At 68.9% G+C, this 56,912-nt stretch carries 53 protein-coding genes, 1 tRNA gene and 1 pseudogene (1 of these 55 running past the window's edge); 25 read left to right on the top strand and 30 right to left on the bottom strand.

Going from position 1 to position 56,912, the window contains the following annotated elements; genetic code table 11:
* The 4 genes in view from VFQ64_RS14050 to VFQ64_RS14035 are tightly spaced (at most 58 nt apart) and all read left to right on the top strand, a layout consistent with a single transcriptional unit that may run on beyond the window.
* Positions 1-340 carry the 3' portion of a hypothetical protein gene (locus VFQ64_RS14050; RefSeq protein WP_325103967.1) on the top strand. It extends 713 nt beyond the left edge of the window, so only the last 340 of its 1,053 coding nucleotides appear in the window; the start codon falls outside the window, past its left edge; its stop codon occupies positions 338-340.
* Between the two features lie 58 nt (positions 341-398).
* Positions 399-5,276 carry a hypothetical protein gene (locus tag VFQ64_RS14045; RefSeq protein WP_325103966.1) on the top strand — a complete coding sequence of 1,626 codons (4,878 nt, stop codon included), beginning with the start codon at positions 399-401 and terminating at the stop codon, positions 5,274-5,276.
* Positions 5,273-6,433, top strand: coding sequence for a hypothetical protein (locus tag VFQ64_RS14040; protein WP_325103965.1), 1,161 nt, complete (start codon positions 5,273-5,275; stop codon positions 6,431-6,433). Before VFQ64_RS14045 ends, VFQ64_RS14040 begins: the two co-directional genes overlap by 4 nt.
* A 27-nt stretch (positions 6,434-6,460) precedes the next feature.
* The gene (locus VFQ64_RS14035) at positions 6,461-8,278 is read left to right on the top strand and encodes an aminopeptidase P family protein (RefSeq protein ID WP_325103964.1); all 1,818 of its coding nucleotides are present in this window, start codon (positions 6,461-6,463) and stop codon (positions 8,276-8,278) included.
* On the opposite strand, the gene VFQ64_RS14030 is transcribed toward VFQ64_RS14035, so the two are convergent.
* Positions 8,267-8,404 carry a hypothetical protein gene (locus VFQ64_RS14030; RefSeq protein WP_325103963.1) on the bottom strand — a complete coding sequence of 46 codons (138 nt, stop codon included), beginning with the start codon at positions 8,402-8,404 and terminating at the stop codon, positions 8,267-8,269. The genes VFQ64_RS14035 and VFQ64_RS14030 overlap by 12 nt on opposite strands.
* A 78-nt stretch (positions 8,405-8,482) precedes the next feature.
* Here VFQ64_RS14030 and VFQ64_RS14025 point away from each other — a divergent pair.
* From VFQ64_RS14025 to VFQ64_RS14010, 4 genes and pseudogenes are all read left to right on the top strand, one after another.
* Positions 8,483-8,557 (top strand) — tRNA-Thr (locus VFQ64_RS14025).
* A gap of 162 nt (positions 8,558-8,719) precedes the next feature.
* Positions 8,720-9,106: pseudogene (locus VFQ64_RS15625) on the top strand (PAS domain-containing protein); the annotation flags it as partial.
* A gap of 148 nt (positions 9,107-9,254) precedes the next feature.
* On the top strand, positions 9,255-11,573 hold the full coding sequence (locus VFQ64_RS14015) for a PAS domain S-box protein (protein WP_325103961.1): 2,319 nt from the start codon (positions 9,255-9,257) through the stop codon (positions 11,571-11,573).
* 155 nt (positions 11,574-11,728) lie between these two features.
* Entirely contained in the window at positions 11,729-12,274 is a 546-nt protein-coding gene (locus tag VFQ64_RS14010) for a cytochrome c family protein (RefSeq protein WP_325103960.1), read from the top strand.
* Positions 12,275-12,313: 39 nt separating this feature from the next.
* On the opposite strand, the gene VFQ64_RS14005 is transcribed toward VFQ64_RS14010, so the two are convergent.
* The 7 genes from VFQ64_RS14005 to VFQ64_RS13975 are packed head-to-tail and all read right to left on the bottom strand — an operon-like array spanning position 12,314 to position 18,786.
* A complete protein-coding gene (locus VFQ64_RS14005; RefSeq protein ID WP_325103959.1) occupies positions 12,314-12,553 on the bottom strand; it encodes a hypothetical protein in 240 nt (79 codons plus the stop codon).
* Between the two features lie 13 nt (positions 12,554-12,566).
* Entirely contained in the window at positions 12,567-13,049 is a 483-nt protein-coding gene (locus tag VFQ64_RS14000; protein ID WP_325103958.1) for a TspO/MBR family protein, read from the bottom strand.
* A complete protein-coding gene (locus VFQ64_RS13995) occupies positions 13,046-14,242 on the bottom strand; it encodes a geranylgeranyl diphosphate reductase (protein WP_325103957.1) in 1,197 nt (398 codons plus the stop codon). Before VFQ64_RS13995 ends, VFQ64_RS14000 begins: the two co-directional genes overlap by 4 nt.
* Positions 14,239-15,549, bottom strand: coding sequence for a BCD family MFS transporter (locus tag VFQ64_RS13990; protein WP_325103956.1), 1,311 nt, complete (start codon positions 15,547-15,549; stop codon positions 14,239-14,241). Before VFQ64_RS13990 ends, VFQ64_RS13995 begins: the two co-directional genes overlap by 4 nt.
* Entirely contained in the window at positions 15,546-16,454 is a 909-nt protein-coding gene (gene chlG / locus VFQ64_RS13985; protein WP_325103955.1) for a chlorophyll synthase ChlG, read from the bottom strand. Before chlG ends, VFQ64_RS13990 begins: the two co-directional genes overlap by 4 nt.
* 54 nt (positions 16,455-16,508) lie before the next feature.
* Entirely contained in the window at positions 16,509-17,945 is a 1,437-nt protein-coding gene (gene ppsR, locus VFQ64_RS13980; RefSeq protein ID WP_325103954.1) for a transcriptional regulator PpsR, read from the bottom strand.
* Between the two features lie 37 nt (positions 17,946-17,982).
* Positions 17,983-18,786 (bottom strand): cobalamin B12-binding domain-containing protein, encoded by an 804-nt coding sequence (locus VFQ64_RS13975; protein WP_325103953.1) that lies wholly within the window; start codon positions 18,784-18,786, stop codon positions 17,983-17,985.
* 311 nt (positions 18,787-19,097) lie between these two features.
* On the opposite strand from VFQ64_RS13975, the gene bchF reads away from it, so the two are divergent.
* The 14 genes from bchF to hemA are packed head-to-tail and all read left to right on the top strand — an operon-like array spanning position 19,098 to position 34,372.
* The gene (gene bchF / locus VFQ64_RS13970) at positions 19,098-19,619 is read left to right on the top strand and encodes a 2-vinyl bacteriochlorophyllide hydratase (RefSeq protein WP_325103952.1); all 522 of its coding nucleotides are present in this window, start codon (positions 19,098-19,100) and stop codon (positions 19,617-19,619) included.
* Complete coding sequence (locus VFQ64_RS13965; RefSeq protein ID WP_325103951.1) at positions 19,616-20,893, top strand: ferredoxin:protochlorophyllide reductase (ATP-dependent) subunit N; 1,278 nt, start codon at positions 19,616-19,618, stop codon at positions 20,891-20,893. The genes bchF and VFQ64_RS13965 overlap by 4 nt, the downstream gene beginning before the upstream one ends.
* Position 20,894: 1 nt before the next feature.
* Positions 20,895-22,442: a ferredoxin:protochlorophyllide reductase (ATP-dependent) subunit B gene (bchB, locus tag VFQ64_RS13960; protein ID WP_325103950.1), complete on the top strand. Its 1,548-nt coding sequence runs from the start codon at positions 20,895-20,897 to the stop codon at positions 22,440-22,442.
* The gene (locus VFQ64_RS13955) at positions 22,432-26,043 is read left to right on the top strand and encodes a magnesium chelatase subunit H (protein ID WP_325103949.1); all 3,612 of its coding nucleotides are present in this window, start codon (positions 22,432-22,434) and stop codon (positions 26,041-26,043) included. The genes bchB and VFQ64_RS13955 overlap by 11 nt, the downstream gene beginning before the upstream one ends.
* Before the next feature lie 10 nt (positions 26,044-26,053).
* A complete protein-coding gene (bchL, locus tag VFQ64_RS13950; protein WP_325103948.1) occupies positions 26,054-26,944 on the top strand; it encodes a ferredoxin:protochlorophyllide reductase (ATP-dependent) iron-sulfur ATP-binding protein in 891 nt (296 codons plus the stop codon).
* Positions 26,944-27,642, top strand: coding sequence for a magnesium protoporphyrin IX methyltransferase (gene bchM / locus VFQ64_RS13945; protein WP_325104022.1), 699 nt, complete (start codon positions 26,944-26,946; stop codon positions 27,640-27,642). Before bchL ends, bchM begins: the two co-directional genes overlap by 1 nt.
* Positions 27,639-29,072 (top strand): BCD family MFS transporter, encoded by a 1,434-nt coding sequence (locus VFQ64_RS13940; RefSeq protein ID WP_325103947.1) that lies wholly within the window; start codon positions 27,639-27,641, stop codon positions 29,070-29,072. The genes bchM and VFQ64_RS13940 overlap by 4 nt, the downstream gene beginning before the upstream one ends.
* An 11-nt stretch (positions 29,073-29,083) precedes the next feature.
* Positions 29,084-29,854 (top strand): photosynthetic reaction center subunit H, encoded by a 771-nt coding sequence (gene puhA, locus VFQ64_RS13935; RefSeq protein WP_325103946.1) that lies wholly within the window; start codon positions 29,084-29,086, stop codon positions 29,852-29,854.
* Entirely contained in the window at positions 29,851-30,486 is a 636-nt protein-coding gene (gene puhB, locus VFQ64_RS13930; RefSeq protein ID WP_325103945.1) for a photosynthetic complex putative assembly protein PuhB, read from the top strand. Before puhA ends, puhB begins: the two co-directional genes overlap by 4 nt.
* Positions 30,483-30,974, top strand: a complete 492-nt coding sequence (gene puhC, locus VFQ64_RS13925) for a photosynthetic complex assembly protein PuhC (protein WP_325103944.1) — start codon at positions 30,483-30,485, stop codon at positions 30,972-30,974. The genes puhB and puhC overlap by 4 nt, the downstream gene beginning before the upstream one ends.
* Positions 30,971-31,267 (top strand): hypothetical protein, encoded by a 297-nt coding sequence (locus VFQ64_RS13920; protein ID WP_325103943.1) that lies wholly within the window; start codon positions 30,971-30,973, stop codon positions 31,265-31,267. The genes puhC and VFQ64_RS13920 overlap by 4 nt, the downstream gene beginning before the upstream one ends.
* Positions 31,264-32,346 carry a magnesium-protoporphyrin IX monomethyl ester (oxidative) cyclase gene (gene acsF, locus VFQ64_RS13915; RefSeq protein WP_325103942.1) on the top strand — a complete coding sequence of 361 codons (1,083 nt, stop codon included), beginning with the start codon at positions 31,264-31,266 and terminating at the stop codon, positions 32,344-32,346. The genes VFQ64_RS13920 and acsF overlap by 4 nt, the downstream gene beginning before the upstream one ends.
* Positions 32,343-33,149 (top strand): putative photosynthetic complex assembly protein PuhE, encoded by an 807-nt coding sequence (gene puhE, locus VFQ64_RS13910; RefSeq protein WP_325103941.1) that lies wholly within the window; start codon positions 32,343-32,345, stop codon positions 33,147-33,149. The genes acsF and puhE overlap by 4 nt, the downstream gene beginning before the upstream one ends.
* Complete coding sequence (gene hemA / locus VFQ64_RS13905; protein ID WP_325103940.1) at positions 33,149-34,372, top strand: 5-aminolevulinate synthase; 1,224 nt, start codon at positions 33,149-33,151, stop codon at positions 34,370-34,372. Before puhE ends, hemA begins: the two co-directional genes overlap by 1 nt.
* A gap of 64 nt (positions 34,373-34,436) precedes the next feature.
* On the opposite strand, the gene VFQ64_RS13900 is transcribed toward hemA, so the two are convergent.
* From VFQ64_RS13900 to VFQ64_RS13850, 11 genes are all read right to left on the bottom strand, one after another.
* Positions 34,437-35,687, bottom strand: coding sequence for a DUF3422 domain-containing protein (locus VFQ64_RS13900; RefSeq protein WP_325103939.1), 1,251 nt, complete (start codon positions 35,685-35,687; stop codon positions 34,437-34,439).
* Positions 35,688-35,742: 55 nt separating this feature from the next.
* Positions 35,743-36,876: a photosynthetic reaction center cytochrome PufC gene (pufC, locus tag VFQ64_RS13895; protein WP_325103938.1), complete on the bottom strand. Its 1,134-nt coding sequence runs from the start codon at positions 36,874-36,876 to the stop codon at positions 35,743-35,745.
* Positions 36,873-37,847 (bottom strand): photosynthetic reaction center subunit M, encoded by a 975-nt coding sequence (pufM, locus tag VFQ64_RS13890; RefSeq protein WP_325103937.1) that lies wholly within the window; start codon positions 37,845-37,847, stop codon positions 36,873-36,875. The genes pufC and pufM overlap by 4 nt, the downstream gene beginning before the upstream one ends.
* Before the next feature lie 14 nt (positions 37,848-37,861).
* Complete coding sequence (gene pufL, locus VFQ64_RS13885; protein WP_325103936.1) at positions 37,862-38,686, bottom strand: photosynthetic reaction center subunit L; 825 nt, start codon at positions 38,684-38,686, stop codon at positions 37,862-37,864.
* Between the two features lie 125 nt (positions 38,687-38,811).
* Positions 38,812-39,006, bottom strand: a complete 195-nt coding sequence (gene pufA, locus VFQ64_RS13880) for a light-harvesting antenna LH1, alpha subunit (protein ID WP_325103935.1) — start codon at positions 39,004-39,006, stop codon at positions 38,812-38,814.
* Between the two features lie 45 nt (positions 39,007-39,051).
* Complete coding sequence (gene pufB / locus VFQ64_RS13875; RefSeq protein ID WP_325103934.1) at positions 39,052-39,219, bottom strand: light-harvesting antenna LH1, beta subunit; 168 nt, start codon at positions 39,217-39,219, stop codon at positions 39,052-39,054.
* Between the two features lie 97 nt (positions 39,220-39,316).
* Positions 39,317-40,762, bottom strand: coding sequence for a chlorophyllide a reductase subunit Z (bchZ, locus tag VFQ64_RS13870; protein WP_325103933.1), 1,446 nt, complete (start codon positions 40,760-40,762; stop codon positions 39,317-39,319).
* The gene (gene bchY, locus VFQ64_RS13865) at positions 40,759-42,273 is read right to left on the bottom strand and encodes a chlorophyllide a reductase subunit Y (protein ID WP_325103932.1); all 1,515 of its coding nucleotides are present in this window, start codon (positions 42,271-42,273) and stop codon (positions 40,759-40,761) included. The genes bchZ and bchY overlap by 4 nt, the downstream gene beginning before the upstream one ends.
* 4 nt (positions 42,274-42,277) lie before the next feature.
* Positions 42,278-43,261, bottom strand: a complete 984-nt coding sequence (locus VFQ64_RS13860; protein WP_325103931.1) for a chlorophyllide a reductase iron protein subunit X — start codon at positions 43,259-43,261, stop codon at positions 42,278-42,280.
* A complete protein-coding gene (gene bchC, locus VFQ64_RS13855) occupies positions 43,258-44,184 on the bottom strand; it encodes a chlorophyll synthesis pathway protein BchC (RefSeq protein WP_325103930.1) in 927 nt (308 codons plus the stop codon). The genes VFQ64_RS13860 and bchC overlap by 4 nt, the downstream gene beginning before the upstream one ends.
* Positions 44,185-44,276: 92 nt before the next feature.
* Positions 44,277-45,401, bottom strand: a complete 1,125-nt coding sequence (locus VFQ64_RS13850; protein WP_325103929.1) for a methyltransferase — start codon at positions 45,399-45,401, stop codon at positions 44,277-44,279.
* A 58-nt stretch (positions 45,402-45,459) separates the two neighbouring features.
* Here VFQ64_RS13850 and crtD point away from each other — a divergent pair, with 58 nt between their 5' ends.
* Together crtD and VFQ64_RS13840 are read left to right on the top strand one after the other, a co-directional pair.
* Positions 45,460-47,046 (top strand): 1-hydroxycarotenoid 3,4-desaturase CrtD, encoded by a 1,587-nt coding sequence (gene crtD / locus VFQ64_RS13845; RefSeq protein ID WP_325103928.1) that lies wholly within the window; start codon positions 45,460-45,462, stop codon positions 47,044-47,046.
* Positions 46,956-47,879 (top strand): hydratase, encoded by a 924-nt coding sequence (locus VFQ64_RS13840; RefSeq protein WP_325103927.1) that lies wholly within the window; start codon positions 46,956-46,958, stop codon positions 47,877-47,879. Before crtD ends, VFQ64_RS13840 begins: the two co-directional genes overlap by 91 nt.
* Here the strand turns inward: VFQ64_RS13840 and VFQ64_RS13835 are convergent.
* Genes VFQ64_RS13835 through VFQ64_RS13820 form a run of 4 tightly spaced genes read right to left on the bottom strand, consistent with a single transcriptional unit; the run spans position 47,826 to position 51,545 of the window.
* On the bottom strand, positions 47,826-48,005 hold the full coding sequence (locus VFQ64_RS13835) for a hypothetical protein (RefSeq protein ID WP_325103926.1): 180 nt from the start codon (positions 48,003-48,005) through the stop codon (positions 47,826-47,828). The two genes, VFQ64_RS13840 and VFQ64_RS13835, sit on opposite strands and share 54 nt — an antisense overlap.
* Positions 48,002-48,880 (bottom strand): alpha/beta fold hydrolase BchO, encoded by an 879-nt coding sequence (gene bchO / locus VFQ64_RS13830; RefSeq protein ID WP_325103925.1) that lies wholly within the window; start codon positions 48,878-48,880, stop codon positions 48,002-48,004. Before bchO ends, VFQ64_RS13835 begins: the two co-directional genes overlap by 4 nt.
* The gene (locus VFQ64_RS13825) at positions 48,877-50,577 is read right to left on the bottom strand and encodes a magnesium chelatase subunit D (RefSeq protein WP_325103924.1); all 1,701 of its coding nucleotides are present in this window, start codon (positions 50,575-50,577) and stop codon (positions 48,877-48,879) included. The genes bchO and VFQ64_RS13825 overlap by 4 nt, the downstream gene beginning before the upstream one ends.
* The gene (locus VFQ64_RS13820) at positions 50,574-51,545 is read right to left on the bottom strand and encodes an ATP-binding protein (protein ID WP_414712906.1); all 972 of its coding nucleotides are present in this window, start codon (positions 51,543-51,545) and stop codon (positions 50,574-50,576) included. Before VFQ64_RS13820 ends, VFQ64_RS13825 begins: the two co-directional genes overlap by 4 nt.
* A gap of 53 nt (positions 51,546-51,598) precedes the next feature.
* Between VFQ64_RS13820 and VFQ64_RS13815 the strand changes: the two genes are divergently transcribed.
* Entirely contained in the window at positions 51,599-52,072 is a 474-nt protein-coding gene (locus VFQ64_RS13815) for a TspO/MBR family protein (RefSeq protein ID WP_325103923.1), read from the top strand.
* Between the two features lie 12 nt (positions 52,073-52,084).
* Here VFQ64_RS13815 and VFQ64_RS13810 read toward each other — a convergent pair whose 3' ends face one another.
* Genes VFQ64_RS13810 through ccmC form a run of 7 tightly spaced genes read right to left on the bottom strand, consistent with a single transcriptional unit; the run spans position 52,085 to position 56,862 of the window.
* Positions 52,085-52,717 carry a cytochrome C biosynthesis protein gene (locus tag VFQ64_RS13810; protein ID WP_325103922.1) on the bottom strand — a complete coding sequence of 211 codons (633 nt, stop codon included), beginning with the start codon at positions 52,715-52,717 and terminating at the stop codon, positions 52,085-52,087.
* Entirely contained in the window at positions 52,714-53,121 is a 408-nt protein-coding gene (locus tag VFQ64_RS13805; RefSeq protein ID WP_325103921.1) for a cytochrome c-type biogenesis protein, read from the bottom strand. Before VFQ64_RS13805 ends, VFQ64_RS13810 begins: the two co-directional genes overlap by 4 nt.
* On the bottom strand, positions 53,118-53,645 hold the full coding sequence (locus tag VFQ64_RS13800) for a redoxin family protein (RefSeq protein WP_325103920.1): 528 nt from the start codon (positions 53,643-53,645) through the stop codon (positions 53,118-53,120). The genes VFQ64_RS13805 and VFQ64_RS13800 overlap by 4 nt, the downstream gene beginning before the upstream one ends.
* A complete protein-coding gene (locus VFQ64_RS13795) occupies positions 53,642-55,570 on the bottom strand; it encodes a heme lyase CcmF/NrfE family subunit (protein ID WP_325103919.1) in 1,929 nt (642 codons plus the stop codon). The genes VFQ64_RS13800 and VFQ64_RS13795 overlap by 4 nt, the downstream gene beginning before the upstream one ends.
* Positions 55,571-55,583: 13 nt before the next feature.
* Positions 55,584-56,018 (bottom strand): cytochrome c maturation protein CcmE, encoded by a 435-nt coding sequence (gene ccmE / locus VFQ64_RS13790; protein WP_325103918.1) that lies wholly within the window; start codon positions 56,016-56,018, stop codon positions 55,584-55,586.
* Positions 56,015-56,140: a hypothetical protein gene (locus tag VFQ64_RS13785; protein ID WP_325103917.1), complete on the bottom strand. Its 126-nt coding sequence runs from the start codon at positions 56,138-56,140 to the stop codon at positions 56,015-56,017. The genes ccmE and VFQ64_RS13785 overlap by 4 nt, the downstream gene beginning before the upstream one ends.
* The gene (gene ccmC, locus VFQ64_RS13780) at positions 56,137-56,862 is read right to left on the bottom strand and encodes a heme ABC transporter permease CcmC (RefSeq protein WP_325103916.1); all 726 of its coding nucleotides are present in this window, start codon (positions 56,860-56,862) and stop codon (positions 56,137-56,139) included. The genes VFQ64_RS13785 and ccmC overlap by 4 nt, the downstream gene beginning before the upstream one ends.
* Between the last annotated feature and the right edge of the window lie 50 nt (positions 56,863-56,912).

The raw sequence follows: 56,912 nt of genomic DNA, 5'->3' as shown, positions 1-56,912 counted from the left end.
GTTGAGCGTGACCAAGGTCTCGAAGCCGATCAGCGACCCGGTCAACGGCACCACCAATCCCAAGCTGATCCCCGGCGCGGTGGTCGAGTATTGCATCGCGGTCGCCAATGCGACCGGCGGCGCGACCGCCAGCAGCGTGGATCTGGAGGACGTGGTGCCGACCATGACGACCTTTGACAGCGCTTACGGCATCAAGCTCAACGGCACGGTGACGGGCGGCGTCTGCAACAGCGACGGTACGTCGGGAGGCGCGTACGCCAACGGCACCGTGACCGGTCAGCTTCCGTCGGTGGCGGCGGGCTCGGCGCGGACGCTGATGTTCCGCGTGACGATCAACTAAGCCGACCGGCCGGCGGCGGAGGGTAAATCCGCCGCCGGCCATCGCTTTCATGTCCGCATTGCGCCTTCTCTTCCGCATCCTGCTCCTCGCCATGCTGGCGAGCGGCCTGGTGCGCCCGGCGGCGGCGGCGGATCGCATCACCAACACGGCCAGCGCCCGCTGGAACGAAGGTGGCGTCGCGCGCGCCGTCACATCCAACACGGTCGAACTGCAAATAGCCGAGGGGCGCATCGACGTGTCGCTGCTGCGCATGGACCCAGGCTCAGGTCAGAACACGACGCTGACCGGCCGTTCCTGCCCCGTCACCGCCAACGGCACGGACCTCGCCTTCACGACCATCGGGGTCAGCCAGGCGGACACCCTCAACCTGGGCGACGTGCTGGTCATCGCGGTCGACGCACCCGCAGCGAACACCGACACCGCCGCCATCGAGACCCTCACCGTCACCGTCACCGCCGCGACGAGCGGTGATCGCGAAACGCTGACGCTGCATGAGACCGGCCCCGACACCGGCAGCTTCTCCGGGGCGGTCGCGACCGCCGCCGTGCCGCCCGCCGCGATCGGCAATGATTGTACCTTGGGGCTGGCGGAGGGCGACCGGGTCGCCGTCACCGTGGTCGGCGGCGGCGCGGCGCTTACCCCGCTCGCCAGCCAGTCGATCAACGTGCTGGTCGATCCAATCGGCAAGGTGTTCGACAGCAACGACGGTGGGCCGGTCAACGGCGTGCGGATGACGATCGTGGATGCCGACACGGGCCTGCCGGCCGAGGTGTTCGCGCCCGATCGGGTGACGCGCTATCCCGCCACCGTGATCACCGGCCAGACCGCGGTCGACGCCGCCGGCGCCAGCTATCGTTCGGGCAACGGCTTCTACCAGTTCCCACGAGTCCGCGCCGGCCGCTACCGTTTGGTCGTCGCGCCGCCTTTACCCTACACCGCGCCGTCCACCGCGACCGCTGCCGACCTCGCCCGCCTGGTACGTCCCAACGGCCGGCCCTGGTCGATCGGCGACGGGAGCTATGGTCGGCCGTTCGTCGTGGACGGAAGCGGGCTGGTCCGCATCGACGTGCCGCTGGACACGCCCGCCAAGCCGGCGGTGCTGACCAAGACGGCGTCGCGGGTCACCGCCGGGCCGGGTGACGCGATCGTCTATACGCTGACCCTCGCCAATCCGGACCCGACGCACATTCGGCGCGACCTGGTGCTGGTCGACGCGATGCCGGCGCAGCTGCGGCTGCGGCCCGGATCGGTGCGGGTGCAGGGTAGCGCCAATCCGATCGTTGCGGCCGGAACCGACGGCCGGGCGCTGCGCGTGACGCTGCGTCGGATCGCCCCGTCCGCCACCGTCAAGGTAACCTATGTGGCACAAGTTCGCACCGATGCCCACGCCGGCGCGGCGATCAACAGCGTCATGCTGACCGATCCCGCCGACACCGTCACCACCGCCAGTGTCGCGGTGCGGATCACGACCGAGACGATCGCGGACCGCATGACGCTGGTCGGCCGCGTGCACCATGGCTGCGCCGCCGATGGCAAGGGCATTCCAGGTGTCCGCGTGACGCTGGAGGACGGCAGCTATGCCGTCACCGACCGGGACGGCCGCTATCACTTCGAAGGCCTGATCCCGGGCACCCATGTCGCACAGGTCGACCCGACCACGCTGCCGACCGGCGGCTCGTTCGTCGACTGCGCCCGCACCGCGCGCAGCAGCGCCACGTCGCGCTTCGTCACCGGCCAGGGCGGCGCGCTGGTCATCGCCGACTTCGCCGCCGATCTCTCCGCACGCGCCACCATCATCACCGATGCGGACGCGACTCCCGCGGCGCTGTCCGACAAGACCGCCGCCGGCGCCGAGCGCGACTGGTTCGCCGGCACCGACACCAGCATCGACTGGCTGTTCCCGGAAGCCGACCACAACCCGCGCGCGCCCGCCGTCCGCGTCGCTCTGCGCCACGGGCCGAGCCAGACCGTGCAGCTGTCCGCCGACGGCAAACCGGTCGACAAGATCGCTTTCGACGGTGCGCGCAAGAACCCCGACGGCCGCTTCGCGGTCAGCCTGTGGCGCGGTGTGCCGATCACCGGCGGCGTCACGCACCTGAGCGCCACGGTCGTCAACGAGGACGGCTCCGTCGCAAAGACGCTGACCCGCTCGGTGCGCTTCGTCAGCGCCGCCGCGCGCGCGACCTATCTGCCGGAGCGTTCGCGCCTGCTCGCGGACGGCACCAGCCGGCCGTTGATCGCGGTGCGGATTACCGACGCAGGCGGTCGCCCGGTCCATGCCGGCAGTGTCGGCGACCTGGAGCTCTCCGCGCCCTATGAGGCTGCGCAGGCGATCGATGCCGAGCAGGCACGCACCCTGTCCGGCCTGGAGCGCGCGCAGCCGACCTGGCGGGTTACCGGTGACGACGGCATCGCCTATGTGGCACTGGCGCCGACCACCCTGTCGGGCGCGGTCGCACTCGATTTCGCGTTTCGCGACCGCGACCAGGTCCGCCGCCAGCGGCTCGACGCCTGGCTGTCGCCGGGCGATCGCCCGTGGACGATCGTGGGGCTCGCGGAGGGCCGGATCGGCCGGCATGTCGAGCCCAACGCCAACAACGACCGGCTGATCGACGGCCGCCTTGCGCTGTATGCGAAGGGGCGGATCAAGGGTCGCTGGCTGCTGACGCTCGCCTATGACAGCGCCAAGCGGCGCGCCGACCAGCGGCTGGGCGGCACGATCGACCCCAACACCTATTACACCGTCTATGCCGACCGTTCCGAGCGCCGCTACGATGCCGCTTCGACCGGCAGGCTGTACCTGAAGCTCGAAGCGCGTCAGTTCTATGCGCTGTGGGGCGATTTCCAGACCGGATTCACCGACACCGAGCTCGGCCGCTACAGCCGCGCCGCGACCGGGTTCAAGGCGGAAGTACGCACCGGCAAGGTCGCCGCCAGCGCCTTTGCCGCGCGTTTCCCGTCCAACCACCGCCGCGACGAGATCCAGGGCAGCGGGCTGTCCGCCGGCTATCGCCTCTCGACCCGGCCGATCCTTGCCAATTCGGAGGAAGTCTCGATCGAGGTACGCGACCGGCTGCGCTCGGAGAAGATCGTCGAGCGTCGCACGCTGACCCGCTTCGTCGATTACGACCTCGACTACGAGACTGGCGCGCTGCGCTTCTCGGCGCCGGTGCTCAGCCGCTCTTCGGAGCTCGACCCGCAGTTCATCGTCGTCGAGTATGAGGTCGACACGCTGGCGGGCGACAAGATCTCGGCCGGCGCGCGCGCGACGCTCACGACCGGGCGCGTCCGCATCGGTGCGACCGCAATCCGCGACGGCGACAACGCGACCGCGCTCGGCGCCGCCGACCTCCGCGTCCAGCTCGGCGCCAACACCGTAGCGCGCGGCGAGGTCGGCGTCAGCCGCACCGCCGGCAAGTTCTCCGCGGCCTGGACCGCCGAGCTGGAGCATCACGACGCCCGTTTCGACGTGCTCGCCTATGCCCGCCAGCTCGACGTGGATTATGGGGTCGCCGAACAGAACCGGGCGGAGCGCGGCCGCCGCAAGATCGGGGTCGACGCCCGCCTGCGCCTGTCCGATCGGCTGTCGCTCTCGACCAGCCTGTGGACCGACAGCGACCTGACCGGTCCCGCCAGCCGTCGCGCCGCCAAGATCGAAGCCGCGTACCGTACCAACCTGTCCGAGCTGCGCCTTGGCCTGACCCATGCCGACGACCACACCGCCAGCGGCGATCACCGCTCGACGCTGCTCGAGGCGGGCGCGACGCGGCGGCTGTTCGACGGACGGCTGGAACTTGACGCCAGCACCGCCGTCGCGCTGGGGGACGCCGAGAGCATCGACTTTCCGGCGCGCCACCGCCTCGGCGCGCGCGTCAAGGTGACCCCGGACGTGACGCTGACCGGCACCTATGAGCTGGCGGCGGGCGACGCGATCGACGCGCACACCTTCCGCGTCGGCTTCGACGTGAAGCCCTGGGCGGGCGCGCGACTGGTGTCCGCGCTCGCCTCGCAGGACATCAGCGAATATGGCCGCCGCGCCTATGCCGCCTATGGGCTGGCGCAGTCCTGGTCGGTGACGCCGCGGCTGTCGATCGACGCCAGCATCGATGGCGAACGGACGCTCGGCGGCGTCGACACCTCGCGCATCGTCAATCGCGCCCACCCGGTCGCGTCGGGCGGATACATCGGCAATGGCAGCACGCTGGTGGAGGACTTCGCCGCCCTGACGCTCGGCGCTGCCTATCGCGCCGGCCGCTGGAGCGCGACGGGTCGACTGGAATACCGCGCCGGCGAGCAGGCCGACCGCGCGGTCGCGACGATCGGCGCGATCAAGCAGCTCGGCGAGGGCGAGGCGATGGGCCTGCTCGCGACCTGGACCCGCGCGACGCCGGCCAATGGCGCGATCGCTGATTCGACCAATATTGCGGGCTCATTGGCGCTGCGCCCGATCGGCGAGAGCGCGCTGCTCGCCAAGCTGGAATATCGCAGCGACCGCGCCGGCGATGTGCTCGATCGCCGCGCGGTCGGCAGCATGTCGCTGGCGATCCAGCCTCGCGCCCGCGACGGCCGCGAGCGGGGCGAGATCAACCTGTTTGCCGGCGCGCGCTATGCGCTCGACCGGATCGACCGCTATGATGTCGCGGGCTGGTCGGCGCTGCTCGGCGCCGACGCGCGGATCGCGGTCGGCCGCCGGATCGAGGTCGGCGCCAGCGCGACGTTGCGCGGCGACCCGCGCGGCACCTATGCCTATGCCTATGGCCCATCGCTGGGCGTACGGCCGGCCAAGGACATGCTGGTCACCGTCGGCTACAATGTCCGCGGCTTCACCGATCGCGACTTCGCCGCCGCTCGCACGACGCGCGCTGGCCCGTACGTCACCGCCAAGCTGAAGCTTGACCGCGACAGTTTCGCGTTCTTGGGACTGGGGCGGCGATGAAGCGCCTCGTCCTCCTCCTGCTCGCCGCCCTGCCCGCCCCCGCCGCCGCGGTGTGCCCCGCCGCCAACCAGTTCAACTTCCTCTACAGCAATCAGCCAGCGGCGACGCTCAGCTATGGCGGCAGCTACACCTATACGGCGGCGACCAGTGGCGGCGCGACGCGGAGTTTCACGGCCGCGATCGCGCAGAACGGGCTAAGCTCGTCGCAGGTCAATAGCGCTCAGATGCCAGCCATCAGCACGTTGATGACCGGGGCGGACGCCACCAAACGCTCCCTCGTGCTCGGTGGCACCTTCAGCGGCCGCACGGCGACCCTTTCCGGCACGACACGTACCGTCACGGTGACCTTCACCTTCACCCAGCCGATCCGAGATTTCGCGGCCACGCTGTACGACATCGACTTCTCGTCGAACCAATATCGTGACTGGATCCAGGTCACCGGTTCCAGCAGTACCGCCACCTACACGCCGGTTCTGTCCTCGCCCGCTGGGAACGGCAATGGCACCGGCGTCAGCCGCACCGCCAGCGGCTCCACCGTCACCTTCGGTCCCGCGACCTCCCCGGTGACGCTGACGAACCAGCAGGCGGCGGGCTCGTCCACCTCGGACAACAATTCCAGCGCCGGCACCATCAACGCCAGCTTCGCGCAGCCGGTTACCAGCGTCACGATACGCTACGGCAATGCGCCTTACACCGGTCTGGAGAACGACACCGGGCAGCAGGCGATCGGCATTGCCGGCATCAGCTTCTGCCCCATGCCCGACATTGGCGTGGTCAAGACCTCCACTCCGGCATCCGGTGCGCTGGGCGCCTATGACCTGCCGGCGAACGATATCACCTACACGTTGACGGTCACCAACACCGGCGGCAGCCCGGTGGACGCGGGAACAATCGTGCTGCGCGACGTGCTGCCTGCCGCCGTCACCTTTCGCAACACGGCGCTCGCCGGCGGCATCCCGTTCGCGATCAGTTCGGGGAATAGCGGCGTGACGCTGTCCAGCACGTCGCCCGCCTATTCCAACGACGGCGGCACAACCTGGGGTTATGCGCCGGCGGCCGGCTATGATCCCAACGTCAAGGCGGTGCGCATCACCCCGTCCGGTACGATGGCGCCGAACTCCAGCTTCTCAGTCACTTTCGTCGCGCAGGTGAAATAGCGCGCGCATTCTGGCAAAGCCGCGCGCATGACTCATTCCGAACGCCTCGCAGCACTCCGCGCCGAGCTCGCCGCCCGCGACCTCGACGCTTTCGTCGTGCCGCTCACCGACGAGCATATGAGCGAATATGTCGGCGGCTATGCGCAGCGGCTCGGCTGGCTGACGGGCTTTCAGGGCTCGGCGGGGACGGCCGTGGTGCTGGCGGACAAGGCGGCGATCTTCACCGACGGGCGCTATACGCTGCAGGTGCGCGAGCAGGTGGACGGGGCGGATTGGGAGTATGTCGAGGTGCCGGCTACGTCCGTGGCCGACTGGCTCGCGGCGAATGTGGGACATTGCGATGTCATCGGCTATGATCCTTGGCTGCACACCGCGACTTGGGCGCAGGCGACACACAAGCGGCTGCAGGGAGAGTTGGCCGCCACCTTGGCGGCGCAGGCGGACAACCCCGTCGATGCGGTCTGGACCGATCGCCCTGTCCCCTCGCCGGCACCGATGACGGTGTACGACCATCCCGCCGCCGGGCGCGCGTCGGCGGAGAAGCGCGCGGAGATCGCCGAGTGGCTCGCCGCCAAGCGGGCCGACGCCCTCGTGCTGACGGCGCTCGACTCGATCGCCTGGCTGCTCAACGTGCGGGGTGGAGATGTCGCGCATACGCCGGTGGCCCTGAGCTATGCCGTCGCCCATGCCGACGGCACACTCGACCTGTTCGTCGCGCCCGAGAAGGTCGGCGAGCCGCTGCGCCAGCATCTCGGCAACGCGGTGCGGCTGCACGACCGCGCGGCCTTCGCGGCGCCGTTCTTCCAGTCGCTCGCCGGCAAGCGCGTCGCGGTCGATCCCGAGCGCGCCGTCTCTGCGATCGACGCGCTGCTCGCGCAGGCGGGCGCGACGATCGTGCCGCTGCGCGATCCGGTGGTGCTCGCCAAGGCGATCAAGCACCCCGCCGAAATCGCCGGCCACCGCGCCGCCGCGATCCGTGACGGCGCGGCGCTGACCCGCTTCCTGCGCTGGGCGGAGGAGACGCTGCCGGCGGGCGGCGAGACCGAGCTGTCGGCCGCGGCCAAGCTGCTCGCGTTCCGCAGGGCCACGGGGCTCCATGTCGACCAATCCTTCGACACGATCAGCGCCACCGGCGCGCATGGCGCCATTCCGCATTATCGGGTGGACGAAGCCTCGAACGCGCGCATCGAGCCCGGTCAGCTGTTCCTGATCGATTCAGGCGGCCAGTATCTCGACGGCACCACCGACGTGACCCGCGTCGTGCCGGTGGGCGCGCCGTCCCCCGAGATGCGCGACCGCTTCACCCGCGTGTTGATGGGGCACATCGCCCTCGCCACCGCCGTGTTTCCCGACGGCACCTGCGGCGCACAGATCGACGCCTTCGCCAGGCGCCCGCTGTGGGACGCCGGGCTCGACTTCGCGCATGGCACCGGCCACGGCATCGGCAGCTACCTGTCGGTGCACGAGGGGCCGCAGCGCATCGCCGCCCCCAATTATCCGGGCGGCGCCAGCTTGGAGCCGCTCCGCGCGGGCATGATGTTGTCCAACGAACCCGGCTACTACAAGGCGGGCGAATACGGCATCCGCATCGAGAACCTGGTGCTGATCGAGCCCCGCGAGGTGGCAGGCGGCGACCCCGATCGGCCGATGCTCGGTTTCGAGACGCTGACCTGGGCGCCGATCGAGGCACGGCTGATCGAGGCCGCGCTGCTCACCGCCCAAGAGATCGCCTGGCTCGACGCCTACCACGCGCAGGTGCTGGCGAAGCTCGCGCCGGCGCTGGATGCGGCGACGCAGGCCTGGCTGGTGGGAAAGTGCCGGCCGCTTGCGTGGTCAGTCGGGTAAGGGTGGCGAGGCGGCGGCGCTATCCGGCTGCTCGCCGCTGGCGGTCCGCGCGGCCACCTTGCGCCGTTTCAGGTTCTCGCGCAGCTGTGCCGCAAGCCGCGCGTCGCGCTGTTCCCTCGCCGTCATCGCCGGCACCTAGGCGCGCCGCCTGCGCCTTGACAACCCGCCGCCCGTCCGCTCTAGCGCGCCCTCGCCGAAAGGCTGGCTGCCGTAGCTCAGTGGTAGAGCGCATCCTTGGTAAGGCTGAGGTCGTGAGTTCAATCCTCACCGGCAGCACCAGTTTCTCCTTGTAGAACAAGGAAGAAACGCGCGGTCTTCGCGCGATGTGGTCGACCTTTGCAAGCATATCGGAGGCAAGTCGCGGCGAAAGTCCTGCCCCCAAATGCGCGCGTTGGCGTGGCGGAGGATGCCCATGGTTGACCCGAATGCCCAAGTTCTGAGTTGGATCGCTGCGGGTGCGCTGATCGTCGTCTACGAGGAGCGCGTTTGACAGAACTGCCTCCCGCCGATTTCCAGGCGTTGTTCGAAGCGTCGCCGACGGCGCTGCTCGTCGTCGCGCCGCCGCACGGGACGATCGTCGCCGAAAGCGAGGCGCTGTTCCGCTTGACGGGCGTCCCGCGCGAGGAACAGATCGGACGTCGGCTGTTCGACGCGTACCCCGCGGATGCGGAAGAGCCCAACGCCGACGGCGTGCGCAATCTCACCGCATCGCTGGAGCGGGTGGTCGGCACCAGGGCGACCGATGTCATGCCGGTCCAGCGCTATCTGGTGCGAGGCGCGGATGGGCGCTTCGTCGAACGTTGGTGGGCACCGACCAACACACCCGTGCTCGGCGCCGATGGTCAGGTCGTGCTGATCATCCATCAGGTGGAGGAGGTCACGGAGGTGGTCCCCCTGCGCGGTGACGCTCAGGGGCGCGACGCGCTCGCCCGTGCCCAACGGGCGGTGATCGAGGCTACGCGCGTCGGAAACGGAATTGCGCGATGCGCAGGAGCGCTACCTCGCCTTGTTCAACGCCATCGACCAGGGCTTCTGCACGATCGAGTTGGCGTTCGACGAACAGGGCACGGCGATCGACTACCGCTTCCTCGAGGTCAGCCCCTCGTTCGAGCGGCAGACCGGCATCGCGGACGGCGCCGGTCGGTGGATGCGAGAGATCGCCCCCGACCAGAATCAGTTCTGGTTCGACACATACGGCCGGGTCGCGCAGACCGGTGAGCCGGCCCATTTCGAGAGCTTCTCGACGCCGCTGGACCGCTGGTGGGATGTTTACGCCTTTCCGATCAGCGGCGAACGCCGCGTCGCCCTCCTGTTCCGCGACATCAGCAGCCAGAAGCGCGCGAGCGAGCAACTGCGCGAGAGCGAGGCGCGGTTCCGCGAGTTCGGCGAGGCCGCCTCCGATGCCTTGCGGATCGCCGACGCGAAGACCGGGCACCTGGAATATCTCAGCCCGGCGTTCGAGCGCATCTGGGGTGAGCCGCGCGCCAGGGTCTTGCGGGATATCGGCCGCTGGGCCGAGTTCCTGCACCCCGATGATCGCGAGACCGGCCTGTCCGGCATGCCGCGACTGCTCGCGGGCGAACGGGTGACCAACGAATACCGCATCGTCCGGCCCGACGGCGAGGTGCGTTGGATCCTGGACGTCGGTTTCCCGGTTCTGGACCATTCAGGACGCGTCGTGCGCGTCGCCGGCATCGCGCAGGATCTAACCGAGCGCCGCGTCGCCGAAGAAGCGCTGCGCAAAAGCGAACAGCGCCTGCGCGAGCTGAACGCGACCTTGGAGCGGCGGGTCGCCGAGCGGACGGCCGAACTGAGCGAGAGCGAGCGCCGGTTCCGCGGCATTTTCGACTCCGCGCTCCAGTTCATGGCTCTGCTCACACCCACGGGGACGGTGGTCGAGGTCAACCGAACCGCGCTGGCATGGAGCGAGATCACGACCGACGAGATCGTCGGCAAGCCGTTCTGGCTGGCAGCGCCGATGCGCGACGATCCCGCCCTGCAAGCCTCCATCCAGGCCTGCGTCGAGCGCGCGGCCGCCGGCGAGACGGTGCGGGAGGAGCACGAGATGCGGGGGGCGGGCGATGCCCGGGCCATCATCGATTTCTCGGTGAAGCCGGTTCCGGGTGAGGGCGGCAAGATGCTGTGGCTGGTCGCGGAGGGGCGTGACATCACCGAGCTGAAGCAGGCTCAGGAGGCGCTCCGGCAGGCACAGAAGATGGAGTCGATGGGACAACTCACCGGCGGCGTCGCGCACGACTTCAACGATCTGCTCACGCCGATCATCGGCTCGCTCGACATGTCGGTGCGTCGCGGCGTCGGCAACGACCGCGAGCGGCGGCTCGTGGCCGGCGCGCTGCAATCGGCGGAGCGCGCCAAGACGCTGGTGCAACGCCTGCTCGCCTTTGCCCGCCGCCAGCCGCTGCAACCGACGCCGGTCGACCTGCACACCGTCATCGACGGGTTGGCGGGTCTGATCGAGTCGACACTGGGGCCACACATCACCGTGAATGTGAGGCTCGCGGCCGAGCTGCCGCCGGTCAGCGCCGACCCGAACCAGCTGGAGATGGCGTTGCTGAACCTGGCGGTCAACGCGCGCGACGCAATGCCCGAGGGAGGCGTACTCACGATCGAGGCGCGGCGGGAGAGTGTGGGTACAGGACAGCGGTCGCCGCTGCGGCAAGGCCATTATGTCCTTATCCGCGTCAGCGACACAGGCGTCGGCATGGACAAGGCGACGGTTGCGCGGGCCGTCGAGCCGTTCTTCTCGACCAAGGGGATCGGGCGAGGAACCGGTCTGGGGCTCAGCATGGTCCATGGCCTCGCCGCCCAGCTCGGCGGCGGGCTGACGATCGACAGCGCCCCCGGCCGTGGCACCACCGTAGAATTAGGGCTACCCGTCAGCCTCGCACCGATCGAAGCCGCCGAAAGCGCGGCGACGGCGCCTCACGAGCGGCGTGAACGAGGCACCGCACTGCTCGTGGACGATGAGGAACTTGTCCGGATGAGCACGGCCGACATGTTGATGGACCTCGGCTTCGAGGTCATCGAGACGAGATCGGCGGAGGACTCCCTGAGGATGGTCGAGCAACGCGGCATGCCCGATGTCCTGGTCACCGACCACCTGATGCCCGGCATGACCGGCGCGGACCTCGCGCGCACGCTGAGGGCGAAGGCCGCCGACCTTCCGGTACTCATCGTGTCGGGTTACGCCGAGGCGACGGCGTCGCGCCCGATCTGCCGCGCCTCACCAAGCCGTTCCGCAATGCGGAGCTGGCGGCGAAGATCGAGGAGGTGACGCGGGGCAGATGACCCCTTTTCCCCCGACGCTTGCGGGCGCGCCATCGCCGATGATATGTTCACTTTCTTGAACATTGCGGGCGTAAGAATGTTTGGACATCTCGGTGGCGCTGCTAAATGGCAGGCGAACACGGGTCGGCAGGGAGAGAAGCGATGAAGATTTCGGGATCGATGGTTCGGGTCGGTGGCGTGGCATGTGTTGCCGCCCTCGCCTTGAGCGCGTGCTCCAAGGAGCCGCAGGCACCACCCGCTGCCACGACGACGACAACCACGACCGAAACTGCCGCTGCTCCGGCGGAGGCTCCGGCCGCCGCCCCCGCCGCAGTCGCAGGGGCAACTGCTCCGGCGCCCGACAACACCGACACGCTGACCGGGGTGAAGTTCGCCAGCTACACCGGTGATGCGGCGGCAGGTAAGACGGCGTTCGCGACCTGCCAGACGTGCCATGCGGTGGAAGCGGGCAAGAACAAGATCGGGCCCTCGCTGCATGCCATCGTCGGCCGTGCCGCCGGCTCCGTCCCCGGCTTCACCTACTCGGCCGCGAACAAGAACAGCGGTATCACCTGGACCGCCGAGAAGCTGTTCCAGTATCTCGAGAAGCCCCAGCGCGTCGTGCCCGGCACGAAGATGGTCTTCCCGGGCATCCCCGATCCGCAGAAGCGCGCCAACGTGATCGCCTATCTCGCCACCAACACCTGATCCGAGGATCGGTCCGGCGGCTTCGGCTGCCGGACCGCCCTAATGCCGTCGCAGGTCGGCCAGGTGAACGGGAAAGGACAGCGCCAGCGGCAGCGCGATCCACGGCCATTCGGCCCCGGTCAGCGCCGCGCGCAGGGCCAGCAGCATCAGCGCACCCGGCGCAAGCCGCAAGACGGCGTGCCTCGGCGCCCAGCCGCGCCGGACCAGCCAGACAAGTTCGAGCGCCAGCACCGCGAGCACGACATCCACCGCATGGCCGCTCGCGAACAGCCAGTTCATGCCTTCGGCCGCGTCAGGAAAACGGCCCGTTCAACCGCACGACGGCCATGTTGAGATAGCCGGCGAACGTCACCCACAGCAGATACGGCACCAACAGCGCCGCCCCGATCATCGACCGTCGCCAGATCAGGACGATCAGGCCGGCTACGGACAGCCACAGCCCGACCACTTCGATCAGCGCCCAGTCCGGTCGCTGAAGCTGAAAGAACAGCAAACTCCAGACGATGTTGAGGAAGCCGCTGAGCGCGAACAGACCGAGCAGCCACTCGCGCTCGTCCCAGCGCGGGGTCGCCAGCCAGGCGGTGACACCGGCGAGGCCGGTCAGCGCATAGATCGCCGTCCACGCGACCCCGAACGCAGCCGGCGCCGGGGTCCATGCCGGTTTGGCTAGGCCGTGATACCAGGGACCGATCTCGGTCACCGTCGCGCCCAGCACCGCGACGATCGCCGCCATGAACGCGGCGACAGCGACGGGGGCGACCCAGGCGCGGCTCATCCGGCTGTCTGCAACAAGTGGCGCATGTCCTTCAGGAAGATGCGGAGATACGCGAGCGGGCGGGCATAGACCAGCTTCTTGTCCATATAGGCCGGCCAGATCAGCCGCTGGACGTCGCGATCGTTGCACATCGCCACGAAGCGTTCCCGGCGGCGATCGTTGCGGTACCAGAAATGCTGCATCACGCCGAGCACCTGGAACACCCGGCCATGCGCGCGCATGAAGGCGCGGCGCGCGCGCCGCAATGCGCGCGGGTTGCCGGAGGTCAGGAACGCCCCCACCGCTGTCGCGGCTTCGCGCCCGGCGACCATCGCGTAATAGATGCCCTCGCCCGAGGCCGGCGCGACCACGCCCGCCGCATCGCCGGTGACCAGCACGTCGCGGCCATTGTCCCACCGGCGCAACGGCTTGAGCGGGATCGGCGCGCCTTCGCGGCGGAGGGTCTCGCATCCTGCCAGCCCCTCGCGCGCGCGCAACCGGTCGACGGCGGCACGCAGCGCGAACCCCTTGTCGGCGCTGCCCACGCCGACACTGGTGGTGTCGCCGTGCGGGAACACCCATGCATAGAAGTCCGGCGACAGCGCGCCCTGATAGAACACGTCGCAGCGCGAGCGATCGAAGGTGGACTCGCCGGCGTCGACCGGCGCGGGCGATCGGATGACCTCGTGATAGGCGAAGACGCACGGCATCCGCTCCGCTCCCACGAGCGCCCCGCGCGCCACCTTCGAACGCGCGCCGTCCGCGCCGATCACGCAGCGCGCGCCGATCCGGTGTTCGCGGCCGCCGCGTTCGTCGCGATATACGACGATCGAGCCGCCATCCGCGTCACGCTCCAGGCGGTCGAACATCCCGGTTACGCGCACCGCGCCAGCCGCCGCCGCGCGTGCGCGCAGCCACTCGTCGAAATGTTCACGGTCGACCATGCCCACGAACCCGTCACCGCCGGCATCGACCGCCATGTCGGCGGCGGCGTCGGAGGGGCCGATCATCCGCGCCGAGCGGACCCGGCCGACGATGAGATGGTCGGGGATCGCGAAGTCGCGGATCAGCCGCGGCGGGATCGCGCCGCCACACGGCTTGATCCGGCCAGCGCGATCGAGCAGCAGGACGCTGCGTCCGGCTTGCGCCAGATCGGTCGCGGCGATCGCCCCCGCCGGTCCGCCGCCGACGACGACGCAGTCATAGCCCGTCATGCGGCCTCACGCGCGACCGGCCAGGCACGTCCGCGCCGCCCGAGGCCGCGCAGGGAGAGCGATGCGGCGGCGAGGAACAGCACCGCCTCGACGCCGAACACGACCAGGAACGTGTCGGTCGTCGATCCGGTCAGCGCCCGGCCGAGATCGACGCCGATCGCGCCGAGCAGTCCGCCGAGCCCGAACGCGATCGCCTGTGCCGCACCCCACACCCCCATCCGCGTGCCCTCGCGGCCCGTGTCCGCGCCCGCCAGCGCCATCATCGCGCCGATCGCGGCGACCGCGAACACACCGTTGGCGAAGCCCAGCAGCGCGATATTGGCGGACAGCGGCCAGCCGGGCCCGACCCGCGCGGCCATCGCCAGGCCGCCCAGCGCCAACGCCGAGCCGACACACCCGCCGACGATCCAACGCTGCAGATCGCGGGCGCCGCGCACGCGCTTGGCGAAGCCGCTGCCGCCGATCCCGACGACGATCATCCCGACCAGTACGCCGGCATGTTGCAGGCCGGACAATTGCGTCGACTGACCGGGCGTGAAGGCAAAGACCAGCCCCGCAAACGGCTCCAGGATCAAATCCTGCATCGAATAGGCGAGCATCGACAGAAAGACGAAGACTGTGAAGCGGCGCGCGTCGTCGTCCCCCCACATGCCGCGCACCGCCTCGCCGAACCCAGGGACCGGCCCCGCCTGAATGGGCTCCGGCAGCGGCGGGTCTCCCTCGACGCCCCAGATCGCCCCGATCGACACCAGTAACGCCATGCCCGCGACGCCGCCCGCGACCGCGGTCAGCCGCTCCAGCGAGAACGGATCGATGAGGGCCCCGGCGATCCCTGCGGTCACCACGATCCCGGCAATCATCATGATCCAGGTGATCGAGGCCGCCGCGGCGCGCCGCTCGGGCGCGACGCGGGTGGCGAGCAGCGCCAGCAGCGACGTGCCCGCCGCGCCGACCCCGGCGCCGATCAAGGTGAAGGCGAAGAAGGCCAGCACGAAGCCCCAGCCCGATCGCGTGGCGAGCAGCCCGACCGAGGTCACCGCCAGCAACGCACCCGCCGCCAGGGTCACCATGCCGAAGATGACCCACGGCGTGCGCCGTCGGCCGCGATCGGACCGGTGACCCCAGGCCGGGCGCGACAGCTGCACCGCGTAATGCCACGCGACGAGGCCCGCCGGCAGCGCGGCGGGCAGCGCATATTCGACCACCATGACCCGGTTGAGCAGCGAGGTCGCCAGCATGACGATCGCGCCGATCGCGCTCTGCACCAGACCGAGCCGGACGATGCCGAGCCACCCCAGCGGCGTCACAGACCCATCACCCCGCCCAGCCCTAGCGCGGCCGCAAGCATGCCGAGCACATACAGCGTCGTGCCGGTCGCATTGTACCGAGGCGTATGCGCCAGGGGATCACGCAGCAGCCGGCGCATCAGGACGAGCTGCCCGAGCAGCAGCGCCGCGACGACCGCCGCGACCACCACATGATCCCAGCTCGCCAGCAGCCCGACCACCGCGACCTGCGGCACCGCCATTACGACGCAGGCGACCCGCGCGGCGCGATCGACACCGATCATCACCGGCAACGACCGCAGCCCTGTCGCCCGGTCGCCCTCGACGGCTTTGAAGTCGTTCAACGTCATGATGCCATGCGCCCCGGCGCTGTACAGGATCAGGACGATGAGCACCGCCCCGGACGGCAGCGTCCCCGCCATCACCGCCGCCCCGGTGAACCAGGTCAGCCCCTCATAGGTGAGGGCGACCACCGCCGGGCCCAGGATGCCGCTGCTCTTGAACCGGAACGGCGGCGCGCTGTAGGCCCAGGCGAAGATCAGGCCCAGCGTGGTGGCGGCCAGCACCCATGGCCCGGTCAGCGCCGCGACGACTAGCGATAGCACGGTGCCGGCGATGGCGATCGCCAGACCCCATCGGCCTGCGATCCGCCCCGACGGGATCGGCCGGTTCGGCTCGTTGATCGCGTCGACATGCCGGTCGAACCAGTCGTTGACCGCCTGGCTCGTGCCGCACACCAGCGGGCCGGTCAAAGCGATGCCGGCAAGCAGGAACGGCCACCGGTCGGCGATCGGCACGCCTGACGACACGACGCCGCAGCCGAACGCCCAGACCGGCGGAAACCAGGTGATCGGCTTGAGCAGTTCGAGGACGTCGCGAGGAGCCGGAGGTGAAGCCCTGCGCGTGAAGGCCGTCGAACGCTCCATTCCATGTAAGCTAAGGACGACGCCCGGGGGCGTCAAACCAAATTGACGCGTGATTTACTCGGCGCTCGAGGTGAGATTGCCGAGCCCGTGCCGATGGAGTTTGGAATACAGGCTCTGGCGGCTCACGCCCAGGATCTCGGCCGCCGAGGCGCGATTGTCGGAGGTGTAGGCCAATGCCGCTTCAATGCAGAGCCGCTCGATCAGGTCGGTCGACTCGCGGACGATCTCCTTGAGCGACATGCGCCCGACCAGCTCGGTCAGCTGCTCGACGGAGCGTGGAACGTCGCGGGCGATCGCAGGCGCGTCGCGCAGTCGGCGGCCGACCGACCTGATGGTGAAACCGTAGCATGCGCCGTTGACCGTCGGCGCGACGACGCCGGATACCTCGATCTGCTCCTCGGCGCCGGCCGAGCCCCGCAGCACGGTCGCGATGTTGCGCACGGTGCCGTGATCGCGCAGCTGGGCCATGATGATTTCGAGGTCGATGCCGGGGCGGCCGAGCCAGGTCGCCACCCGTGCGCCCGTGACCCGCTCGATCGAGGGCATCTCGGTCATCTCGACGAACGCGGTGTTGGCGGTCATGACCCGGAGCTCGCGGTCGACCAGCACGAAGGCGTCCGGCATCCGCTCGACCACGTCGCTCAGCGTCGTGTCGTGTTGCTGACGCGTCGCCACGGCGTCGGCCGACGCGGTGATGCGGAGGAGGAGCATCGCCTGACGCGCTTGGCGGAACAGCCGCGCGGTCAGCGACGCCTCGCCGCGACCGTCGGCCAGCAGCAACGTCACGGGCTGCACGTCGTCGGCCGTTTCCGCCGCACCGATATAGGCGATGAAGTCATCCCGCGAGGCGGCGTCGACGATCGCATGGATCGAGCTGCCGACCAGCGCCCGGCCGGCGACATCCAACAGCCGGTGCGCGGCGGGGTTGGCCTCGCGGATGCGACGCGTTCCGGCGTCGACCACCAGCACCGGCTCGTTGGTCATGTCGAACAGCAGGCGGTAGCGGGTCTCGGCCTGGCGCAGGATGATGTAATCGCGCTCGAGCGATTGCTGCGTCTGCAGCAGACGCTGCTGCATCGCCGCCGCGCCACGCATGTCGCGACCGATCGCGATCAGCCGGTCGCCCTCGTCGAGCGTCATCACCAAATAGCGCACCGGCACGTCACCGCCGGCGGTCGGATGGTTGACCTGGCGCCAGCGTGGCTCCGGATCTGCGCGCCCGGCCCCGTCGATCATCTCGAGGATCTTGGGCCGGCTCTCGACGGTGACGGTCGCCAGCCAGTCGCCACCCACCCAGTCGGCGAAGCCATGCGCCGCGAGTTCCGGGCCCGACACTGCCACGTCCAGCACCGTGCCGTCCCTGGAAAGCACGAGCGCGATATCCCCGACGGCGGCGAGCAACGCCGCCGCTACGTCGGCCGACAGCCGGCCGGGCATGACGCCGGGCTTCGTAAAGGCCGTTTTGCGGGACACGGTGACATGCTTGGTCATGGACGAAACGTGGAACTCCACGGCAGGTGTTGATCGATCACGCCTCTAATGCGGCGCTCTCGCGGACGCGAACCAAATCGGCGGCAACGTTTAGAGCACTGATCGCGTCGGTCGCGGTGCCGTCCGCCCCGACCTTCACCGCTAGCCATGGATCGGCGCTGAACAACCGTCCGCCCACCATGATGCAGACGCAGCGGTTCTTAGACACGTTGCGCAACGCCGCAATGACGGAAGTTAGGCTTTCGAGATGCGCGTCGCAGCTGACGGTCAGGCCGACCAGGTCGAACCATTGGTCGCCCACCCGCTTGATCAGGTCGGGCGTCTGCGGCCCGCTCATCCGGTCGGTGACCCAGCCGTCGCGGCGGAACACCTCGTCGACCACCACCGTGCCGAAATTATGCTGGTCGCCCGGCATCGACGCGAACAGCGCGCGGTGGCCGCCCGCCGACAGCATCCGGTCGGCGGGGCAGCGCGCCGCGATCTCGTGGACCACCTCCTGCAACCGCCACAGCCCCATCGTCACATCGACGAAGTCGCAACGATCGTCCTCCCAGAATTGACCGAGCAGGCGTGCGGTGGGCGCCAGCAGATCGACCATCAGCGCATCGATGGTGACGCCGCGCGCCAGGATCGCCTCGATGTGCGCCAGCAACGCGTCCGCGTCGACCGCCAGCGCCAGCGGCGCCAGCGCGGCGATCTCTGTCTCGTCGATGGCGGCGATCTCGATCACAGGCTTGTCGAGCGAATGCGCGATCATCAGCCGCGGAATGATCTCGCCTTCGATCAGCATCGACAGGGACCGATCGTAATCCACCGTGGCCAGCGCGCGAAAAGCCGACAATCCTTTCGCGTCAGCACCTAGTCTCCGCGCCCGACCTGCGCCGTGATACGGCGAAGCCCCGCTCTCGATACGAGCCAACGATGCCACACCGACCCTCCCGCTCGATCCAGACGCTTACACGCTCACCGGGGCCGTCGTTTTCGAAGTCTCCCGCGGAGGCAGACTATGCTCATTCGCCCGACACTGGCAATCGCAATCCATCCTCGATCAAACTTCGTGTCAACTTTCGTGAGTGTCAAATAATCTTGACACTTTCGGACCGGCCGCCTTACTCTCCTCTCCAACGGACGGTCCGATAGAGGCGAGGGTGGATGCGGGCGAATGTCGCCATTGTAGCCGACACGGCACCTGGTGATTACCGTCCCCTCTACACGCCTGACCAACGCCGCCGCCGCGATGCGACTCGCTGGACCCTGGTCCAGGGCATCCTCGCCCCCGTGCAGTTCCTGATCTTCCTCGTCAGCCTGGTTCTGGTGGTCCGCTACCTGTCCACCGGCACCGGAGCGGCGGCGGCGACCGCCTCCATCGTCGTCAAGACGCTCACGCTCTACACGATCATGATCACCGGCTCGGTCTGGGAAAAGGTCGTGTTCGGAAAATGGTTGTTCGTGCCGGCCTTCTTCTGGGAGGACGTGTTCAGCATGCTCGTGCTGGCGCTGCACACCGCCTATCTGGTGGCGCTGATCGCGGATGTCGGCACCGAGCGTGACCGCATGCTGCTCGCCCTCACCGCCTATGCGACCTACGCAATCAATGCGGCGCAGTTCATCTGGAAGCTGCGCGCCGCGAGGTTGCAGGCCGCGTCGCCCTCACGGCTGGGGGTGGCCGCATGAGTTTGGCCGCACCCATCGCCGACACGGGGTGCGGTTCCGCCCCCGTGCTGCGCGAGCGGGGGCAGCGTGAAGTCTTCTGCGGGCTGACCGGCATCATCTGGCTGCATCGCAAGGTGCAGGACGCGTTCTTCCTGGTGGTCGGATCGCGCACCTGCGCGCATCTGCTGCAATCGGCGGCCGGCGTGATGGTGTTCGCCGAGCCGCGTTTCGGCACCGCGATCATCGAGGAACGCGATCTGGCCGGCATGGGGGATTGCAACGAGGAACTCGACCGCGTCGTGGACCGGCTGCTGACGCGGCGCCCGGACATCAAGTTGTTGTTTCTCGTCGGCTCGTGTCCGTCCGAAGTGATCAAGCTCGACCTGTCGCGCGCCGCCGCGCGGCTGTCGGTCAAGCATGCGGGTTCGACCAAGATCCTCAACTATTCAGGATCCGGGATCGAGACCACCTTTACCGAGGGCGAGGACGCCTGTCTGGCGGCACTCGTTCCGGATCTGCGCGCCGACGACTCGGGTGTGCCTAGCCTCATGATCGTCGGTGCGTTGCCCGATGTCGTGGAGGATCAGTTCCTCCGCCTGTTCGCCGAACTCGGTATCGCCACGGTCCACTCGCTGCCGGCGCGCCGCGCCGACGCGATGCCGCCGGTCGGTCCGCAAACGCGCTTCCTGCTCGCCCAGCCGTTCCTGGGCGAGACCGCGCGGGCGCTGGAGGATCGCGGCGCGGTCCGTCTCGACGCCCTGTTCCCGTTCGGCGCCGAAGGAACGACCGACTGGCTCCATGCGGCGGCACAGGCGTTCGGGATCGACGAGATGCACTTCCGTCGGGTCATCGCGCCGGGCCGCGAGCGCGCCAAGCGCGCGATCGAGCATTCGCGCGCCCGGCTGGACGGCAAGCGCATCACCTTCCTGCCCGACTCGCAGCTCGAAGTGCCGCTGGCCCGGTTCCTCACCACCGAGCTCGGCATGCGGCCGGTCGAGGTCGGCACACCCTACCTGCATCGCCGGCATCTCGCCAAGGAGCTGGCGCTGCTCCCCGCCGACACGTTGATCAGCGAGGGCCAGGATGTCGACAAGCAGCTCGACCGGGTCCGCGCCACCAAGCCCGACCTGACCGTCTGTGGCCTTGGTCTCGCCAACCCGCTGGAGGCCGAGGGGCTGACGACCAAATGGGCGATCGAGCTGGTGTTCTCGCCGATCCACGGCTTCGATCAGGCCGGCGATCTCGCCGAACTCTTCGCGCGTCCGCTGCGGCGGCGCGACGTGCTGAGGGTCTGAGATGCAGCTCACCATCTGGACCTATGAAGGACCGCCCCATGTCGGAGCGATGCGGGTCGCGACCGCGATGGAGGGGGTGCACTACGTCCTCCACGCGCCGCAGGGCGACACCTATGCCGACCTGCTGTTCACGATGATCGAGCGGCGCGGCAAGCGCCCGCCCGTCACCTACACCACCTTTCAGGCGCGCGACCTAGGCAAGGACACCGCCGATCTGTTCCAAAGCGCGACCCGCGACGCCTATGCGCGCTTCCGGCCGCAGGCGATGCTGGTCGGCGCGTCGTGCACCGCCGAGCTGATCCAGGACGACCCCGCCGGCATGGCCCAGGCGATGGGCCTGCCCTGCCCCGTCATCCCGCTCGAACTCCCCAGCTATCAGCGCAAGGAGAATTGGGGCGCGGCGGAGACCTTTTACCAGCTGGTCCGCACGCTCGCCGACCCGACCGTGACGCCCGCCCCGCGCAAGGGTCGCGCGCCGCGCGCCAATCTGCTCGGCCCCACCGCCCTGGGCTTCCGCCACCGCGACGACGTGATCGAGATCACCCGGCTGCTCGGGCTACTCGGAATCGACGTCAACGTCACCGCGCCACTGGGCGCGACACCCGCAGACCTGGCCCGGCTCGGCGATGCCGACTTCAACATCTGCCTGTATCCGGAAATTGCCGACACGGCCTGCCGCTGGCTGGAGAAGAGCTTCGGCCAGAAGGCCGTGCGCACCGTTCCGATCGGCCATGGCGCAACGCGCGCGTTCATCGCCGAGGTCGCGGCACTCGCCGGCGTCGATGCCGAGACCGCGCTCGACACCTCCAACCTGCCCTGGTGGAGCCGGTCGGTCGACTCGACGTATCTGACCGGCAAGCGCGTCTTCATATTCGGCGACGCCACCCATGCGATCGCCGCCGCCCGGGTGGCGCGCGACGAGCTCGGCTTCGAGGTGGTGGGTATCGGCTGCTACAATCGCGAATTCGCCCGCGACCTGCGCGATGCCGCCAAGCTGTACGGCCTCGAGCCGCTGATCACCGACGACTATCTGGAGGTCGAGGAAGCGATGGCGGCGCTGCAGCCCGAGCTGGTGCTGGGCACGCAGATGGAGCGGCACATCGCCAAGCGGCTGCGGATTCCGTGCGCCGTGATCTCCGCGCCGGTCCACGTCCAGGACTTCCCCGCGCGCTACAGCCCGCAAATGGGTTTCGAGGGCGCCAACGTGCTGTTCGACACCTGGGTCCACCCGCTGGTGATGGGGCTGGAGGAGCATCTGCTGACGATGTTCCGCGACGACTTCGAGTTCTCCGATGCCAGCGGGGCCAGCCATCTCGGCCATGGCGGTTCTGCCCCCGTCGACCCCGTGGCGACGCAGCCGGAGCAAGTTCCGCTTCCCGTGATCGGCAACGGCGAATGGTCCGCCGACGCCGAGCGCGAGCTCATGAAGATCCCGTTCTTCGTGCGCGGCAAGGCGCGACGCAACACGGAGAAATTCGCCGCCGAACAGGGGCTGGCCAGCATCACGCTCGACACCCTCTACGACGCGAAGGCGCATTATGCCCGGTAACCCGCCGCTGCACGTCGTCATCGTCACGCTGGACAATCATCTGGCGGGTGCCGCCGAGCGTGCCGCCGCCCGCTTTGCGGCGGAAGGCGCCGGCATCACGATCGGGTTCCATGCGGCCGCCGATTGGGAGCGCGATCCGGCAACGCTCGACCGCTGCACCGCCGACATCGCGCGCGGCGACATCGTCATCGCGACGATGCTGTTCCTCGACGACCACATCAAGGCCGTGCTGCCGGCACTGACCGAGCGGCGAGAGCAGTGCGCCGCCATGCTGGGGCTGATGTCGGGCAGCGAGGTGGTGAAGCTGACCCGCCTCGGCGATTATCGGATGGACAAGCCCGCGCGCGGCCCGCTCGCGCTGCTGAAGCGGCTGCGCGGGTCGTCCAAAGCGGGCGCCTCGTCGGGTGCCGGACAGATGAAGATGCTGCGCCGGCTGCCCAAGATGCTGCGCTTCATCCCCGGCACCGCGCAGGATGTCCGCGCCTACTTCCTGACCCTGCAATACTGGCTGGCCGGCAGCGACGACAATGTCGTCGGCATGATCCGCGCGCTCGCCAACCGCTATGCCGGCCATCGCCAGCGCGCGGAGCCACCGCACGACTATCCGGAGATCGGCGTCTATCATCCCCGCCTGCCCGGTCGCATGGCGGAGCGGAGCGACGCGCTGCCGGCGGCGAAGGGCACCGTCGGCACGGTCGGGCTGCTGATGCTGCGCTCCTATCTGCTCGGCCGCGATACCGGCCATTATGACGGCGCCATCGCGGCGATGGAGGCCAAGGGGCTGCGGGTCATCCCCGCCTTCGCCAGCGGGCTCGACTCGCGCCCGGCGATCGAGGCGTTCTTCCTCAAGGACGGCGTCGCGACCGTCGACGCGATCGTGTCGCTCACCGGGTTCAGCCTGGTCGGCGGCCCGGCCTATAACGACGCCGAAGCGGCCGAGGCGATCCTGGCCAGGCTCGACGTCCCGTATATCGCCGCCCACCCGATCGAGTTCCAGTCGCTCCAGCAATGGGGCGCGGGTCGGCAGGGCCTGCTGCCCATCGAAGCGACGATGATGGTCGCCATTCCGGAGCTGGACGGGGCGGTGCTGCCCAGCGTGTTCGGTGGCCGCGCCGACGGGTCCGGTGAGCCCTGCACCGGCTGCGGGCGGCGGTGCACCTTTCCCGAGGCGCGGCTGGCGCGCGAGATGCAGTCCTGCCCCGAACGTGCCGAGGCGCTGGCGGGCAAGGTGGCGAAGATCGTCGCGCTGCGGCGTTCCGCGCGCGCCGAGCGCAAGCTGGCGGTGGTGCTGTTCAACTTCCCGCCCAATGCCGGCGCGACCGGCACCGCGGCCCATCTGGCGGTGTGGGAATCGCTCCATACGACGCTCGTCAAACTGGCCGCCGAGGGCTATTGCGTCGACGTTCCCGACAGCGTCGACAGCCTGCGCGATGCGGTGCTGACCGGCAACGCCGCGCGTTTCGGCGCCGACGCCAATGTCCATGCGCGGATCGCCGCCGACGATCACGTCCGCCGCGAGCCGCATCTGGCGCAGATCGAGGCGCAATGGGGACCGGCGCCGGGCAAGCAACAAAGCGACAGCGCCTCGATCCACGTGCTGGGCGCAATGTTCGGCCAGGTCTTCGTCGGCATCCAGCCCGCCTTCGGTTATGAAGGCGATCCGATGCGGCTGTTGTTCGAGGGTCGCTTCACCCCGACCCACGCGTTCAGCGCCTTCTACCGGTGGCTGCGCGAGGATTTCGGTGCCGATGCGGTGCTGCATTTCGGCACTCACGGCGCGCTGGAATTCATGCCCGGCAAGCAGGCGGGCCTGTCGGGCGATTGCTGGCCCGAACGGCTGATCGGCGACCTGCCCAACATCTACCTCTACGCCGCCAACAATCCGTCCGAAGGCCTGATCGCCAAGCGCCGCTCGGGGGCGACGCTGGTCAGCTACCTGACGCCGGCGCTCACCCAGGCCGGACTGTACAAGGGGATGAACGATCTGAAGGCGCTGCTGGAGCGGTGGCGGTCGTCGCCGTCCGCCGACGAGCGCCTGGCGCTGGAGCCGATGATCCGCGCCTCGGCGGAGACGCTGGACCTTGCGCCAACGCGCGCACCCGCGATCGTCGCGGTGGCGGATGGACTGCCGCGCAGCTGGACGCCGGTGATCGTCACCGACGAGACGTGGGACGTGACGCCGTTGTCGGCGCGGCTGTACGAACTCGAGCGTGAGCTGATCCCCCATGGCCTGCATGTGCTGGGCGAGGCGATGTCGGAGGAGACGCGGGCGCAGATGATCGCCGCCGGCGCCGACGCCGACATGCCGGTCGCCAATCACGAGCTCGACGCGCTGGTCCACGCGCTCGATGCGGGCTTCGTGCGGCCCGCGCCGGGCGGCGACGTGCTGCGCAATCCCAAGGTGCTGCCGACCGGCCGCAATATCCATGGCTTCGACCCGTTCCGCATCCCCGGCACGTTCGCGATGGCCGAGGGCGCCCGCCAGGCGAACGAGCTGATCGCCCGCCACACCGCGACCGCCGACTTTCCCGAGACGCTCGCCATGGTGCTGTGGGGTACCGACAATCTGAAGTCGGAAGGGATTCAGATCGCGCAGGCGCTGTCGCTGATCGGCGCTCGGCCGCGCTTCGACGGCTATGGCCGGTTGAGCGGTGCCGAGCTGGTGCCGCTGGTCGAGCTCGGCCGCCCCCGCATCGACGTGATCGTGACGCTGTCGGGTATCTTCCGCGACCTGCTGCCGCTCCAGACCCGTATGCTGGCCGAGGCGGCCTGGCTCGCGACCATCGCCGACGAGCCGCTGGAGCTGAACTTCATCCGCAAGCACAGCCTGGCGCACGCCGCCAAGCACGACTGCGACATGGAGACGGCGGCGCTGCGCGTCTTCTCCAATGCCGAAGGATCGTACGGCGCCAACGTCAACATGCTGATCGACGATGGCGCCTGGACCGATCCCGATGAGATCGCCGAAGTGTTCGAGCGGCAGAAGGGCTATGCCTATGGCCGCACCGGCCAGCCCGCCCGCCAAGCCGAGCTGTTCAAGTCCGCGCTCGCCGGTGTCGATCTCGCCTATCAGAACCTCGACTCGGTCGAACTGGGCGTCACCGACATCGACCATTATGTCGACGCGCTCGGCGGCATCAGCCGTTCGATCACGCGGGCGAAGGGCAGCGCCGCGCCGATCTACATCGTCGATTCGACGCAAGGCGCGACCAAGGTCCGCACACTCGGCGAACAGGTCGATCTCGAGACGCGGACCCGGATGCTCAATCCGGTCTGGTATGAGGGCATGCTCAAGCACGGTTTCGAGGGCGTCCGCAACATCGAGGCCCATGTCACCAACACGGTGGGATGGTCCGCCACGACCGGCGAGGTCTCGCCCTGGGTCTATCAGCGGATCAGCGAGACCTTCGTGCTCGACGCCGACATGCGCGAGCGGCTGGCCCAGCTGAACCCGAAGGCGTCCGCCCGCGTCGCCAACCGCCTGCTGGAAGCCAGCGACCGGCAGTTCTGGGCACCCGACGAAGCCACCCTGGCCGCATTGCAAGCGGCCAGCGACGAACTCGAAGATCGCCTCGAAGGCGTAACCGCGATCGCGGCATGAGGAATTATTGATGGCCCTGTTCGATCCCCCCACACGCGGCGCCGACGGCGCCGGCTCGGTCCAGGTCGCGCTCGATCCCAATGATCGGATCGGCAACGCGAAGGTCTTCGCGGTGTATGGCAAGGGCGGGATCGGCAAGTCGACAACGTCGTCGAACCTGTCCGCGGCGTTCTCGCTGCTGGGCAAGCGGGTGCTCCAGATCGGCTGCGATCCCAAGCACGATTCGACCTTCACGCTGACCAAGAAGCTGATGCCGACCGTCATCGACGTGCTCGAGACGGTCAATTTTCACAGCGAGGAACTGCGCCCCGAGGATTACATGTTCGAGGGGTATAACGGTGTGATGTGCGTCGAAGCGGGCGGGCCGCCCGCGGGCACCGGCTGCGGCGGCTATGTCGTCGGCCAGACGGTGAAGCTGCTGAAGCAGCACCATCTGCTCGAAGACACCGACGTCGTGATCTTCGACGTGCTGGGCGATGTTGTGTGCGGCGGCTTCGCGGCCCCGCTCCAGCACGCCGAGCGCGCCGTCGTCGTCGCCGCCAATGACTTCGACAGCATCTTCGCGATGAACCGCATCGTCGCCGCCATCAAGGCGAAAGCCAAGAACTATGACGTGCGGATGGCGGGCGTGATCGCCAACCGCTCGTCCGCGACCGACGAGATCGATCGCTACAACGAGGCGACCGGGCTGAAGCGGCTCGCGCACTTCCCCGACCTCGATGCGATCCGCCGCAGCCGCCTCAAGAAATGCACGCTGTTCGAGATGGACTCGACACCGGAAGTCGATGCCGCCTGCCTGGAATACAAGCGCCTCGCCGCCTTGATGTGGGCAGGCTGCGAGCCGCTGGCCGCCGAACCGATGAAGGACCGCGAGATTTTCGAGTTCCTGGGCTTCGAATGATGACGACAGCGATCCCGTCCTCCAGTTATGACGATCGCCGGGGACGGCTCGAGGCCTATTTCGACCGCACCGCGTCGAAGGCCTGGGAGCGGCTGACCTCCGACGCGCCGGTCAGCGGCATCCGCGCCACCGTCCGGGCAGGGCGCGACCGGATGCGCACGACGCTGCTGTCGTGGCTGCCCGCCGACATGACCGGCCTGCGCCTGCTCGACGCCGGTTGCGGCACCGGCGCGCTGGCGGTCGAGGCGGCGCGGCGCGGCGCGGCGGTGGTGGCGATCGACGTCGCCGGCAGCCTTGTCCAGGTCGCGCGCGAGCGCATGCCGGCGGCGCTCAACATCGAGTGGCGCGTCGGCGACATGCTCGATCCCGCGCTCGGCCGGTTCGACCATGTCGTGGCGATGGACTCGCTGATCCATTACCAGGCCTTCGACATCGTCGATGTCGTCCAGGCGCTGGCCGATCGGACGCGCGGCTCGCTGCTTTTCACCTTCGCGCCCTCGACCAGACCGCTCGTCGTCATGCATGCGGTTGGCAAGCTGTTTCCCCGCTCCGACCGCTCGCCCGCAATCGTGCCGGTGCGCGAGCGGCTGCTGCGGACCTTGATCGCCGGCGCGATGCCCGCCACCCGGATCGGGCGCGACATGCGGGTCGCCAGCGGCTTCTATACCAGTCATGCGATGGAGGTGCTGCCGGGATGAGCCGTGCCGCGGCCTTGAGAACGGGGGTGTTCTGGAGCCGGATCGGCACGCGGTTCCTGCCGTTCGCCGATGTCGCGACCAAGGAACTGCCGCTCGGCCGGCTGCTGCGGTTATCGCTGTTCCAGATCTCGGTCGGCATGGCGGCGGTGCTGCTGACGGGTACGCTCAACCGCGTCATGATCGTCGAACTCGGGATGGCGGCGTCGCTGGTGGCGGCGATGGTGTCGCTACCGCTGCTGTTCGCGCCGCTGCGCGCGCTGATCGGGTTCAGGTCCGACACGCATCGCTCGCTGCTCGGCTGGAAGCGGGTGCCCTATATCTGGTTCGGCACGTTGCTGCAGTTCGGCGGTCTCGCGGTGCTGCCGTTTGCGCTGCTAGTCATGACCGGCACCGGCGACGGACCCGCGCTCGTCGGTCACATCGGCGCTGCGCTCGGCTTCCTGCTGGTCGGCGCGGGCATGCACACGACGCAGACCGCCGGCCTAGCGCTCGCGACCGATCTGGCGACGGAGGAGACGCGCCCGCGCGTGGTGGCGCTGCTCTATGTCATGCTGCTCGTCGGCATGATGGTGAGCGCCCTGGTGATCGGCCGCGCGCTCGCGGACTTCACACCCACCAAGCTGGTCCAGATCATCCAGGGCGCGGCGGTTCTCACCATGGCTCTCAACCTCATAGCCTTGTGGAAGCAGGAGACCCGCAATCGTGCGGCGACTGCGCCGAGCGCGGCGCACCCGACCTTCGGTGCTACCTGGGCGACCTTCATCGCACGGCCGCGGACGCTGCGGCTGCTGGTCGCGGTGGGTCTCGGCAGCGCCGCGTTCAGCATGCAGGACGTGCTGTTGGAGCCCTATGGCGGTCAAATTCTGGGCCTGTCGGTGGGCGCGACGACGTCGCTCACCGCGCTGTGGGCGTTCGGCATGCTCGCGGGCTTCGTCTGGGCGGGGCGGCAGCTCGCCGATGGGGCCGATCCGCACCGGTTGGCCGGCTTCGGCGGCGTGGCGGGGATCATCGCCTTCCTTTGCGTGCTGTTCGCCGGCCCGCTCCAGCTGACGGCGCTGCTGACGGTCGGCGCGACATGCATCGGGGTGGGCGCGGGATTGTTCGCGGTCGGTACGCTCACCGCCGCGATGAAGATGTCGGACGAGGGTAATGCCGGTCTAGCGCTCGGCGCCTGGGGCGCGGTGCAGGCCAGCGCGGCGGGAGTGGCCATCATCATCGGCGCACTGACCCGTGACGCAATCTCGGCGGCCGCGATCGACCGGCAATTGGGGTCCACGCTCGCAGTCCCGACCACCGGCTATGCGTTCGTCTACGCAATCGAGATCGTCCTGTTGCTCGGCACGCTGGTCGCGCTCGGGCCGCTCGTCCGCGGCGCAGCACCCTCTCCGGTCCCATCGGCCCGCTTCGGCCTCAGCGAATTTCCGATCTGAAAGGCATTACCATGAGCCCCCAACTCACCCCCGGCATTGACGTGGCACTCCTGGTGTTCTGGGCGTTCGTCCTGTTCTTCGTCGGGCTGGTCTTCTACCTACGCCGCGAGGATCGCCGCGAGGGCTACCCGCTCGAGGAGGAGATCTCGGGCCAGATCCGCAATCCCGGCGGTGTGCTGTCGACCGCCTCGCCCAAGTCGTTCCTGTTGCCCTTCGATCAGGGCGTGGTGACCGCACCGCCAGGCGGCGGTCGCGATCCGTTCAGGATCGCTGCGCGGCTGACCGACCGTTTCGCCGGCGCCCCCTATGCGCCGACCGGCGATCCGCTGGCCGACGGCATCGGCCCCGCCGCCTGGGCGGACCGCGCCAAGCGCCCCGACCTCGACATGGAAGGCCATTTCCGGATCGTGCCACTGAGCACCGCCGCCGGCTATTCGACCGCGGCCCCCGACCCCGGCCTGATCGGCTGGCCCCTGGTCGGTGCGGACGGCGTCGTCGCCGGCACCATCGCCGACCTGTGGATCGACAAGGCCGACCGCCTCATCCGCTACATGCAGCTCGACGGCGTGGGCGCGCCTGCGCTGGTGCCGATGATGATGGCAAAGGTCGACCGCCGCCGCCGCCGTGTCGTGGTCGACGCGCTCAACGGCGCGCAGTTCGCCGGTGTGCCGCGGCTCGACGCGCCCGATCGGATCACCCTGTACGAGGAAGAGCGCGTCCAGGCCTATTTCGGTGGCGGATACCTCTACGCCAATCTCGCCCGGCAGGAGCCGTTCCTGTGACCGAATACGACAACGAGCCGATCCCCGGCCTGCCGGATCGGCTCCCGCCCGGCGAGAGCATCCTGTGGCAGGGTTCGCCCGACTGGCGCGCGCTGGCCCGGGCCGCCTTCCACACCCGCCTGATCGCCGGCTATTTCGGGGCGTTGTCGGTGCTGGCACTGGCGCTGGCGCGTTCCGACGGCGGCTATACCGGGGTGGTGATGACGGCGCTGCTCGGCGTCGTCGGCGTGGCGCTGCTGCACTTGCTGGCCTGGGCGTCGGCTAGGACGACGATCTATACGCTAACCGACCGCCGGATCGTGATGCGCATCGGCATCGCCGTGCCCAAGTGCATCAACCTGCCGCTCGCCACCATCGCCTCGGTCGATCTCGCCGCGCGCACGGACGGCACTGGCGACCTGCCGCTGACCCTGACCGGCGCGCCCAAGCTCGGCTATCTCGCGCTCTGGCCCCACGCCCGGCCGTGGCGGATCAACCGACCCCAGCCGATGTTGCGCGCGGTGCCGGGCATCGGAACGGTCGCCGCCCTGATCGCGCGGACGTGCCTCGCCGCCAACCCGGGCCCGTGGCCGGCGACGCCCGATGAACGACGAGCGCCCGCGCCCATGACGCTGGAGGCGCAGGCGGCATGAGCACGGCCAGCGCCCGCCCCGACACGCTGCCGCGCGGGACGCTGATCCTCGCCGCCGCGATGATCACCTTCGCCGTCGGCGCCGCGACCGTTTCACGCGTCGCCGGTATTCCCGCCGCCGCGTCGCCCGCGGCGCTGCGGGCGACGACGCAGGTGACGGCGCTTGCGTCGCGGTCGTTGCGCTTCGTCGACCGCGCGGACGGCGCGGTGGTAATCCATGATGTCGGCAAAGGCACGATCGCGGCGGTGATCGAGCCCGGCGAGGAGACCGGATTCATCCGCGGCGTCATGCGCGGCCTGGCGCGCGAGCGGCGCATGCACGGCGTCGGCGACCGGCCGCCCTTTACCCTAACCGCTTGGCGCGACGGCGAGCTGACGCTGACCGACAGCGCCACCGGCCGTTCGATCGAGATGACCGCGTTCGGATCGAGCAACCGCGCCGCCTTCGCCGCGCTGCTGCCGATCGTGTCGAAAGCCACACGCTCATGATCGCGCTGCGCCGCACCAGCTTCGAGACGCCCTGCCGGGTCGAGGTCGAGCTCAGCGACGAGTTCTGCCGCGCTAACGTCGTGCTCGCCAATGACTATGCGATCGGGCCGGGCGACCGGGTGCGCGTCCACGGCGCGCCGATCAGCGTCGGCTTCGGCGAACGTCGCGTCGAAGATCGGATCGCCACCGTCGAGCGGGCAAGCGCCATCGAGCGGCTATGGACCAAGTTCGCCGGCCATTTCGAGATGACCGAGCTCTACGAAGTCAGCTTCAGCGATCGGACAACCGTATGAACGCCGCCGCCGCCATTGCCGCGCCCGTCCGGCGCACGCCCGGCACCGCGACGCTCGCCGCCGCGCGCGAGGACACCGTGCTGGCACCACGCTTCTACACCACCGACTTCGCGGCGCTCGACCGTATCGACGTGTCGGGTGTGCGGTCGGAGTGGAACGCGATCATCGACGAAATGGCGAGCGACCCCAACCGCCTGCACTTCAAACGCACGGACGCGTTCGACGGGGTAATCGAGAGCCTGCCCGAGGGCTTGCGCGAAGAGTTCACCGACTTCCTGGTCAGCTCGCTCACCGCCGAGTTCTCCGGCTGCATCCTCTACGCCGAGATCGCCAAACGGGTCACCAATCCCGACATCAAGCAGCTGTTCAAGCTGATGAGCCGAGACGAAAGCCGCCATGCCGGCTTCATCAACGACACGCTCAAGGACGCCGGCATCGGTATCGACCTTGGCTTCCTGACCCGGACCAAGAAATACACCTATTTCCGGCCGAAATTCATATTCTACGCGACCTATCTCAGCGAAAAGATCGGTTACGCGCGGTACATCACAATCTACCGCCACCTAGCGCGCCACCCGGAGCTGCGCTTCCACCCGATCTTCGACTGGTTCGAGCTGTGGTGCAACGACGAGTTCCGCCACGGCGATGCCTTCGCGATCCTGATGCGCACCGACCCGAAGCTGCTAACCGGCATCAACAAACTGTGGATCCGCTTCTTCCTGGTCGCGGTCTACGCGACCATGTACGTCCGCGACCACAATCGTCCGGCGTTTCACAAGGCGTTGGGAATCGACCCGACCGACTATGACCGCCGCGTCTTCACCATCTGCTCGGAGATCACGCGACAGGTGTTCCCGGTCGTGCTCGACACCGACAGCCCCCGCTTCGCGCGCGGGCTGGAGCGGATGCGGCGGATCGCGGGCGGCATCGACGCCGCCAAGAAGCAGGGTGGCGTGGTCGGGGCGCTCAAGCGTGTCGGGCTGGTCGGCGCGGCGGCGCTGTCCTTCGCCCGACTGTACCTGACCCCGGTCAAACGTAACGAGGCGCCCGCGACGGTGCGGCTGGTCCCGGCCTGGTGACACTGCCGCCGCTCCTGTTCGCGCTGCTGATGTGGTTCATCGGCACCGCCGCTGTGGTGTGGCTGGACAGTCGCCCCAGCTACACCTTTCGCACCAGCCTCGCCTGGTCGGGGCTGGCGGCGATCGGCGCGGCCGTACTGGTCTGGGCGCATGCCGACGACACGAGCGTGGGTGCTGCCTATCTCGGCTTCGGCGCCGCGATCGTGATCTGGGGGTGGCACGAGATGAGCTTCCTGATGGGCGAGGTCGCCGGTCCCAACCGGGAGCCCTGTCCTCCCGGCGCGGTCGGCTGGGCGCGGTTGAAGGCCGCGACCGCCACCGTCATCCACCACGAGCTGGCGATCGCCGCGACCGCGATCGCGCTGTTCGCGATCACCTGGGGTCAGCCCAACCAGGCGGCGCCGCTGACCTTCCTGTTGCTGTTCGTGCTGCGGCTGTCGGCCAAGTTCAACCTGTTCCTGGGTGTGCCGAACCTCAGCGACGAGGTGTTCCCGGCGCACCTCGCCTATCTGAAAAGCTATTTCCGCCACCGCACGATGAACGCGCTGTTTCCGCTCTCGGTCGCCTTCGGCGCCGGGCTGGCGGTGTGGGCGTGGCGGCTGTCGGAGGCGGCGCCGGCCGGCGGCGGTGCGGCGGCGTCCTGGACGCTCCTGGCCGGGCTCGCGGCGCTCGGCGTCGTCGAGCATCTATTCCTTGTATTGCCGATCCGGGACGCGAAGATGTTCCAATGGGCGTCAGCAATCGGCGCAACCAAGAAGAGGGCGGCCCGAGCCGCCGTGATCGACCAAGCGGGGAGAGGGTGATGGACTACGAGGCGGTGTTCGCAAAGCAGCTCGACGAGCTGCGCGAGGCGGGCAATTACCGGATCTTTGCGGAACTGGAGCGCCAGGCGGGCAGCTTTCCGCGCGCGCAGCGGTGGACCGAGGAGGGCGAGGTCCAGGAGGTCACCGTCTGGTGCTCGAACGACTATCTCGGCATGGGCCAGCACCCCAAAGTCCTCGGGGCGATGCACGAGACGCTCGATCGCTGCGGCGCCGGCGCGGGTGGGACCCGCAACATTTCCGGCACCAATCACCAGCACGTCTTGCTCGAAGCAGAACTCGCCGATCTGCATGGCAAGGAACAGGCGCTGATCTTCACGTCGGGCTATGTCTCGAACTGGGCGGCGCTATCGACCCTCGCCTCGCGGCTGCCCGACTGCGTGGTGCTGTCGGACGCGCTGAACCATGCCTCGATGATCGAAGGCATCCGCCACAGCCGCGCCGAGTGCAAACGCTGGCGGCACAACGACGTCGCGCATCTGGACCAGCTGCTGTCGCAGGTCGCGCCCGGCCGCGCCAAGCTGGTCGCGTTCGAAAGCGTCTATTCGATGGATGGCGACATCGCCCCGATCGTCGAGATCCTCGACGTGTGCGAGAAGCACGGCGCGCTGACCTATATCGACGAGGTCCATGCGGTCGGGCTGTACGGCCCGCGCGGCGGCGGTGTCGCGGAGGCGCTGGGCGTGATGGACCGTATCGACGTGATCGAAGGGACGCTTGGCAAGGCATTCGGCGTGATGGGCGGCTATATCGCCGCGTCTGCCAACCTGTGCGATTTCATTCGCAGCTTCGCCAGCGGCTTCATCTTCTCGACCGCGCTGCCGCCGGCGGTGGCCGCCGGCGCCGCCGCCTCGATCAGGCATCTGAAGGAAAGCCAGATCGAGCGGGTGCGGCATCAGAACCGAGTCAAGATCGTCCGCCAGCGGCTCGACGCGATGGGCATCCCGCATCTCGACAATCCCAGCCACATCATCCCGGTGATGGTCGGCGATCCGCATCACGCGAAGATGATCAGCGACTGGTTGATGGCCAATCACGGCATCTATGTGCAGCCGATCAACTATCCCACCGTGCCCAAGGGCACCGAACGGCTGCGCATCACGCCGTCGCCGGTGCATACCGATGGCGACATCGACCGGCTGACCAGGGCCCTTAGCGAGATCTGGTCGCAATGCGCGCTCGCCCGGCGCGAACTGGCAGCGTAGCGCGCCGCCGCTCTCCCTCGGGCGGCCGAGGGGAGAGCGGGGCCGTTGGCGATCGAAAAGCAGATCAGTCGTGCAGGCGGCGGCGCAGGTTCCATAGCGCCAGCGCGACGCCCGTCAGCACGACCGGGACCGCCACCGCCGTAGCGCGATCATAGTCGACACCCGGCAGTGCCTCGAACACATATTTGGCGAGCCCGACGAGGTAATAGCTGATCGCGACCACCGACAGCCCCTCGACCGTCTGCTGAAGGCGGAGCTGCAGTTGCGTGCGGCGATCCATCGACGTCAGCAGGTCGCGATTCTGTTTGGCCAGCGCGATGTCGATCCGGGTGCGCAGCAGCTCGCTGGTCCAGGCGGCGCGCTGCGACAGGTTCTCTAGCCTAGCGGAGAAGCTCTCGCAGGTACGGACGGCGGGGGTGAGACGGCGCTCGGTGAAGTCGGCCAGCGTCTGATGTCCGCGCACCGGACCGATCCGGAGGGACGCCAGCCGGTCGATGCTGAGCTGCGCATAGGCGCGCGTCGCGCTCATGCGATAGCGGGTCTCGGCGACCAGCCGGGCCAGCTCGGCCGACAGATAGGTGAGCTCGTCCAGCAGCTGGTCGTCCTGCGACCTGCGCTCCGACACCGCGCCCGTCAGCTCGGCCAGCCGCGCCTCCAGGCCCGTGACGGCGGGCGTCAGCCGCTGCGCTAGCGGCAGGCCCAGCAGTGCCTTGTTGCGGTAATTGCCCAGCTCCTGCAGGCGCTGGACGAGCTGCGCCGGTTCGTCCCCGGCGAGATGGCGGTCGAGCACCAGCAACCGGCCGTAGCCGTCCGCCTGCAGGCGGAAGTCGGACATGATCCGCGCCGCGCCGTCTGCGACGTCACACACCACGGTCGCTTCGCTCGAGAACCACGCGTCGCGCTGGGCGTCCGTCGGCTCCGGCGCATCGGACGGGAGCAAAGCGATCTGGGTCGCGCGCAGGATCTCGCCGGGCATATCCGCCAGGATCGCGCTCAGCTGCGGTTCGAAATGCGCCGGGTCGAACGGCATGTCGAACGACCCGTCGCGCAGCAGCGTGTAGCTGGCGAATTCGGTGTGCCGCTCCCAAACCAGGCTCATGCCCGCGAGCTGCAGCACGGCGTAGCGGTCGCTGATCGGCGCGGTCGAGCCCGTGGTGGCCGCGAGCGCTTCCAGATGCCGGCGCGGGGCATCACCCGCCTTTTCGCCCAGCACGGTCACGACCTGCATCAACCGGCAGGGCGCGGCGAAGCGTGGCAGCCGCCGGACGTGCATCTCGTCGGCGATGGACGCACGCAGTGGATGGTCGGCGATCATGTCTCCATCTCGTCCGCGTCGGTTTCGCGCCTGCCGAAGGAGGCGCGGGGCGGGCTCACTGGGTCGTCGTGACCGACGGCACTCCGCTTTTGTCCACCATCGCCGCGGGATCGTTGAACGCGCCGGGCACCTGCCTCGCCGCAGCCGGCAGGCCGGTGGGGGCGGCGACGGTCATCGGCTGCGCTGCCAACGACGGCGCCTGCGCGATCATGCTCCGCCCTCCCAGCGGCTTCGACAGACCCTGATGGCAAGTCGTGCAATTGATCTTGTACGGGTCGCCGTTGGGGCCCTTGCGATTGACGGGGAAAACCGCCGCGAGCGGCGTGATGTAGTTCTTGTTGGCGTCGCTGACCATGCGAATGCCGTAATAGGCGGTACCGCGCTGCGCGCTGCTGAGGTTCCAGGCGCGGAACGACTGGCTGTTGTGGCAATAGGTGCAGTTGACGCCCAACGCCGTGCTGACATGCATCATCAGCCCATAGGTGCGCTCGGCATCCTTGATCGACACGATGTGATCGGCGGAGGGATGGATCTTGCTTGATGCGACGCGGATCTCGCCCTGGCCGGAGAAATAGGCGGCGAACGGATCCGACGGCAGCGATGCATAGCCGACATTGGCATCCGGCGTGTTCTGCCCGCGCTTGTTGCCGCGGATCGTCGTCGGATCGGGGGCCTGCGAGGCGGTCCAGACATTCGCCGGCACCGCGTTGCCCCGGTGGCAGGTGTAGCAGGTGACGCCGGTCTGCTTGACATGGCTCGACCAGCGCGAGTTGATCGCCTGCGTCATCTGCAACATGCGGCGCGCCACGACCTTGGTGTATTTCTCGTCGGACGCCATGTTCTCGGGGTTGTGACAGTAGTTACAGCCCTGTTGCGCCTCCGGCAGATCGGCGGGCACGACCCATTGGTTCATCTGGGCCATCAGGTGGTTGAACCGTTCGGCGCTCACCCCGCCCAGCACCTGGACGTTCTGATAGGTTTGCGCGGCGGTGGGGCCGCCGTCGGGCGGCAGCGGATAGGCTTCGGCGGGGATCGCCGTCGCCTCGGCGATGCTGCTCCGGTCGACGATCTGCGCGACACCGGTGCCGCGAAAGCCGGTCTGGGTCGAGACTTTGGCGCCCGGCTCGCATGCGGTAAGCGCGAGCGTCAGCGCCGCTGCGCCCACGCTGGTCGTGACAGGCCGGTTCATCGTGTCGCTCCCGACAGAGTAGCGGGGTCGACGACGCCGGTGTCGGGGTAGCCCGGCGCGATGCCGTTGGTCACGCCCCACAGATACCAATTGTCGACCACCGTGCCGGTCAGCAGGATGCCGATTCCGCCCGTGATCGGACACAGGATCGCAAACCACCACGCCCACCGATGGATCGACTCGGCGGTGGCGTTGAACCCCATCGTCCAGCGCCAGAACAGCATGCCGCGTTCGAACGCGGTGCCGCGATCGGTGATCTGCTCGATCTCGCGCTCGCTGCCGTAGCGGCCGGTTGCGAGCACCGTCGCGCCGTGCATCGCGAACAGCATCGTCGAGCCGTAGAGGAAGACGATCGAAAGCGCGTGGAACGGGTTGTAGAAAAGGTTTCCGTAGCGGATCGAGAATGCGGCGGTCCAATCCAGGTGCGGAAAGATGCCGAACGGCACCGCTTCCGCCCAGCTGCGCATCAGCAGCGGCCGCACGAAGCCCAGGATCAGGATCAGGAAGATGCCCGCGCCGAACGCCCAGGCGACGTGTGAACCCATGCCCAGCGCCTTGGCGCGGCGAAAGGTGCGCAGCCACCACAGGATCAGCGCGCTTGACATGAAGAAGCCAGCCATTTGCCACCAGCCGCCTTCGGCCAGCGGTACGAAGGGGGTGAACCCCCACTCCGGTCCGGGCGGCTCCAGCGCCAGCCAGGGCAATTGGCGCGCGAACTGGATCGGGTCCCAGTTGACGCTCGCCCACATGTTCAGGCCGATAATCTCGAACGACAGGAACGCGCACAGCAACGAGGCGATGCCGAGCTTGCCGAGATAGATAGGGCCGATCTGCGCGGCGCCCAGCTTGCCGGCCCAGTAGCTGACGAAGCCGGACGAACCGCGTACGAAGCTGCCGGTGCGGATCGCCGGTCCCATTTCCATGGGGCCGCGCAGCTGCACCTGGGTGAAGATGTTCTGGTAGCGTAGCATCGCTTATGTCCCCCTCACGACCAGATCGGCAGGTTGAGCCACCAGGTCCACCATTCGGGCCAGCCGCGGGTCCATAGCGGGCCTGAGATGATGATGCAGATCGCGCTCCAGAAGCCCGCCGACAGCGCCAGAAACAGCCCGAGCCGGTGGATGCCGAGCGTACCCACCGAATAGCCGATGGTGTCGCGGAAGAAGGCGTCCTCATACTCGGGCGATCGCACCGCCTCGCCCTTGGCCGGATTGACCGACGACAACACCAGCGCGCCGTGGAACGCCAGCGCGCCCCCGGTCACGAAGAAGAAGCTGACCGCCAGCATGTGCGCCGGATTGTAGTGGAAATGCAGATACTGGTAGCCGGTGTTCGATACCCAATCGAGATGGCTGAAGATGCCGTACGGGAAGCCGTGGCCCCAGGCGCCCAGCATGAACGGGCGGATCACCACCAGGCTGACATAGGCGAAGATCGCGAAGCTGTAGGCAAAGGGCACATGATACCCCATGCCCAGCTTGCGGGAGATCTCGACTTGGCGCAGCGCCCATGAGCTGAAGGCGACGATCGCGCAGACCGTGATGATCTGCCAGAACCCGCCCTCGCGCAGCGGCGCCAGTGCCAGCCCGTAGCTGAGGTCCGGCGGCGCGATGTTGATCAGCCAGGGGTTCCACGTCGGCCCCAGCGAGGCGGCGTAGAGGATCAGCAGAGTGCCCAGCAGCGCGCTGATCGCGGTGACCACGCCGAAGAAGCCGACATAAAAGGGCCCGACCCAAAAGTCGAACAGGTCGCCGCCGATCAGCGTGCCGCCCCTGACCCGATATTTACGTTCGAAGCTCAGCAGCGCCATGGCCACACCTTGCGATCGCTACCAGCGCAGCGAATCGCCCTTTCTTGGATATGCTGCGTTTCGAATGGGTGGTCCCGGGCAGTTCGGCCGGAAACGCCCACTCGAAACAGCGTGTCGCAGTTCGTTCAGCCGCCCGTCGTTGTCGGCGCGCCGGTAGCCGGAGCGGTTGCCGCTGCGGGCGCGGTGCGCGGTCCGTCGAGCCAGTTGAAACGGTTGGTGCTGAGCAGGATGAAGTGGATCAGCAGCGCCAGCACGAACAAGAAGATGAACAGCGCGACCAGCGAACGTCGCGGGTCGAAGATCAGCCAGATTCTCCACATGATGTGGTTCCTTTCTGTTTCAGACAATGGTCCCGGGGGACGGGATCAGAGCCAGGGGCGCCAGTTCCACACCAGGAAGTGGGCGACGATCGCCACCACGGTGAAGATCAGGAAGCTGGTGATGAAGATCTTGTGGAACTCCTTGGCTTCCTCCGGAGTCAGGTATGCGCCCGGCCCCATCCTTTCGTCGGTATTCTGTCTCATGTCGGTCATTTCACGTCTCCATAATTCCCGTCGAGGACAGGAGCGTGGAACGCGCTCCCCGGCGGCATCCGCGCCGGCGGGTCGCCGACGAGATTAAGGGCCACGCTCATGCCGCGCGGCTTTCGATGATCGCGAGCGCCAGGCGCTCGGATGTGACGGACGGTTCGCCCGCACGGCGCGCGGCGCGCTCGGCGGCGTCGCGGATGCGCTTGGCGGCGGAGATGCGGACCAGCACCGGCTCACGCTCGACGACCGCATCGAGCTCCGATTTGGCGGCTTCGTCCCACAACAGCTCGCGCTCCAGCCGCGCCAGCGTCGGCTCCGCTTTGTCGAGTTGACCGGCGAGGGGGATGATGTGGAAGAGTGCGTCGAATAGTGCGTTGCACACTTCCTGGATCAGGTAGGTGGCGCCGGCATAACCCATGAACGGCGTACCCGTATGACGGCGGATCACCGCGCCGGGAAAGCTCGCCGGGATATAGACGCCGCGCGCACCTGCCTCGGCCATGTACATGCGCTCGTTGAAGCTTCCGAACAGCACCAGCGGCGGATTGTCGCGGATCATGTCCTTGACCGCCTGGTTATCCGACTTCGACCCGGCGCACCGTGAGACCGCGAAGGTGCAGGGCAGCCCCATGTCGTCTTCGAGGAACTTGCGGATGCCGCGCGCATAGGTGTCGGTGGCGACAATCCCGAAGCTAGCGGTGCCGAAGAAGTCCTGTGTGACGGAGCGCCACAGGTCCCACAGCGGCTTGATCGTGGTGTGCTTGTCGCGCTCGATGAACGGCTCGGGGTCGAGCCCGGTGAGCTCGCCGAGCTTGCGCAGGAACAGCGTCGTCGATTTCAGCCCGATCGGCGCCTGGAGGTACGGCCGCTCGAGCGTCTCGCACAGGCCGCGGCCAAATTCGCGGTACATGCACACATTGACCTGCGCGAGCGCCAGCTTCTTGACGTCCGCCAGGTGGCTGCCGAGCGGAAAGGTGACGCCGACGTCGGCGCCGATGCCTTCGATCAGCCGGCGGATCTCGGCCAGATCGGACGGCATGTTGAAGGTGCCGTACATCGGGCCGATGATGTTGACCCTGGGCTTCTCGCCCTCGCGCAGCGGCTTCAATGCCGGCACCTTCTTAGGCCCGAACTGCGTCCACAGCCATTTCAGCGCGCGATCGCCGGCCTGCCACTGATCCTCGTCGATGGTGCGCGGCAGGAAGCGGACGATGTTCGTGCCCTCGGGCGTGACGCCGCCGCCGATCATCTCCGCGATCGAGCCGGTGACGACGACCGCGGGCAGATCGGGATCGAGCGTCTTCCAGGCGCGTTTCATCGCGCCTTCGGTACCGTCGCGACCGAGTTCCTGCTCGCCCAGACCCGTGACCACGATCGGCAGCTCGTGCGGCGGCAACCCGTCGGTATAGTGCAGCACCGAGGTCACCGGCAGGTTCTCGCAGCCGACCGGGCCGTCGATGATGACCTGCAGCCCCTTGATCGCGGTGAACGCGTAGACCGCGCCCCAATAGCCGCCGGCCCGATCATGATCGATGATCAGCGTCATGTGCCGATATGCTCCTCGGCCTTGGCCGCGGCGATGCGCTTGGCGGCGAACTTGGCCTTGAACTCGGGCCGGTCGACCGGAGTCGTCTCCCACTGACCGGCGTTCGGCCCGACGCCGACGCCTTCGAAGAACGCGCTCATCTTTTCGAAGCGATCGCGATTGGCGAGTGCCGCGTTGACCACGGTCGCTAGGCTGCCCGCTCCGGCCGGGCCCATCAGCGGGCGGGCCGAGATGAGGTTGGTGAAATACAGCGCCGGCACCGACTTCTGCTTGGCGTACTGGACGACCGGCGTGGTACCGATGGCGAGGTCGGGGCCGAACTCTTCGATGGCGGCGACGTCCTGTTCCAGGCTGGCGCGGTACTGGACGCGGCAGCCCTTCGCCTCCAGCCATTCGCGATCGGGATCGGACCATTTGGTGCGGGGACAGGCGGTGCCGACATAGGGCACATCGGCACCGCTCTCGATCAGCAGCCGCGCGACGAGGAGCTCGGAGCCTTCATAGCCCGATACCGTGACCCGCCCGGCAATGGGCTTGGCTGCGAGCGCGGCACCGATCGCGGGAAGGAAGCGGTTCTTTGCGGCGTCGACCCTGTCCTGCGCGACGCCGCAGGCCGCGCCGATCGCGTCCAACCAAGCGGCGGTGCCGTCCACGCCCACCGGTGCCGAGCCGACGACCTTGCGTCCCGCCGCCTCGAACTCGCGGACGCTGGCGGTATAGAAAGGGTGGATCGCACCGACGACGGCGCAGTCGAGCGCGGCATAGAGCTCGCGCCACTCGCGCGTGGGCACCACGGGGCCGGCGGCCAGACCGAGCGGCTCGAGCATCAGGCCGATGCCCGGCGGATCGGCCGGAAACATCTCGCCCAGCAAGGTCACCGTGGGCCGATCGGCCCGCGTCGTCGGCGCCGCGACCGGGCCGGTCTCGGCTTCCTTGCGCGCATAGGACAGCATTGCGCCGGCGAGCACGTCCTTCGCCTCCGCATGGGTCGGAATGCCGAAGCCGGGAACGTCGATGCCGATCACCCGCACACCGTTGATCTGCGCGGGCAGCAGCTGCAGCGGCACACCCGACGCGGTCGGCACGCACAGGTTGGTGACGATGATGGTGTCGTACAGCGCCGGGTCGGCGAGGTCATGGACGGCGTCGCGAATGTCCTCGAACAGCTTGCCGGTGACCAGCGTCTCCGAGCTGAACGGCACATAGCCGACGCTGCGCCTAGCCCCGTAGAAATGCGCGGTGAAGGTCAGGCCGTAGACGCAGCATGCCGAGCCCGACAGCACGGTCGCCGTGCGGCGCATCCGCAAGCCTACTCGCAGCGAGCCGAACGCCGGGCACATGGATTGCGGCTGATCGTGCGGACCCTGGGGATAGTCGGCGGCGTAGCGGTCCAGAACCTCCGACTTGCCGGCCAACACCGCCGCGTCGCGCATCGTATCCTTCGAGTCGCAGCCGCCCGCCTCCGCAAGGTCGATCCGGTCGCGATCGCGGGGAAGGGCCTGCGCGTCCATCGCGTCAGACCGCGTCGTACACGATTTCGAGCGATGGCTTGGTGACATAGGCGCTGCCGCGCATGTCCGCCTGGGTCGCTGGCCTGAGCGTATAGTCCGCTCCCGTGATATCGGCCGAGAACAGGCCCAGCAGTCCGTCCTGATCCAGCGGCGTCGGGCGCAGTGGCGGTGCCTGCGCGACGTTCAGCGCCAGTTCCTCGAACAGCGACGCCCATTGGCTGTCGGGCTTGCCGATGATCTGGTAGTTCGCGCTCTTCTTGCGGATATCCTCGTTGGCGGGGATCGCGCACAGCACCGGAATGCCCACGGCCTCGGCAAAGGCATTGGCCTCGCCGGTGCCGTCGTCCTTGTTGAGGATCATCCCGGCGACGCCGACATTGCCGCCCATCTTGCGGAAGTACTCGACTGCCTTGCAGACGTTGTTGGCGACATACAGCGACTGCAGGTCGTTCGACGCGACGACGATCACCTTCTGGCACATGTCGCGCGCGATCGGCAGGCCGAAGCCGCCGCAGACCACGTCGCCCAGGAAATCGAGCAGGACGTAGTCGAAGCCCCAGTCGTGGAAGCCCAGCTTTTCCAGCGTCTCGAAGCCGTGGATGATGCCGCGGCCGCCACAGCCGCGCCCGACCTCCGGGCCGCCCAGTTCCATCGCGAACACGCCGTCGCGCTGGAAACAGACGTCCTCGATGCCGATCTCCTCGCCGGCGAGCTTCTTCTTGGAACTGGTCTCGATGATCGTCGGGGTCGACTTGCCGCCGAACAACAGGCTGGTGGTATCGCTTTTCGGATCGCAGCCGATCAGCAGCACGCGCTTGCCCTGCTGCGCCATCATGTAGCTGAGGTTGGCGAGCGCAAAGGATTTGCCCGATCCGCCTTTGCCATAGATCGCGATGATCTGCGTTTCCTTGGTCACCGGGCCGGTCGGCACGGGATCGGGCTCCCACGACGCTTCTTCGCGCAACGGCGCCGGATCGAACATGCTCATATCGCTCTCCAATCGAGCACCATCTTCAGGCAGTCGGGGTCGGTGAATGCCTGCGGATAGGCGTCGATCGCCTCGACGGCCGGGCGCGCGTGGCTGATGAGGTCGTCCAGCGCGAGCACACCGATGTCGAGCAGTTCGAGGACCGCCGCGATGTCGGCCGGAGAAAACTCGGCTGCGACCCGCATCCGCGCCTCGCGCATGAAGACAGGCGGAAAAGCGAAGGACAGGCGATCGTAAAATCCGGCCAACACCACTTCGCCACCCTTCGCGAGACGGGCAAAGGCCAGGTCGAGAACGTCCGGTGCGCCGCTGGCGTCGCAGATCACGCGGTAGTCGCGCCGCTCGTCCGATGCCGGGTCCATGACCTGATAGCCGAAGCCGTCGCGTCGCGCGGGGTTGGTCTCCCACATCACCGGCGCACCTGCGCCCGTCGCGATGGCGATGCGGGCGATCAGTCGCCCCAGGATGCCGTGGCCGATCACCAGATCGGGAACGCCGCCGAGGGCGATCGCGTGATGCGCGGTCGCGGCGAGCGCCAGCAGGATGCCGTCCCGCCCCAGCGATGATGGGATGGGGATTGCGCGCGCCTGCGGCAGGTTGACGTGCCGCGCGGTGCCCCCGAACAGCCCGCGCGCATCGCGGAAACAATTGGCCCCCGGAACGAAGACCCACTCGCCGATGCGCCCGCGCGCCTCGATGCCGGCATCGACGATCCGGCCGACCGACTCGTAGCCGGGTACCAGCGGGTATCCCATGCCGGGGAACTGCGGCATGCGTCCCGTCCACAGCAGCTTTTCGGTGCCCGAGGAGATGCCGCTCCAGTCGATCTCGACCCGGACATCGACGGCGGCGAGCGGATTCAGCGATAAGGATCGGAGGGCGATGCGTTCGGGCGCTTCCAGTATGACCGCGACCCCCTGCACCTGCTCACCTCTCATTGCGTCGGGTGGTATGCCCCTGGCGCATTTGTAGTTGTATATGGACAAAAGGAGGTGTCAACTTTTTTGGACACACTTTATTTCGAGGCCACAATGATGCTGCAGGTGAGGGGCATCGCGGTGTTCAGCAGCTGTGGGCGACTGAACCCCGCGGCGTGCAGCATGGTGACGATTCCCTCGCGGGTGCGTGGTCGACCAGAGCCCATCGCCCATAGATAAAAGCCGAAATAGGCATCACCCATCGGCTCGGCGCCGCGCGCGCCCGCCATCGGCTCCGCGATGAGGATGGTGCCGCCGCGCGGCAGCGCCTCGTAAATGGCGTACAGCAACGCCGACGCATGGTCGTCGTCATGGTCGTGCAGCACGCGTACGAGCGAGACCAGATCGAAGCCGGATGGCAGGGGATCCTGCAGGAAATCGCCTGCGAAGACCGTGGTTCGCGCCGCCAGCCCGGCCGAGTCGAACCGCCCGCGCGCGCGGTCCACGACGGCCGGCAGGTCGAACAGCCCGAGCGCCAGCCTTGGCACCCGCGCGGCGACCGCCATCAGGAACGCCCCCTCTCCGCCGCCGACATCCAGCAGGCGCTCGTGCCTATGGAACGGGTAGGCGTCCATTACCTGCGCCGCGATCAGCGGTTGGGAGGCCGCCATCAGCGCCGAATAGGCGCCTACTGCCGCCGCATCGCCGGTGCCCGCCGCCTCGGCATAGTGCCAAAGGCCCGACAGCGCGCCGCCGCCACCGCCCCGACGCAGCAGAGCCACCGGGTCGGCGAGATCGGCGTAAAGCAGGCGGTGGTGCACGATCATCTCCGCGACGCCGCGGTTGCCGCGCAACGCAGCGCCGCCCGCGCCGAGCGCCCAGCGCGCGCCCAATGGCTGGACAAGGCCCAAGGCAGCGGCGGCGCGCAGCAATCGTTCGGTTCCCGTGATCGGCAGCGCTATCCGGTCCGCGATCGCCGCCAGGTCCGCTGGTTCCTCGGCGAGCACGTCGAGCAGCCCGGTCTCCACGCATGCGGCGAGGATCTGCGAATAGGTGAACCCCGCCACCAGGTCGAATAATGCGCGCGCACGTCGGCGGGCGACCGGGCGCGTCAAGGGGAAGCGGGTCGCGAAGCGCTGGAACCTTGCCGACGAGAGCAGCCGGTTGCGCAGGCCGATCCATCGCTCCTGCAATCCGACGCTTGACGACCCTGATGAAAGCATGTGTCCAGTTTTGTGGACAGGTGATACTGTCCGGTCAACCGGCCAGAACAGGGTTTGGATGCAGGACGAGGGCGTGATCGTGATTGGCGGGGGAGTGGGCGGGCTGGTCAGCGCCGCCCTGCTCGCCGCGCGCGGTCGCGACGTCACGCTCCTCGAAGCGCAGCCGGGCCCCGGCGGGAAGTTGCGGGCCGTGACCGTGGAAGGCACGGCGATCGACGCCGGGCCGACCGTGTTCACGATGCGCGACGTCTTCCACGACATCTTCGCCGACTGCGGCAGTGCGCTAGAGGATCACCTGACGCTGCGACCGGCCACGGTCCTCGCGCGTCATGCGTGGGGGCCGAGGCCAGACGCGGACCGACTCGACCTGTTTGCCGATCCCGCCCTCAGCGAGGCGGCGATCGGCGACTTCGCCGGCGCGGCGGAGGCGCGCGGGTATCGCGCCTTCCGCGCGGAGGCGCGACGCTTGTTCGAGGCGCTCGACCGGCCATTCCTGCGCAGCCCGAAGGCCGATCCAATTACGCTGGGCTGGCGGATGGGCGCGGGGGGCCTGCCCGATTACCTCAATCTACGCGCCTATGTCTCGATGTCGCGGGCACTGAGCGGCTATTTCGCCGATGCGCGACTGCGCCAGCTGTTCGGGCGCTACGCCACTTACAGCGGCTCGTCCCCGTTCGCTTGCCCCGCCACGCTGATGCTGATCGCGCATGTCGAGGCCCGCGGCGTGTGGCTGATCGACGGGGGGATGCACCGGCTGGCGCAGGCGCTGGCAACGCTGGGTCGATCGAACGGGGTCCGCTTCCGCTACGGAACACCAGTACGCGAAATCCTGGTCGAGCGGGGTCGCGCGGCCGGGGTCGTGCTCGCGGACGGGGAGCGGCTGGATGCCGGCGCGGTGATCTGCAACGCCGATCCGGCGGCGATCGGCGCGGGCGCGTTCGGCGCGTCGGTGCGTTGCGCCGTGACGCCGACGCCGGCGCATCGACGGTCGCTCAGCGCGCTGGTGTGGACCGCGCGCGCGCGCGCGTCCGGCTTCCCGCTCAGCCGCCACAATGTGATCTTCTCGGACGATTATCGTGCCGAGTTCGACGCGCTCGCCGCGGGTCGTCTGGCGCAAGCACCAAGCGTCTATCTCTGCGCCCAGGACCGCGACGCGACCGACGACCCACCCGCGCCGCCTGGCCCCGAGCGGCTGCAGATCATCGTCAACGCGCCGGCCAATGGCGACGGCGCACCCCTTTCCTCAGCGGAGATCGACCGATGCACGCAGGCTATGCTCCACAGCGTTTCGCGGGCGGGACTTTCGCTCGACTTGGGGGACTCGGCGAAGCTGACGACGCCCAGCGATTTCGCGGCGATGTTTCCGTCGACGGGTGGGGCCCTTTATGGACCGGCCTCGCACGGGTGGGCGGCGTCCTTCCGCCGGCAAGGCAGCCGGACAGCGATCCCTGGGCTCTATTGCGCGAGCGGGAGCACGCACCCCGGCGCGGGCGTCCCGATGGCGGCGCTTTCCGCCCGGCTGGCCGTCGCCTGCCTGCTCGCAGATTGCAGGCGGTGGGACCGCGCTTCGACGTCGTGGTTCAGCCGAACGGCTATGCCTGGTGGTATATCGACGCGAGCAGCGATGACGGCGCCCACGGCCTGACGATCATCGCCTTCATCGGCAGCGTCTTCTCGCCCTATTACAAGCTCAGCGGCCGTGCCCGGCCCGACAATCATTGCGCGATCAACGTTTCGCTCAGCGGTCCGCGCGCCAAGGCTTGGGCGATGACCGAGCGCGGATCGCATCGGGTGGCCCGCGACGCGGACAGCTTCGCGGTCGGCCCCAGCAACATGCACTGGGACGGCGACACGCTGGTGATCGCGATTGACGAGATTTCCGCACCGTTGCCTTATCGCGTCCGGGGAACGGTGCGGGTCAGCCCGGAGATGATCGGCACCACCGCGTTCCAGCTCGACCCTGCCGGCCGCCACCGCTGGCACCCCGTCGCGCCGCGCGCGCGGGTGGAGGTGGAGATGGCGCATCCCGGCATCCGCTGGTCGGGCGACGGCTATTTCGATTCAAACTTCGGCGACGAACCGCTGGAGGACGGGTTCGACGATTGGCACTGGTCGCGCGCGCATCTCAGCAACGATGTCGCGGTGCTGTACGAAGGGCGGCGACGGGGCGGTGCGCCGTTCGACCTCGCGCTCAAGTTCGACCGGCAGGGCCGCTGGCACGATGTTGTCCAGCCCGCCCCCGCCGCGCTGCCGCGAAGCGGTTGGCTGGTGAAGCGGGCGACGCGAGCGGATTCCGGCCATGATCCCCGCGTCATCAAGACCTGGATCGACGCGCCGTTCTACGCACGCACGGCGCTTGCCACCCGGCTGTTCGGCGAGGATGTCACCGCCGTCCACGAAAGCCTGTCGTTGGGCCGGTTCCGCTCACCGATCGTTCAGTCCATGCTCCCCTACCGCATGCCGCGGGCTTTCTGGTGACGCGGAGGCCTTCTTCGCCTTGTCGCGGGCGATCTCGCGATTGATCGAGACGAGCTGCCAGATCCCGAACGCCAGCGCCGGCACGCCCGCGATCGCCAGGTCCAGCAGCCCCAGATAGTTGCTCACCGTTGCCCTCCCACGAAGTCGCGCACCAGCGCCGCGACCGCATCGGGTCGCTCCTCATGCGCAAGATGTCCCAGGCCGGCGAGCGGCACCACCCTGGCGCCGGGTATCAGCGCCGCTACCTCGCGCGCGTTCGACAGCGGGATCGCCGCGTCGGCGTCACCGTGGATGAGGAGCAGCGGCGGGCCTAGGCGCGACAGGTCGCGGCGCAGCGCTTCCAGGTTCCAGTCCGCCATCATCGTGATCGCACCCGCGCAGTGAGCCGGTGTCGCCATCAGCGCCTGATAGCAGCGGATTCCTTCGGCATCGATCTTCGACCCGGTGCTGCGGGCGAGAAAGCGCGCCGTCTCGCCCGAGCCACGCGCCAACCGCGCGAACAGATGCGGGGCGAGCGGATTGACGAACAGCATTCGCGCCAGCGTCGGAAAAAGCTTTGCGGCCAGGCCCGGAAACGGCAACAGCGCCGCCCCGAGCCCGACGATCGTCTTGGGGTCCGCGAGACTATCCAGCGCCATCCGCGCCGCAATCGCGGCACCGGCGGAGTGACCGACGATCGCGTCGGGGCGGAGGTCCAGAGCGGTCAGCAAGGCGGCGACCCCGCGCGCCATCGCCGCCATCGTCAAGCCTCCTGCGGGGCGGCCGGTCGTAAACCCGTGCCCAGGCAGATCGGGTGCCACGACGGTGAAGTCCTCGGCCAGCAACGGCGCCAGCGCCCGCCAGCTATGCGTCGCCGCGCCAGTGCCGTGGAGCAGCAGCAGCACCGGGCCGCTGCCCATCACCTGGACATGCCAGCGCAGCCGGCCTGCATCGACGAAGCGGCTATGCGCGCGGTTCGGCCAGTCGCGACCCTCCACCGCCCAGTGCGGGGCATAACTCACCCGCGCTGCGCCGCGCTGACGGCGGCGTGCATCGCGATCGCATCCGCGCGCGGCAGCGGCAGGTATCGCGCGCGCATCGCCGCCGCCAGCGCCGCTCCTTCGGCTCGGGGTCGTGCGGAGATGTCGACGAACGCCGCCGCGATTCCGGCCGCGCCGATCGCTCTCGCCGCCGCCGTCGCGTCCGCTTCGGCGACGGCGCGGATCGCGCTGCCGTCACCGGCGATGTTGGCGCGGCCATCGGTCAGCACGACGATGAACGGCGTTCGGCCACGCCCACGCGCCGTTTCCGCCAGCTCGCGCGCCGCGTTCAGCCCCGCCGCCAGCGGCGTGCCGCCGCCGCCCGGCAATTCGGCCAGCGATCGCCGCGCCCGCGCCAGCGACCGGGTCGGCGGCAGCAGCAGTTCGGCGGATCGGCCACGAAACGCGACCAACGCGACCTGCGCGCGCTTCACATAAGCCTCGGCGAGCAGCAGCTCGACCGCGCCCTTCGCCTCGGCGAGCCGCGCCAGCGCCGACGAACCCGACGCATCGACCGCGAAGATCGTGACGGCCTCCGCGCGCGTCTCGAAGCGGCGTATCCGCAGGTCGTCGCGGCGGATTTTCACGCCCGCGCCGCCGCCCCGCAGCGCCTGCCACGGTGCGGCGGCGCGCAGCGTGTCGATCAGGCTCAGCCGCAGGCCACCCCCGGGCACACCCGCACGCGCGCCCATCGGCCGGCCCCGAGTGCCCGACTTGCGGCGTTCGCCCGCACCGCTCGCCCGCGTCACCCTTCGCCCGCGTCCGGCGGCGATGCGCGCGAGCACGTCCGGCGGCAACGCGGCCAGGGCGGCGGCGAGCACCACATCCTCGAGCGGCCCCGGATCGCTTTGCTCGTCCTCACCGCCCATATCGTTATCCGAATCGGAAGGCGGCGGTGGAGGCTCGGGGGCAGTCTGATCCTCCGTCTGAGGCAGTCGTGTCGCCCGCGGCGCAAGGACGAGCCGCGCGGCCAGCGCCACATCCTCATCGACGATCACGTCGCGCCCCGCGAACGCCGCCGCCGCGCGGGCGGCGCGCAGGGCGAACAGCGACGCCCGCGCCGAGTCGACGCCGAGCGCCCCGGCGGTGGCGGCCAGCGCCTGCAACACCTCCGCCGACGCGGCCTGCACCGACCGTTGCGACGCCGCGCTCGGCTGAGGGGCGATGTCCGTCGCCCGGACGTCGGTAAGATCGACCCAGAATGCCAGCCGCTCGGCCAGCCCGGCTGGCGTGCGTTCGTCCGGCTCCACACCATCGTCCAGCGCCACCGTCATGAACCGTGCAGGCCCACGCAGCGTCGCGCCGTCACGTTCGACCACCAGCTCGCCCGTGTCGATCACCGCCGCCAGTCGGCCGGCAAGCGCGTCGGACAGCCGCTCCGCCATTGGCACCACCAGCACCCCGCGGTCGACCTCGGCCAGCAAACCAGTGCGCGCCACCGACCGCCCAAGCGCCAGCGTTGCGGTGAGGTCGATGCCGCCGAGCAGCCGGCCATCGTCGATATGCGGCGGCATCCGCCGCATCGGCGCCGCGTCGGACAAGGCGCCGCGTAGCTCGGCGATCACAAGGTCGCGTACCGCATCGCCGCCGCGCAGGACCATGCCGCCGAGCCCCGGATCGATAGCACACAGCCGTGCCGCGATCAGCGCGTCGTGCAGCGCGTCGCCGGGCGCGTTCACCCGTGGCCCTGCCCGGCCAACTCCTCCAGCGCGCGCTCGATCCGCGAGGTCGATCCGGTCTCGTCCAGCACGTTGCGGCGCAGCCGGTGGCGCAACGCCATCGGCGCCACCGCCGCGACATGATCCACGGTCGCGGCAGGCGCGCCGTCCAGTGCCGCCAGTGCCCGCGACGCACGCATCAGCGTCAGTTCGCCGCGCAAGCCATCCGCGCCCACCGCCATGCACAGCCGCGAGGCGAAGGTCATCACCGCATCCGCCATCGCGACCGCCGACAGCGCCGCCCGCCCGCGCGCGATGCGCTTCAGCGTCTTGGCTTCCGCCCGCCGCCAGCTCTCCGCGAACGACGCCGGCTCACGCTCGAACGCGTCGCAGCGCTTGAGGATCTCGACGCGCTGCTGCAGGTCCTGCGGGGTCCGCACCTCGACCGACAGGCCGAAGCGATCGAGCAATTGCGGGCGCAGCTCGCCTTCTTCCGGATTGCCGCTGCCGATCAGGACAAAGCGCGCCGGGTGCCGGACGCTCAATCCTTCGCGTTCGACCACATTCTCGCCCGATGCGGCGACGTCGAGCAGCAGGTCGACGATATGGTCCTCGAGCAAATTGACTTCGTCGATATACAGGAACCCGCCATGCGCGCGCGCGAGCAGCCCCGGCTCGAACGCCTTGATCCCTGCGCCGAGCGCGCGCTCCAGGTCGAGCGCGCCCACCACGCGGTCCTCGGTCGCGCCCAACGGCAGGTCGACAAAGGGCACCGCGACCTTGCCCTTGCGGGGCGTGCCGTCCTGATAGCCCGCGCCGCCGGCCGGGATCGGCGGCAGCAACGCCGCCAGCGCACGCACCGCGGTAGACTTGCCCGTACCCCGGTCGCCGAACACCATCACGCCGCCGATCCGGGCGTCGACCGCCGCGATCAGCAGCGCCTGTTTCATCTCGTCCTGGCCGACGATTGCGGAAAAGGGAAAGGACATGCGCACACCCATCGTGTACCATCCGTTGGACACTCCACAAGCCGGACGATGCCTTGCCCTCCACCCCCGTCATCATCGCGGTTGCGGTTGCGCTCTTCCTCGGCGCGTTCGGCGGGCTGATGACGCCCATCGGCCCCTGGTATCGCAATTTGCGCAAGCCCTCGCTGCAGCCGCCCGACTGGCTGTTCGGGCCCGCCTGGACGATCATCCTGGGGCTTGCCGCCTGGTCGGCGGTGATCGCCTGGAACGCGGCGGAGGGCGCGCAGGAACGGACCACGGTGGTCATCCTGTTCGTGACCAACGCGATCGCCCACGCGCTGTGGAGCCCCTTGTTCTTCCGCCTGCGTCGTCCCGACTGGGCGCTGATCGAGGTCGTGTTCCTGTGGGGATCGCTGGTCGCGCTGGTGGTCGGCCTGTGGCCGATCTCGCAAAAGGCGAGCCTGTTGATCCTGCCCTATCTGCTCTGGGTCAGCTTCGCGTCGTGGCTGAACTGGGCGATCGTGCGCCTCAATCGGCCGTTCGTCTGATTAGCGTTCGGGTCACGCGCCGGCCGCCATGGCCTCATACTGGTCGATGATCACCAGCCGCTCGGCGATGTCGGCCCGATACGGCGCATTGCGCGGCGCCAGCGCCAATGCGCGCAGCCAAGCCGTCCGGGCGCCGGCGAGATCGCCCGCCCGCGCCAGCGCCATGCCGAGGAAGAAGGGTGGCCCCGGCTCGCGCGGCGCCAGCGCCACCGCGCGCTGAAAGGCGAAGCGCGCCGACGGCGAAAACTGGCCATCGTCATGCGCCGCCAGCGCCGCGCCGAGCCCGGTCCATAGCGCCGGCTGACCGGGGGTGGCGCGGATCGCCCGGAGCAAGCCCGCCGCCGCTCCCGTCGCGTCGCCGTCGCGCAGCCTAGTGTCCGCGACCGCCAGCGCCTCGCGATCGCCGAGCGTGCCGGGCATGATGGCCGCCCGGAACGCGATCATTCCGGGCTCGACCTCGATCGTCTTCACCTTGGCGCTGACCGGCTGCCCGGGCAGGCCCGCGCGCTGCTGCCACGCATAGCCGGCGCCGCCCAGCATCAGCGCCGCGCCGGCAAGCGAGGCATAGACCCGCGCCAGTCCCGCGGCTCGCATCGCCGCGAAGGCCAGACCGCCGATCGCGAACAGGGCGATCCAGCCGCTCACCGCTTCTTCCTCTTGAAGGTGCGCGACATGATCAACCCGCCGATCGCGAGCAGCAGCAGCGGCGCGATCCACAACGGCGCGGTGACGGCGCTGAGCGGCGGATTGTAGGTGACGTAGTCGCCATAGCTGCGGATCAGCCCCTCGCGAACGCTACCGGCGCTCTCGCCCGCGGCGATGCGGCTGCGCACCAGCGAACGCATGTCGCCCGCCATCTCGGCGTCGCTGTCGATGATCGCCTGACCCTGACAGACCAGGCAGCGCAGCTCCTCCATCAGCTTGCGCGCCGCCGCCTCTTTGGCCGGATCGGCGAGCTGGGTGTTGGCATAACGCGCGGGCGGCAGGTTGGACTGTGCGAACGCCGGACCGGCCAGCAGCAGGCAGGCGATAGCGACGCCCCGCCTCATTTACCGTTCCTCACCGCGGCGATGATGGTCGGGATGTCGGCTTCCTCGATCGTGCCGATATGCTGCAGGACGATCCGCCCCTGCCCGTCGATCACGAAGCTCTCGGGCACCCCCGACGACCCGAGCGCCAGCTGGACGCGCGATTCGCGGTCGCTGCCGATGCGCGCATAGGGATCGCCGTTGCGCGCGAGGAAGGTGCGGACATCGGCATCGGCGTCGCGGATCGCGATTCCGTCAATGGCGACACCGGCGCGCTTGAGCGCCATCAGCTTGGGCGCCTCGACGATGCACGGCACACACCAGCTGGCGAAGACGTTGAGCAGGCGCCGCTCGCCGGCAGCGAAGTCCGCGGTGGTCAGCCCGGGCTTGCCCGGCGCGATCGCAGGCAGCGCGAATGCGGGGAGCTTCTTACCGATCAGCGCGGAGCGCACGGTGCGGTCGGCGGGCTTGACCAGACCATTGACGAACACGGCGAGCAGCACGGCAAACGCCAGCAACGGCACCCAGAGCAACCAGCGTTTCACGCTGCTACCGGCAGTGACGGCGTGGCCCGCCGTTCCCGCCGCATGCGCCCGACGAGCGACAGCGCGCCGCCCAGCGCGATCAGCATGCCGCCCAGCCAGATCAGCGTGACGAACGGCTTCCACCACAGCCGCAGCTGCCAGCGGCCGCCCTCGCCCTGCTGCCCCAGCACGGTGTAGAGCTGGCCGTCGAGCCGGGTCGCGATCGCCGACTCGCTGGTGACCATCGTCGGATTGGCGAAGAAGCGGGACTGCGGGCGAAGTTCCAGCGGCGTCCCATCGCCACGCTGCACCCGCAGCCGCGCCTCCAGCGCCGACCAATTGTCGCCGACCGCCGGTGCCACGTCGACCAGCGTGACGGCGAACGGTCCCACGCGCTGCGTCTCGCCGATCCGCGCCGCGACCAGCGTCTCCTTGGTAAAGGCGGCGTCGCACGCCATTCCGGCCAGGCTCACGGCGATGCCGAGATGCGCGACCACCATGCCCCAGGTGAATAACGGCGTGCGCCCAAGATCGCGGCCCCACAGCGGCGCGATGCTGGCGACGCCGACGCCGGTCGCGATCGCCAGGCCGAGCAGCGGCAGGATGCCGATGCCGGGCGCGAGCAGCCGGATCGCGATCAGGGCGACGACCACCAGCACCGCGGCCGGAATCACGCCGCGCCCCAGCACCGCGCGCCATGCATCGCGTCGCCAGCGCAGCAGCGGTCCGACCGCCATCACCATCACCAGCGCGAGCGCGATGGGCCCGGCCGCGGCGTTGAAGAAGGGCGGCCCGACCGACAGCTGCACCCCGAAGCTCGCGGCCGCGATCGGGTAGAGCGTACCGATCAGCACCACCCCCAGGATCACCGTCAGCAGCAGGTTGTTGACCACCAGCGCGCCTTCGCGGCTGACCGGCTCGAAGGTCGTGCCCGCGCGCACCGTGCCGATCCGCAGGGCGAACAGCGCCAGCGCGCCGCCGATATAGATCGTCAGCAGCGCCAGGATGAACGCGCCGCGCTCCGGGTCCACCGCGAAGGAGTGGACGCTGGTGAGGATGCCCGAGCGGACCAGGAAGGTGCCCAGCATCGACATCGAGAAGGCGACTACCGCCAGCATGATCGTCCACGCGCGCAGGCCGTCGCGCGTCGCCAGCACCGTCACCGAATGCAGCAGCGCCGTCGCCGCCAGCCACGGCATCAGCGATGCGTTCTCGACCGGGTCCCAGAACCACCAGCCGCCCCAGCCGAGCTCGTAATAGGCCCAGTAGCTCCCCGCCGTGATGCCCAGCGTCAGGAAGATCCAGGCGCCCAGCACCCAGGGCCGCATCGCGCGCGCGAACGCCGGACCCACATCGCGCGTCACCATCGCGCCGACCGCGAAGGAGAACGCGATCGAGATGCCGACATAGCCCAGATACAGCGTCGGCGGATGGAACGCCAAGCCGGGGTCCTGCAGCAGCGGGTTGAGCCCCTGCCCGTCCGCGGGCGCCGGATCTACCCGCGCGAACGGATTGGAGGCGAACAGCAGGAACGCATAAAAGCCGAGCGCGATCAGCGCCTGCGCCCCCAGCGTCGCGATCAGCGTGCGCTCCGCCAGCCGCTTCTCGAACAGCGCCACCGCCCCTCCCGCCAGCCCCAGCACCGTCACCCAGAGCAGCATCGAGCCCTCGTGGTTCCCCCACGCACCCGCCAGCTTGTACAGCCACGGCTTGGCCGAATGGCTGTTGGTCGCGACCAGCAACACGCTCATGTCCGAACGCAGGAACAGCCAGATCAGCAACGCCATCGCCACCCCGGCGAGCAGCCCCTGGACGACGGCCACCGACCGCACCGCGCCCGCGATCGCCTCACCCCCGCGGGCGACGCCCGTGATCGCGAGCACCAGTTGCAGCAGCGCAAGCGCGCCCGCCAGCCAGATCGCCGCCAGTCCTGCCTCGGCAATCACCCGATCACCTCATTCACTTCTGAATCGTCTCGCTCTTGTGCATCTTGCCGGCGACCTGCGGCGGCATGTAGCGTTCGTCGTGCTTGGCGAGGATGGTCTCCGCCACGAACGCACCGCCTGGGGCGACGCGCCCCTCGGCCACCACGCCCGATCCCTCGCGGAACAGGTCGGGCAGGATGCCGCGATAGGCGACAGGCGTCGTCGCGCGGTTGTCGGTCACGACGAAGCTGGTGGTGACGCCGTCGGGCAGCTTGGTGATCGATCCGACGGCGACCATTCCCCCCAGCCGGATCGCCGTGCCGGGTGCGACGCCGGCGGCGGCGAGGTCGCTGGGCGCATAGAAGAACGCCGCCTGATCCTTCATCGCCGACATCGCCAGCAGCGCCGCGCCGACGACGGCGGCGACGGCCAGCAGGGCGAGCCACAGGCGCTGGTTCTTCGCGGTCATGACCGGGAAATCTCGGCGGCGGTCTCGGCACGGCGCATCGCCAGCCACGCGACCAGCGCCGCCGCGGCGCTCCCGCCCAGCGTCAGCGCATAGGCCGCGGCGATGAAGGGCCAGGCGTTCATGCCCGCGCCATCCGCCGCATCCGCGCCTCAACGCGCGCCAGGGCCAGCAGCGTGCGCATCCGCATGATCACTATGCTCGCGAACAGCAGTGTGAAGCCCGCCAGCGTCCACCACAGCGGCCACAGCAGTGCGGCGTCGATGCTCGACCCCGACAGGGTGATGCTCGGCCCCTGGTGCAGCGTGTTCCACCACACCACGGAATAGCGGATCACCGGCAACAGCACGCTGCCCGCGATCCCGAACAGCGCCGGAATTCGTCCGTCGCCGTCCCGATCCGCGTCGGCGCGGGCCAGCGCCAGATAGGCGAGGTAGACGAAGAACAGCAGCAGCATGGAGGTCAGCCGGCCATCCCACTGCCACCACGTCCCCCAGGTCGGTCGGCCCCAAATCGACCCGGTCGCCAGACACAGTCCGGCGAACAGCGCGCCGGGCGCGGCGATCGCGCGCGCGGCGATATTGGCCAGCGGATGCCGCCATACGAAAAAAGCGATGCTCGACATCGCGATTCCGGTCCAGCCGCCGGTGCCGAGCCAGGCGGTGGGCACATGGATATACAGGATCCGGACGCTCTCGCCCTGCAGATAATCCGCTGGCGTCTGGGTCAGGCCAGCCCAGGTGCCGATCGCGATCAGCAGCACACCGGCCCAGAACAACACCGGGGTCAAGGGCCGCGTGATCTTCAGGAAGCGGGCGGGATTGGCGAGGGCGTGTACGCTGGGCACGCCGGAGCATAGGCAGGATCGCCGACCGAAGCCAAGCCCGACCGCTCGGC

The organism is Sphingomonas sp., from assembly GCF_035714405.1.
Lineage (GTDB): Bacteria > Pseudomonadota > Alphaproteobacteria > Sphingomonadales > Sphingomonadaceae > Sphingomonas.
The sequence above is the reverse complement of the archived record's forward strand: the minus strand, read 5'-3'. Positions and strand labels throughout refer to the sequence as shown.

What these genes read in the sequence shown, in the direction of transcription:
- VFQ64_RS14040 (WP_325103965.1), top strand. Translation starts at nt 5,273, where the DNA reads ATGAAGCGCCTCGTCCTCCTCCTGCTCGCCGCCCTGCCCGCCCCCGCC.
- VFQ64_RS14035 (WP_325103964.1), top strand. Translation starts at nt 6,461, where the DNA reads ATGACTCATTCCGAACGCCTCGCAGCACTCCGCGCCGAGCTCGCCGCC.
- VFQ64_RS14030 (WP_325103963.1), bottom strand. Translation starts at nt 8,404, where the DNA reads ATGACGGCGAGGGAACAGCGCGACGCGCGGCTTGCGGCACAGCTGCGC.
- VFQ64_RS14010 (WP_325103960.1), top strand. Translation starts at nt 11,729, where the DNA reads ATGAAGATTTCGGGATCGATGGTTCGGGTCGGTGGCGTGGCATGTGTT.
- VFQ64_RS14005 (WP_325103959.1), bottom strand. Translation starts at nt 12,553, where the DNA reads ATGAACTGGCTGTTCGCGAGCGGCCATGCGGTGGATGTCGTGCTCGCG.
- VFQ64_RS14000 (WP_325103958.1), bottom strand. Translation starts at nt 13,049, where the DNA reads ATGAGCCGCGCCTGGGTCGCCCCCGTCGCTGTCGCCGCGTTCATGGCG.
- VFQ64_RS13995 (WP_325103957.1), bottom strand. Translation starts at nt 14,242, where the DNA reads ATGACGGGCTATGACTGCGTCGTCGTCGGCGGCGGACCGGCGGGGGCG.
- chlG (WP_325103955.1), bottom strand. Translation starts at nt 16,454, where the DNA reads ATGGAGCGTTCGACGGCCTTCACGCGCAGGGCTTCACCTCCGGCTCCT.
- ppsR (WP_325103954.1), bottom strand. Translation starts at nt 17,945, where the DNA reads ATGACCAAGCATGTCACCGTGTCCCGCAAAACGGCCTTTACGAAGCCC.
- bchF (WP_325103952.1), top strand. Translation starts at nt 19,098, where the DNA reads ATGCGGGCGAATGTCGCCATTGTAGCCGACACGGCACCTGGTGATTAC.
- VFQ64_RS13965 (WP_325103951.1), top strand. Translation starts at nt 19,616, where the DNA reads ATGAGTTTGGCCGCACCCATCGCCGACACGGGGTGCGGTTCCGCCCCC.
- bchB (WP_325103950.1), top strand. Translation starts at nt 20,895, where the DNA reads ATGCAGCTCACCATCTGGACCTATGAAGGACCGCCCCATGTCGGAGCG.
- VFQ64_RS13955 (WP_325103949.1), top strand. Translation starts at nt 22,432, where the DNA reads ATGCCCGGTAACCCGCCGCTGCACGTCGTCATCGTCACGCTGGACAAT.
- bchL (WP_325103948.1), top strand. Translation starts at nt 26,054, where the DNA reads ATGGCCCTGTTCGATCCCCCCACACGCGGCGCCGACGGCGCCGGCTCG.
- bchM (WP_325104022.1), top strand. Translation starts at nt 26,944, where the DNA reads ATGACGACAGCGATCCCGTCCTCCAGTTATGACGATCGCCGGGGACGG.
- VFQ64_RS13940 (WP_325103947.1), top strand. Translation starts at nt 27,639, where the DNA reads ATGAGCCGTGCCGCGGCCTTGAGAACGGGGGTGTTCTGGAGCCGGATC.
- puhA (WP_325103946.1), top strand. Translation starts at nt 29,084, where the DNA reads ATGAGCCCCCAACTCACCCCCGGCATTGACGTGGCACTCCTGGTGTTC.
- puhC (WP_325103944.1), top strand. Translation starts at nt 30,483, where the DNA reads ATGAGCACGGCCAGCGCCCGCCCCGACACGCTGCCGCGCGGGACGCTG.
- VFQ64_RS13920 (WP_325103943.1), top strand. Translation starts at nt 30,971, where the DNA reads ATGATCGCGCTGCGCCGCACCAGCTTCGAGACGCCCTGCCGGGTCGAG.
- acsF (WP_325103942.1), top strand. Translation starts at nt 31,264, where the DNA reads ATGAACGCCGCCGCCGCCATTGCCGCGCCCGTCCGGCGCACGCCCGGC.
- hemA (WP_325103940.1), top strand. Translation starts at nt 33,149, where the DNA reads ATGGACTACGAGGCGGTGTTCGCAAAGCAGCTCGACGAGCTGCGCGAG.
- VFQ64_RS13900 (WP_325103939.1), bottom strand. Translation starts at nt 35,687, where the DNA reads ATGATCGCCGACCATCCACTGCGTGCGTCCATCGCCGACGAGATGCAC.
- pufC (WP_325103938.1), bottom strand. Translation starts at nt 36,876, where the DNA reads ATGAACCGGCCTGTCACGACCAGCGTGGGCGCAGCGGCGCTGACGCTC.
- pufM (WP_325103937.1), bottom strand. Translation starts at nt 37,847, where the DNA reads ATGCTACGCTACCAGAACATCTTCACCCAGGTGCAGCTGCGCGGCCCC.
- pufL (WP_325103936.1), bottom strand. Translation starts at nt 38,686, where the DNA reads ATGGCGCTGCTGAGCTTCGAACGTAAATATCGGGTCAGGGGCGGCACG.
- pufA (WP_325103935.1), bottom strand. Translation starts at nt 39,006, where the DNA reads ATGTGGAGAATCTGGCTGATCTTCGACCCGCGACGTTCGCTGGTCGCG.
- pufB (WP_325103934.1), bottom strand. Translation starts at nt 39,219, where the DNA reads ATGACCGACATGAGACAGAATACCGACGAAAGGATGGGGCCGGGCGCA.
- bchZ (WP_325103933.1), bottom strand. Translation starts at nt 40,762, where the DNA reads ATGACGCTGATCATCGATCATGATCGGGCCGGCGGCTATTGGGGCGCG.
- bchY (WP_325103932.1), bottom strand. Translation starts at nt 42,273, where the DNA reads ATGGACGCGCAGGCCCTTCCCCGCGATCGCGACCGGATCGACCTTGCG.
- VFQ64_RS13860 (WP_325103931.1), bottom strand. Translation starts at nt 43,261, where the DNA reads ATGAGCATGTTCGATCCGGCGCCGTTGCGCGAAGAAGCGTCGTGGGAG.
- VFQ64_RS13850 (WP_325103929.1), bottom strand. Translation starts at nt 45,401, where the DNA reads ATGCTTTCATCAGGGTCGTCAAGCGTCGGATTGCAGGAGCGATGGATC.
- crtD (WP_325103928.1), top strand. Translation starts at nt 45,460, where the DNA reads ATGCAGGACGAGGGCGTGATCGTGATTGGCGGGGGAGTGGGCGGGCTG.
- VFQ64_RS13820 (WP_414712906.1), bottom strand. Translation starts at nt 51,545, where the DNA reads ATGTCCTTTCCCTTTTCCGCAATCGTCGGCCAGGACGAGATGAAACAG.
- VFQ64_RS13805 (WP_325103921.1), bottom strand. Translation starts at nt 53,121, where the DNA reads ATGAGGCGGGGCGTCGCTATCGCCTGCCTGCTGCTGGCCGGTCCGGCG.
- ccmE (WP_325103918.1), bottom strand. Translation starts at nt 56,018, where the DNA reads ATGACCGCGAAGAACCAGCGCCTGTGGCTCGCCCTGCTGGCCGTCGCC.
- VFQ64_RS13785 (WP_325103917.1), bottom strand. Translation starts at nt 56,140, where the DNA reads ATGAACGCCTGGCCCTTCATCGCCGCGGCCTATGCGCTGACGCTGGGC.